At 33.3% G+C, this 57671-nt stretch carries 62 protein-coding genes (2 of these 62 only partly in view); 41 read left to right on the top strand and 21 right to left on the bottom strand.

Annotated elements, in window-relative coordinates; translation table 11 throughout:
• On the bottom strand, positions 1-1174 hold the 5' portion of the coding sequence (locus ACZ5CF_RS10405; protein ID WP_464579315.1) for a 2TM domain-containing protein. 164 nt of this gene lie to the left of the window's left edge; the window shows 1174 of its 1338 coding nt (coding positions 1-1174); its start codon is at positions 1172-1174; the stop codon falls past the left edge of the window.
• A 337-nt stretch (positions 1175-1511) separates the two neighbouring features.
• Here ACZ5CF_RS10405 and ACZ5CF_RS10410 point away from each other — a divergent pair, with 337 nt between their 5' ends.
• From ACZ5CF_RS10410 to ACZ5CF_RS10425, 4 genes are all read left to right on the top strand, one after another.
• On the top strand, positions 1512-2567 hold the full coding sequence (locus tag ACZ5CF_RS10410; RefSeq protein WP_464579316.1) for a S66 peptidase family protein: 1056 nt from the start codon (positions 1512-1514) through the stop codon (positions 2565-2567).
• Positions 2564-3070 (top strand): GNAT family N-acetyltransferase, encoded by a 507-nt coding sequence (locus ACZ5CF_RS10415; RefSeq protein ID WP_464579318.1) that lies wholly within the window; start codon positions 2564-2566, stop codon positions 3068-3070. Before ACZ5CF_RS10410 ends, ACZ5CF_RS10415 begins: the two co-directional genes overlap by 4 nt.
• Positions 3071-3085: 15 nt before the next feature.
• Positions 3086-3520: a TMEM175 family protein gene (locus ACZ5CF_RS10420; RefSeq protein ID WP_464579319.1), complete on the top strand. Its 435-nt coding sequence runs from the start codon at positions 3086-3088 to the stop codon at positions 3518-3520.
• Between the two features lie 192 nt (positions 3521-3712).
• On the top strand, positions 3713-4048 hold the full coding sequence (locus ACZ5CF_RS10425; protein ID WP_464579320.1) for a hypothetical protein: 336 nt from the start codon (positions 3713-3715) through the stop codon (positions 4046-4048).
• 1 nt (position 4049) lies between these two features.
• Here ACZ5CF_RS10425 and recQ read toward each other — a convergent pair whose 3' ends face one another.
• The gene (gene recQ / locus ACZ5CF_RS10430; RefSeq protein WP_464579321.1) at positions 4050-6251 is read right to left on the bottom strand and encodes a DNA helicase RecQ; all 2202 of its coding nucleotides are present in this window, start codon (positions 6249-6251) and stop codon (positions 4050-4052) included.
• An 83-nt stretch (positions 6252-6334) separates the two neighbouring features.
• Here recQ and ACZ5CF_RS10435 point away from each other — a divergent pair, with 83 nt between their 5' ends.
• The 4 genes from ACZ5CF_RS10435 to lptB all read left to right on the top strand — a co-directional run bounded on the left by ACZ5CF_RS10435 (position 6335) and on the right by lptB (position 9277).
• On the top strand, positions 6335-7300 hold the full coding sequence (locus ACZ5CF_RS10435) for a KpsF/GutQ family sugar-phosphate isomerase (RefSeq protein ID WP_464579322.1): 966 nt from the start codon (positions 6335-6337) through the stop codon (positions 7298-7300).
• On the top strand, positions 7300-8121 hold the full coding sequence (gene tatC, locus ACZ5CF_RS10440; protein WP_464579323.1) for a twin-arginine translocase subunit TatC: 822 nt from the start codon (positions 7300-7302) through the stop codon (positions 8119-8121). Before ACZ5CF_RS10435 ends, tatC begins: the two co-directional genes overlap by 1 nt.
• Complete coding sequence (locus ACZ5CF_RS10445; RefSeq protein WP_464579324.1) at positions 8114-8464, top strand: carboxymuconolactone decarboxylase family protein; 351 nt, start codon at positions 8114-8116, stop codon at positions 8462-8464. Before tatC ends, ACZ5CF_RS10445 begins: the two co-directional genes overlap by 8 nt.
• 72 nt (positions 8465-8536) lie before the next feature.
• Positions 8537-9277 (top strand): LPS export ABC transporter ATP-binding protein, encoded by a 741-nt coding sequence (gene lptB, locus ACZ5CF_RS10450; protein WP_464579325.1) that lies wholly within the window; start codon positions 8537-8539, stop codon positions 9275-9277.
• Here lptB and ACZ5CF_RS10455 read toward each other — a convergent pair.
• Entirely contained in the window at positions 9267-10022 is a 756-nt protein-coding gene (locus ACZ5CF_RS10455) for a CDP-alcohol phosphatidyltransferase family protein (RefSeq protein WP_464579327.1), read from the bottom strand. The genes lptB and ACZ5CF_RS10455 overlap by 11 nt on opposite strands.
• A gap of 130 nt (positions 10023-10152) precedes the next feature.
• On the opposite strand from ACZ5CF_RS10455, the gene lnt reads away from it, so the two are divergent.
• The 8 genes from lnt (at position 10153) to ACZ5CF_RS10495 (ending at position 20066) form a co-directional block, all read left to right on the top strand.
• Positions 10153-11751 (top strand): apolipoprotein N-acyltransferase, encoded by a 1599-nt coding sequence (lnt, locus tag ACZ5CF_RS10460; RefSeq protein WP_464579328.1) that lies wholly within the window; start codon positions 10153-10155, stop codon positions 11749-11751.
• Positions 11748-13613: an ABC-F family ATP-binding cassette domain-containing protein gene (locus ACZ5CF_RS10465; protein WP_464579329.1), complete on the top strand. Its 1866-nt coding sequence runs from the start codon at positions 11748-11750 to the stop codon at positions 13611-13613. Before lnt ends, ACZ5CF_RS10465 begins: the two co-directional genes overlap by 4 nt.
• Complete coding sequence (locus ACZ5CF_RS10470; protein ID WP_464579330.1) at positions 13613-14122, top strand: hypothetical protein; 510 nt, start codon at positions 13613-13615, stop codon at positions 14120-14122. Before ACZ5CF_RS10465 ends, ACZ5CF_RS10470 begins: the two co-directional genes overlap by 1 nt.
• A 24-nt stretch (positions 14123-14146) precedes the next feature.
• A complete protein-coding gene (locus ACZ5CF_RS10475) occupies positions 14147-14317 on the top strand; it encodes a hypothetical protein (protein ID WP_464579331.1) in 171 nt (56 codons plus the stop codon).
• Positions 14289-14864, top strand: coding sequence for a cob(I)yrinic acid a,c-diamide adenosyltransferase (locus tag ACZ5CF_RS10480; protein WP_464579332.1), 576 nt, complete (start codon positions 14289-14291; stop codon positions 14862-14864). Before ACZ5CF_RS10475 ends, ACZ5CF_RS10480 begins: the two co-directional genes overlap by 29 nt.
• Positions 14865-15008: 144 nt before the next feature.
• Positions 15009-15230 (top strand): DUF2795 domain-containing protein, encoded by a 222-nt coding sequence (locus ACZ5CF_RS10485; RefSeq protein ID WP_464579333.1) that lies wholly within the window; start codon positions 15009-15011, stop codon positions 15228-15230.
• 80 nt (positions 15231-15310) lie between these two features.
• A complete protein-coding gene (gene secA, locus ACZ5CF_RS10490; RefSeq protein WP_464579334.1) occupies positions 15311-18673 on the top strand; it encodes a preprotein translocase subunit SecA in 3363 nt (1120 codons plus the stop codon).
• Between the two features lie 109 nt (positions 18674-18782).
• Positions 18783-20066, top strand: a complete 1284-nt coding sequence (locus ACZ5CF_RS10495) for a sterol desaturase family protein (protein ID WP_464579335.1) — start codon at positions 18783-18785, stop codon at positions 20064-20066.
• On the opposite strand, the gene ACZ5CF_RS10500 is transcribed toward ACZ5CF_RS10495, so the two are convergent.
• Positions 20029-20433, bottom strand: coding sequence for a hypothetical protein (locus ACZ5CF_RS10500; RefSeq protein ID WP_464579336.1), 405 nt, complete (start codon positions 20431-20433; stop codon positions 20029-20031). The genes ACZ5CF_RS10495 and ACZ5CF_RS10500 overlap by 38 nt on opposite strands.
• A gap of 8 nt (positions 20434-20441) precedes the next feature.
• Positions 20442-21008, bottom strand: a complete 567-nt coding sequence (locus tag ACZ5CF_RS10505) for an RNA polymerase sigma factor (RefSeq protein ID WP_464579337.1) — start codon at positions 21006-21008, stop codon at positions 20442-20444.
• A gap of 138 nt (positions 21009-21146) precedes the next feature.
• Between ACZ5CF_RS10505 and ACZ5CF_RS10510 the strand changes: the two genes are divergently transcribed.
• Complete coding sequence (locus ACZ5CF_RS10510) at positions 21147-21488, top strand: DUF6249 domain-containing protein (RefSeq protein WP_464579339.1); 342 nt, start codon at positions 21147-21149, stop codon at positions 21486-21488.
• A gap of 107 nt (positions 21489-21595) precedes the next feature.
• Positions 21596-22258 (top strand): peptide-methionine (S)-S-oxide reductase MsrA, encoded by a 663-nt coding sequence (gene msrA / locus ACZ5CF_RS10515; RefSeq protein WP_464579340.1) that lies wholly within the window; start codon positions 21596-21598, stop codon positions 22256-22258.
• A 1-nt stretch (position 22259) separates the two neighbouring features.
• Here msrA and ACZ5CF_RS10520 read toward each other — a convergent pair whose 3' ends face one another.
• From ACZ5CF_RS10520 to ACZ5CF_RS10530, 3 genes are read right to left on the bottom strand one after another with little or no spacing between them, the layout of a single operon-like run.
• Positions 22260-23645, bottom strand: a complete 1386-nt coding sequence (locus ACZ5CF_RS10520) for a hypothetical protein (protein WP_464579341.1) — start codon at positions 23643-23645, stop codon at positions 22260-22262.
• Positions 23611-24213 (bottom strand): hypothetical protein, encoded by a 603-nt coding sequence (locus ACZ5CF_RS10525; RefSeq protein ID WP_464579343.1) that lies wholly within the window; start codon positions 24211-24213, stop codon positions 23611-23613. The genes ACZ5CF_RS10520 and ACZ5CF_RS10525 overlap by 35 nt, the downstream gene beginning before the upstream one ends.
• Complete coding sequence (locus ACZ5CF_RS10530; protein WP_464580851.1) at positions 24197-24739, bottom strand: RNA polymerase sigma factor; 543 nt, start codon at positions 24737-24739, stop codon at positions 24197-24199. The genes ACZ5CF_RS10525 and ACZ5CF_RS10530 overlap by 17 nt, the downstream gene beginning before the upstream one ends.
• A 114-nt stretch (positions 24740-24853) precedes the next feature.
• On the opposite strand from ACZ5CF_RS10530, the gene meaB reads away from it, so the two are divergent.
• The 5 genes from meaB to ACZ5CF_RS10555 are packed head-to-tail and all read left to right on the top strand — an operon-like array spanning position 24854 to position 29609.
• On the top strand, positions 24854-25957 hold the full coding sequence (gene meaB / locus ACZ5CF_RS10535) for a methylmalonyl Co-A mutase-associated GTPase MeaB (protein ID WP_464579345.1): 1104 nt from the start codon (positions 24854-24856) through the stop codon (positions 25955-25957).
• Between the two features lie 41 nt (positions 25958-25998).
• Positions 25999-26712: a glycosyltransferase family 2 protein gene (locus ACZ5CF_RS10540; RefSeq protein ID WP_464579347.1), complete on the top strand. Its 714-nt coding sequence runs from the start codon at positions 25999-26001 to the stop codon at positions 26710-26712.
• The gene (locus ACZ5CF_RS10545) at positions 26712-27332 is read left to right on the top strand and encodes a lipid-A-disaccharide synthase N-terminal domain-containing protein (RefSeq protein ID WP_464579349.1); all 621 of its coding nucleotides are present in this window, start codon (positions 26712-26714) and stop codon (positions 27330-27332) included. The genes ACZ5CF_RS10540 and ACZ5CF_RS10545 overlap by 1 nt, the downstream gene beginning before the upstream one ends.
• Positions 27325-28938: an ArnT family glycosyltransferase gene (locus ACZ5CF_RS10550; RefSeq protein WP_464579351.1), complete on the top strand. Its 1614-nt coding sequence runs from the start codon at positions 27325-27327 to the stop codon at positions 28936-28938. The genes ACZ5CF_RS10545 and ACZ5CF_RS10550 overlap by 8 nt, the downstream gene beginning before the upstream one ends.
• Before the next feature lie 2 nt (positions 28939-28940).
• Entirely contained in the window at positions 28941-29609 is a 669-nt protein-coding gene (locus tag ACZ5CF_RS10555; RefSeq protein ID WP_464579352.1) for a hypothetical protein, read from the top strand.
• Here the strand turns inward: ACZ5CF_RS10555 and ACZ5CF_RS10560 are convergent.
• From ACZ5CF_RS10560 to ruvX, 7 genes are all read right to left on the bottom strand, one after another.
• Entirely contained in the window at positions 29606-30166 is a 561-nt protein-coding gene (locus tag ACZ5CF_RS10560) for a phosphatase PAP2 family protein (protein ID WP_464579354.1), read from the bottom strand. The genes ACZ5CF_RS10555 and ACZ5CF_RS10560 overlap by 4 nt on opposite strands.
• Positions 30166-30396 carry a hypothetical protein gene (locus ACZ5CF_RS10565; protein WP_464579355.1) on the bottom strand — a complete coding sequence of 77 codons (231 nt, stop codon included), beginning with the start codon at positions 30394-30396 and terminating at the stop codon, positions 30166-30168. Before ACZ5CF_RS10565 ends, ACZ5CF_RS10560 begins: the two co-directional genes overlap by 1 nt.
• Complete coding sequence (locus ACZ5CF_RS10570) at positions 30383-31774, bottom strand: MATE family efflux transporter (protein WP_464579357.1); 1392 nt, start codon at positions 31772-31774, stop codon at positions 30383-30385. The genes ACZ5CF_RS10565 and ACZ5CF_RS10570 overlap by 14 nt, the downstream gene beginning before the upstream one ends.
• Positions 31775-31827: 53 nt before the next feature.
• The gene (mazG, locus tag ACZ5CF_RS10575) at positions 31828-32604 is read right to left on the bottom strand and encodes a nucleoside triphosphate pyrophosphohydrolase (protein WP_464579359.1); all 777 of its coding nucleotides are present in this window, start codon (positions 32602-32604) and stop codon (positions 31828-31830) included.
• Between the two features lie 123 nt (positions 32605-32727).
• Positions 32728-33159: a DUF5606 family protein gene (locus ACZ5CF_RS10580; protein WP_464579360.1), complete on the bottom strand. Its 432-nt coding sequence runs from the start codon at positions 33157-33159 to the stop codon at positions 32728-32730.
• 53 nt (positions 33160-33212) lie between these two features.
• The gene (def, locus tag ACZ5CF_RS10585; RefSeq protein WP_464579361.1) at positions 33213-33803 is read right to left on the bottom strand and encodes a peptide deformylase; all 591 of its coding nucleotides are present in this window, start codon (positions 33801-33803) and stop codon (positions 33213-33215) included.
• 4 nt (positions 33804-33807) lie between these two features.
• A complete protein-coding gene (gene ruvX / locus ACZ5CF_RS10590; protein ID WP_464579363.1) occupies positions 33808-34221 on the bottom strand; it encodes a Holliday junction resolvase RuvX in 414 nt (137 codons plus the stop codon).
• A gap of 99 nt (positions 34222-34320) precedes the next feature.
• On the opposite strand from ruvX, the gene ACZ5CF_RS10595 reads away from it, so the two are divergent.
• The 3 genes from ACZ5CF_RS10595 to ACZ5CF_RS10605 are packed head-to-tail and all read left to right on the top strand — an operon-like array spanning position 34321 to position 36946.
• Entirely contained in the window at positions 34321-35136 is an 816-nt protein-coding gene (locus ACZ5CF_RS10595; RefSeq protein ID WP_464579365.1) for a 2,3,4,5-tetrahydropyridine-2,6-dicarboxylate N-succinyltransferase, read from the top strand.
• Positions 35137-35181: 45 nt separating this feature from the next.
• On the top strand, positions 35182-35955 hold the full coding sequence (locus ACZ5CF_RS10600; RefSeq protein WP_464579367.1) for a glycosyltransferase family 2 protein: 774 nt from the start codon (positions 35182-35184) through the stop codon (positions 35953-35955).
• 10 nt (positions 35956-35965) lie between these two features.
• The gene (locus ACZ5CF_RS10605) at positions 35966-36946 is read left to right on the top strand and encodes a Stealth CR1 domain-containing protein (RefSeq protein ID WP_464579368.1); all 981 of its coding nucleotides are present in this window, start codon (positions 35966-35968) and stop codon (positions 36944-36946) included.
• A gap of 4 nt (positions 36947-36950) precedes the next feature.
• Here the strand turns inward: ACZ5CF_RS10605 and ACZ5CF_RS10610 are convergent, their stop codons facing one another.
• Entirely contained in the window at positions 36951-37775 is an 825-nt protein-coding gene (locus ACZ5CF_RS10610; protein WP_464579370.1) for a glycosyltransferase family 2 protein, read from the bottom strand.
• Between the two features lie 104 nt (positions 37776-37879).
• Here ACZ5CF_RS10610 and ACZ5CF_RS10615 point away from each other — a divergent pair, with 104 nt between their 5' ends.
• The 10 genes from ACZ5CF_RS10615 (at position 37880) to ACZ5CF_RS10660 (ending at position 50141) form a co-directional block, all read left to right on the top strand.
• Complete coding sequence (locus ACZ5CF_RS10615; protein ID WP_464579371.1) at positions 37880-38440, top strand: L-threonylcarbamoyladenylate synthase; 561 nt, start codon at positions 37880-37882, stop codon at positions 38438-38440.
• Between the two features lie 30 nt (positions 38441-38470).
• A complete protein-coding gene (locus ACZ5CF_RS10620) occupies positions 38471-39898 on the top strand; it encodes a CCA tRNA nucleotidyltransferase (RefSeq protein ID WP_464579373.1) in 1428 nt (475 codons plus the stop codon).
• 3 nt (positions 39899-39901) lie between these two features.
• Positions 39902-40936 (top strand): COX15/CtaA family protein, encoded by a 1035-nt coding sequence (locus ACZ5CF_RS10625; RefSeq protein WP_464579374.1) that lies wholly within the window; start codon positions 39902-39904, stop codon positions 40934-40936.
• 26 nt (positions 40937-40962) lie between these two features.
• Positions 40963-41469 carry an IS1096 element passenger TnpR family protein gene (locus ACZ5CF_RS10630; protein ID WP_464579376.1) on the top strand — a complete coding sequence of 169 codons (507 nt, stop codon included), beginning with the start codon at positions 40963-40965 and terminating at the stop codon, positions 41467-41469.
• A gap of 29 nt (positions 41470-41498) precedes the next feature.
• Positions 41499-42557: a nucleoid-associated protein gene (locus ACZ5CF_RS10635; protein ID WP_464579378.1), complete on the top strand. Its 1059-nt coding sequence runs from the start codon at positions 41499-41501 to the stop codon at positions 42555-42557.
• Between the two features lie 97 nt (positions 42558-42654).
• Positions 42655-43557, top strand: coding sequence for an ABC transporter ATP-binding protein (locus ACZ5CF_RS10640; RefSeq protein WP_464579379.1), 903 nt, complete (start codon positions 42655-42657; stop codon positions 43555-43557).
• Between the two features lie 13 nt (positions 43558-43570).
• Entirely contained in the window at positions 43571-44407 is an 837-nt protein-coding gene (locus ACZ5CF_RS10645; protein WP_464579381.1) for an ABC transporter permease, read from the top strand.
• 23 nt (positions 44408-44430) lie between these two features.
• On the top strand, positions 44431-47169 hold the full coding sequence (locus ACZ5CF_RS10650; RefSeq protein WP_464579382.1) for a T9SS type B sorting domain-containing protein: 2739 nt from the start codon (positions 44431-44433) through the stop codon (positions 47167-47169).
• Positions 47170-47221: 52 nt separating this feature from the next.
• Positions 47222-49210: an excinuclease ABC subunit UvrB gene (gene uvrB / locus ACZ5CF_RS10655; RefSeq protein ID WP_464579383.1), complete on the top strand. Its 1989-nt coding sequence runs from the start codon at positions 47222-47224 to the stop codon at positions 49208-49210.
• A 4-nt stretch (positions 49211-49214) separates the two neighbouring features.
• Positions 49215-50141, top strand: a complete 927-nt coding sequence (locus ACZ5CF_RS10660) for a tetratricopeptide repeat protein (RefSeq protein WP_464579385.1) — start codon at positions 49215-49217, stop codon at positions 50139-50141.
• Positions 50142-50191: 50 nt separating this feature from the next.
• Here ACZ5CF_RS10660 and ACZ5CF_RS10665 read toward each other — a convergent pair whose 3' ends face one another.
• Entirely contained in the window at positions 50192-50635 is a 444-nt protein-coding gene (locus ACZ5CF_RS10665) for an Hsp20/alpha crystallin family protein (RefSeq protein ID WP_464579386.1), read from the bottom strand.
• A gap of 123 nt (positions 50636-50758) precedes the next feature.
• Positions 50759-51160, bottom strand: a complete 402-nt coding sequence (locus tag ACZ5CF_RS10670; protein WP_464579387.1) for a TerB family tellurite resistance protein — start codon at positions 51158-51160, stop codon at positions 50759-50761.
• Positions 51161-51221: 61 nt separating this feature from the next.
• On the opposite strand from ACZ5CF_RS10670, the gene ACZ5CF_RS10675 reads away from it, so the two are divergent.
• On the top strand, positions 51222-52010 hold the full coding sequence (locus ACZ5CF_RS10675; protein ID WP_464579388.1) for an alpha/beta hydrolase: 789 nt from the start codon (positions 51222-51224) through the stop codon (positions 52008-52010).
• On the opposite strand, the gene ACZ5CF_RS10680 is transcribed toward ACZ5CF_RS10675, so the two are convergent.
• Complete coding sequence (locus ACZ5CF_RS10680) at positions 52007-52327, bottom strand: hypothetical protein (protein ID WP_464579390.1); 321 nt, start codon at positions 52325-52327, stop codon at positions 52007-52009. The two genes, ACZ5CF_RS10675 and ACZ5CF_RS10680, sit on opposite strands and share 4 nt — an antisense overlap.
• Before the next feature lie 130 nt (positions 52328-52457).
• Positions 52458-53651 (bottom strand): ADP-forming succinate--CoA ligase subunit beta, encoded by a 1194-nt coding sequence (sucC, locus tag ACZ5CF_RS10685; RefSeq protein WP_464579391.1) that lies wholly within the window; start codon positions 53649-53651, stop codon positions 52458-52460.
• Positions 53652-53827: 176 nt separating this feature from the next.
• On the opposite strand from sucC, the gene lysA reads away from it, so the two are divergent.
• The 4 genes from lysA (at position 53828) to ACZ5CF_RS10705 (ending at position 57621) form a co-directional block, all read left to right on the top strand.
• Positions 53828-55051, top strand: coding sequence for a diaminopimelate decarboxylase (lysA, locus tag ACZ5CF_RS10690; RefSeq protein WP_464579392.1), 1224 nt, complete (start codon positions 53828-53830; stop codon positions 55049-55051).
• A gap of 90 nt (positions 55052-55141) precedes the next feature.
• On the top strand, positions 55142-55675 hold the full coding sequence (locus tag ACZ5CF_RS10695; protein ID WP_464579393.1) for a thioredoxin family protein: 534 nt from the start codon (positions 55142-55144) through the stop codon (positions 55673-55675).
• 55 nt (positions 55676-55730) lie between these two features.
• Positions 55731-56870: a serine hydrolase gene (locus ACZ5CF_RS10700; RefSeq protein ID WP_464579394.1), complete on the top strand. Its 1140-nt coding sequence runs from the start codon at positions 55731-55733 to the stop codon at positions 56868-56870.
• A gap of 19 nt (positions 56871-56889) precedes the next feature.
• Positions 56890-57621: a LytR/AlgR family response regulator transcription factor gene (locus ACZ5CF_RS10705; RefSeq protein ID WP_464579395.1), complete on the top strand. Its 732-nt coding sequence runs from the start codon at positions 56890-56892 to the stop codon at positions 57619-57621.
• Here ACZ5CF_RS10705 and ACZ5CF_RS10710 read toward each other — a convergent pair.
• A protein-coding gene (locus ACZ5CF_RS10710; protein ID WP_464579396.1) for a tetratricopeptide repeat-containing sensor histidine kinase crosses the window boundary here: on the bottom strand, positions 57618-57671 show its 3' portion. The gene runs 1911 nt beyond the window's last position; only the last 54 of its 1965 coding nucleotides appear in the window; its start codon lies off the right edge, out of view — the gene reads right to left on this strand; it ends in the stop codon at positions 57618-57620. The two genes, ACZ5CF_RS10705 and ACZ5CF_RS10710, sit on opposite strands and share 4 nt — an antisense overlap.

Below are 57671 nucleotides of genomic sequence, written 5' to 3' on the forward strand. Positions count from 1 at the left end.
AGGTTCTGTAGTTTATAAAAATTAAAAACGGAATTACTAAACAATACGAGAGTAAAGAATAGTAAAATCCTTTAAGTTCTTCTACATGCTTTTTTGCTCTGATGTAGGCTTCGTTAAAATCTGTTTCTTGTTTCATGATTGATACTTTTTTTGTGAGCATAGGAATTGCAACTGCAAACTTCCCATTCTCTTGGTTAATTAAAACTTTTCTGTCTGTTAATAGTTTGTAGCGTTGATTAATATTATTTAGCCCTACTCCGCTACTTTTTTTTACTATTTGTTTGGGCTGTAATGTGTTCTCTACTATAAGATTTCCTTGTTTTTCGTAAATAGATATATGCAATGGTTTTTTAGCGGTTACCGTATTGTGTTTTACAGCATTTTCTAAAAGTAATTGCAGTGATAATGGTACAACTTTACTCTCCGGATTAGAAGCTCGTTCGGGTATTGTGAAAACAATACTATCTTCAAATCTCATTTTTAATAAAGACATATAAGTTTTGGCAAAATCTAACTCTTCATCTACCGTAACTAAATCTTTATTTTTTTGCTCTAATACATAGCGGTACACTTTAGATAACCCTGTGGTAAACTCTTGTGCGTTTTCAGGACTCTCTTCTATTAAACTGGTTAAAACGTTTAAGCTATTAAACAGAAAATGCGGATCTAATTGATTTTTAAGCGCATCAAACCTTGCGCTTGCTGTCCCGGCTATTACCTGATGTTCTTTTACCTTGCGTTCTTGTAATGCTTTATAAAAATAAAAAGCATGAAAAAAGAGTGATAATACTAAGGTGATTACTAATGCAACAACATAAAAACTGGCTCTTTCTTCTGATATAAATTCTTGCCAAGATTCTCTCTCTATAACAACTTCTGTAATTATTCTAATAAAAAACACAGACATCATGGTTAATACTACAGAGCCCCCTGCACCAATAAGAAGTCGTTTTTTATTAAACCTGTCTTCTCTGAATTTTATATCTAAAAAATCAAAAAACACTGAGTTTACCATATATAAAGTAATAGCGTACAACTGGTTGTATAAAAAGTCTATTAGCAAACTATTGTCTAGTTTAAAATAATTACCGGATACCATGTTAAAACCGGTTAAGACTATAAATACAAATACACCAATTAAAAAGGCTTTTGCTATTTCTTTAACTATTTTCATTTATACGTGTTTATTGATACTAATTTTTAAAAATTAGTGTGTTGTTATTATTGCTTTTAAAGGTAACAAAAAGATTAGCGCTTACTTTCTCTAATTTAAAAGTGTTTAACCTTTCTGTATCACTAGGTTTAGCAAAGCTGCAGAATGTGGTTAAAAGCATTGATAATAAAATTAAAATTAACCTGAGCATTTTGTGTTTTTTAAATTAATTACACCCCAAAAGTCTATTATTAACTTCTTTTATTAAAAAACCAATTACCGAAATGTCTATTTTTAAAGACGAATTGTTGAATGAGCTAAATACTATTATCTTTATAACTATACTTAATTTATTATTATGCAGCGAAGAACATTTATACAGTCTGCCGTTGGTGGTACTGTTTTAAGTTTACTACCCGGTTTTGCTAAAGCTACTGCTTTGCATGAATCAAAATTTACCTCAAAAAAGATTAAACCAAAAAGATTAAAACCAGGTGATACCATAGCGCTTATAGCTCCCGGATTCGCGGTGTCAGAAGATAAACTTGAAGCTGCTAAAAAGTATATTAAAGACTTAGGTTTTGTGCCTTATCATACCCATAGAATACTTGGTAATGAAGGATATTTTAGTAATACAGACAAAGAACGCCTTGCCGATTTGCATGAAGCTTTTGAAAACAAAAACGTAGACGGAATTATTTGTGCAAGAGGCGGTTATGGCTGCACACGCATTCTCTCTGATATAGACTATAACTTAATAAAAAACAACCCAAAAGTATTAATGGGTTATAGCGATATTACTGCTTTGTTGAATGCGATTTATCAGGAAACCGGATTAATTACTTTTCATGGTCCGGTGGCATCAGCTTTTAAAACACCCTTTGAAATAGAAAACTTTACTAAAATAATAACCACTCCTAAAAAACAAACACAGCTTTCTATCTACACAGAAGACAGTGCTCTTTATACAGAAAATCCGGAGTTTGAACGATATACAATTGTTCCCGGAGAAGCCTCAGGAGAACTTGCAGGCGGAAACCTATCGTTATTAGCTGCAATGGCAGGAACTCCTTATGAAGTAGCTTTAGAAAACAAAATTGTTTTTCTGGAAGATATAGAAGAACAGCCTTACAGAATAGATAGAATGCTTACTCAGCTAATAGAAACCGGTAAATTGGCTAAAGCTAAAGCAATTGTACTTGGTATTTTTAAAGGCTGTAACCATTCTTCTAATCCATTATCATATACTTTAAAACAAGTACTATTAGATAGAATTAAGCCACTTGGCATTCCGGCTGCATATGGTTTTTCTATCGGACACATAGAAAATCAAATTACGTTGCCGGTTGGTGCTAAAGCAACCGTAAACACCAATAATCTTACAATAACCATCAATGAAACTGCTGTAACATGATAGTATTTAAAACTAACAGATTAACCGTTAGGCAACTAACATATAATGATTTAGAGGGGTTTCATGAGCTTCAAAGTAACAAAAATGTTATGCTGTTTACCTCTGGTAAACCCATGACAATAGACGAAAATAAAACCGATCTAAAAAAAGTTATAACCCATTACCATACACCAAACAATACTTTTTGGGTTTGGGCTGTAACGTGTGGCGAACAATTTATTGGTACAGTAGCTTTAATAAAAAATAAACAAGACGAATGGGAAATTGGGTATAGATTATTAGAAAAATATTGGGGAAACGGTTTTGGAAAAGAACTTGTAAACGGTTTAATAGAGTATGCCTTCTCCCAAAAAAACATAACTTCTTTAATTGCTTATGTTGATAAAAACAATAAAGCCTCTGTAGCCATTTTACAACAGTTTTTTAAGCCGGACAACACTTATAAACCAGATAATTGTTGTGATTTAAAGTTTGTAGTAAACAAGCAAAAACATTACACATAACCTAAATATAAAACCATGAAATCAGGAAGATTAGAAGCCTTTAGTGATGGTGTTTTAGCAATAGTTATCACTATTATGGTTTTAGAAATGAAAGCGCCTCACGATACATCTTTAGAGGCACTGCTTGCTATAAGTCCGGTTTTTATTAGCTATCTGGTAAGTTTTATTTATTTAGGTATTTATTGGAATAATCATCACCATTTACTTCAGGTAACTCAACACGTTAATGGCAGTATACTTTGGGCTAATTTACACTTACTTTTTTGGCTATCACTAATTCCGTTTGCTACAAGTTGGGTTGGAGAAAACCACGTAGAATCGTTACCAATTGCACTTTATGGCGCAGTATTATTAATGAGTGCTATTGCATACAGAATATTAGAGCTCGCCTTAATAAAATATCACGATGATAATTTTCCGTTAAAAAAAACAACAAAAAAAAGGGGTTAAAGAACTATCTTCTATTGCCTTATATGCAATTGCAATTCCGTTGGCTTTTGTAAATAGTTGGTTATCTGTAGCTCTGTATGTTTTGGTTGCCATACTTTGGATTATACCTAGTAAAAAATTAGAAAAGGCAGTAGCAAATAATACATAAAAAATAAAAGCACTAACCCAAGCGTTAGTTTAAAAACAATTTTAATGAATACACCACAAGAAAGTGCCATTGCTCATGCAAAAATGCGAGCCATAGAAGCTAACACTGTTAATATGGAAATTGGTCAATGTATGTTAGATATTGAAGCTAACAATAAACAAAATGCAGAGTTTCCGTTACAGTTTATTGCTTTTGCCGAAAAAATTAAAGGAAAGTTAGATGATTCTGAAAACCAATTGCTATCGCTTTTAACTCAAAAAGTATTGTTATACCAAAAGGCTACAACAGAGAATTTTAAACTTATTTTAGAGTTGGCTAACAACCAGAGAATTAGAACAGAAAACGCCATAAAAAATTACGAGGAAGTAGCCAAACAATAAATTAGTTGGCTACTTCACTTATAAACTTAATTCGGTAGAGTCTAAGTTCTTCGTCTTCATATTCTCCGTCAAATTCTTCTAAAGCAACAGAAATCCTATCGGTTTCAGCTTCTAAAAAGTAATCATGAAGCTCTTCTTGTTGCTCATCATCCAGAATTTCATCAATCCAATATGAGATATCTAACTTTGTACCGCTATACACTATTTGCTCCATTTCTTTAATAAACTCTTCCATCTCTAACCCTTTTGCAGAGGCAATATCGGGTAACGGAAGTTTTCTATCTACATTCTGTATAATATATAATTTAATACCCGATTTAGCGCCGGTACTTTTAACTACTAAATCATCAGGTCTTACTATATCGTGTTCTTCTACATATTTAGCAATCAGGTCTGCAAATGGTTTTCCGTATTTATTGGCTTTACCTTCACCTACTCCATGAACCTGTGTGAGTTCTTTAACAGTCACCGGGTATTTAAGTGCCATATCTTCTAAAGATGGATCTTGAAAAATCACAAACGGGGGTACTCCCAGTTTTTTTGCTTGACTTTTTCTGAGGTCTTTAAGCATGTTGAGCAATTTTTCATCAGCAGCCCCACCTCCACTCTTTGCAGCAGTTATAATGCTATCATCTGTTGTTTCATCGTATACATGGTCTTCGGTCATCATAAAAGATTCCGGCTTGTTTAAAAATGCATGCCCGGATTCGGTTAAATGTAATACGCCGTATTGCTCTATTTCTTTTTTAATTAAACCGGCAACCAAAACCTGACGAATAAGGGCCATCCAATGCTTATCGTCTTTATCATCTCCAATTCCAAAAAAGTCTTGCTCGTTAGCCTTATACGATTTCACTAAGGCTGTTACCTTACCAATTAGGGTGTTTATTACTTCTTTTGCTTTAAACTTCTCGTTAGTACCTTTAATTACGGTTAGCAGTTTAACAACATCATCTTTGGCTTCTTTTTTCTTTTTGGGGTTTCTAACATTATCGTCCATATCTGCCCCTTCGCCATTTACCTCATCAAATTCTTCTCCAAAATAATGTAGTATAAATTTTCTTCTAGAAATTGAGGTTTCTGCATAGGCTACCATATCTTGAAGCAATGCATGACCTATTTCTTGTTCTGCTACCGGTTTTCCCGACATAAACTTCTCGAGCTTCTCTATATCTTTATACGAATAAAAAGCTAGGCAATGTCCTTCTCCTCCATCTCTTCCGGCTCTTCCGGTTTCTTGATAATAACTTTCTATGCTTTTAGGTATATCATGATGAATTACAAACCGAACATCGGGCTTATCTATTCCCATACCAAATGCAATTGTAGCCACAACTACATCTGCCTCTTCCATTAAAAACATGTCTTGATGCTTAGCCCTTGTTTTACTGTCTAATCCGGCATGATATGGTACTGCATTAATACCATTAACTTGTAATACTTGAGCAAGCTCTTCTACACGTTTTCTGCTTAAACAGTAAACAATACCGGATTTATTAGGATTTTGTTTAATAAATCTAATAATATCTGCATCTACATTTTTGGTTTTTGGGCGTACTTCGTAATATAAATTAGGACGGTTAAAAGAGGCTTTAAAAACCTGGGCATCTGTCATCCCCAAGTTTTTTAAAATATCTTCTTGAACCTTTGGTGTTGCAGTAGCGGTAAGTGCTATAATTGGAATATTATCACCAAGTTTTGCTATTATATTGCGAAGATTTCTGTATTCCGGCCTAAAATCGTGACCCCATTCAGAAATACAATGCGCCTCATCTACAGCAACAAATGATATGGTTACAGATTGTAAAAAATTTATATAATCTTCTTTGGTAAGAGACTCCGGAGCAACATACAACAGTTTTGTAATGCCACTTGTAATGTCTGACATTACTTGTTTTACTTCGGTTTTTGTAAGTGATGAGTTTAAAACATGGGCTACACCTTTGTTTTCAGATACTCCTCTAATAGCGTCAACTTGGTTTTTCATCAGTGCTATAAGCGGAGAGACAACAATGGCCGTGCCTTCTTGTACTAGTGCAGGTAATTGGTAGCATAAAGACTTCCCTCCACCTGTGGGCATAATAACAAATGTATTGCTGCCCTCAATTACACTTTTTATAACATCTTCTTGTAATCCCTTAAAACTGCTAAACCCGAAATACTGTTTTAGCGAAGCGTGTAAATCAATTTCGGCTAAACTCATGCTGTCATTTTACTATTTTATATACTTTTGCAGTACTTAAATATACAAATTCTTGTACATTAAAACCACTAAATTAATAAAACTTGAGTAATCTAGAGTCTATAATTTCAGATGCCAAAAATACAATAACTAAAGAAGCCGAGGCAATAAAAAATTTGGTTTCTTTGGTAAATGCAGATTTTGCCAATGCAGTAGAATGCATTTACAACTCTAAAGGAAGAGTTATAATAACCGGAATTGGCAAAAGTGCTATTATTGCAAATAAAATTGTTGCAACGCTAAATTCTACCGGCACTCCAGCCATTTTTATGCATGCAGCAGATGCCATACATGGCGATTTAGGAATTGTTTTAGAAGACGATGTAGTAATTTGTATTTCTAAAAGTGGTAACACTCCAGAAATTAAAGTTCTTGTTCCATTAATTAAAAATGGAAAAAACAAATTAATTGCCATAACAGGTAATAAAGATTCTTTTTTAGCATCTCAGGCAGATTATGTACTAAACACCTTTGTAGAAAAAGAGGCTTGCCCAAATAATCTTGCACCAACCACCAGTACTACTGCGCAACTTGTTGTGGGTGATGCCCTTGCAGTATGCTTGGTAAAATTAAGAGGTTTTAGTAGTAAAGACTTTGCAAAATATCATCCGGGAGGCTCATTAGGTAAAAAGCTATATTTACGTGTAGAAGACATCTCTAAAGTTAATCTTAAACCAAAAGTAACAGCAGATACTGATGTTAAAAAGGTAATTATAGAAATTACCGAAAAAATGCTCGGCGTAACAGCTGTGGTAGAAAATGATAAAATTATAGGGATTGTAACCGATGGAGATATTAGACGAATGATGAATTCTTATGATGATATTAATGGTTTAACTGCCGGAGATATAATGAGCAAAAACCCTAAAACCATTGCTGCCGATGCAATGGCTGTTGATGCGCTGGAGCAAATGGAAGCCAATGGGATATCGCAATTATTGGTTGAAGAAAATGGTAAATATGCCGGTGTAGTACATTTGCATGATTTAATTAAAGAAGGAATCATTTAATGGCTACAAAAAATCCTCAAGAAATGTCGTTTTTAGACCATCTCGAAGAGCTGAGATGGCACTTAATCAGATCTACGTTAGCTATCCTAATTGTAGGTATTGTTGCTTTTGTTGCTAAAGATTTCATTTTTGATACCATTATTTTCGGCCCCAAAAAAGCTAACTTCCCTACTTATAACCTATTCTGCAATATTGCTAAATTTTTAGGTTTAGACGAATCGTTTTGCGAAGGACCGCAATTTAGAATACAAAGTAGGGTTATGGCCGGGCAATTTTCTGCACATATTTGGACCTCTATTTGGGCCGGATTTATAGTTGCTTTTCCTTATGTATTGTACGAAATGTGGAGATTTATTAGTCCGGGGCTTTACGACAATGAGCGTAAACATGCCAGAGGATTTATTTTTGTTGCCTCATTACTATTTTTTAGCGGTGTGCTTTTTGGCTACTATTTAATATCTCCTTTATCTATTAACTTTTTAGCTAATTATAAAGTAAGTGAAGAGGTTTTTAACGACATAGATTTAAGTTCGTACATATCAACAGTTAGAGCCTCTGTAATAGCCTGTGGTATTATTTTTGAACTCCCAATCGTGATTTATTTTTTAACCAAAATAGGTTTAGTAACACCAGAGTTTTTAAGAAAATACCGAAAATTTGCTTTAGTAATAGTTTTAATTCTATCTGCAATTATTACTCCGCCAGACGTTGCCAGCCAAATTATAGTAGCTATTCCTGTTTTAGTACTGTACGAAGCAAGTATTTATATCTCTAAAATTGTCTTAAAAAGACAAGCCAAAAAAGAACAAAAAAATGGGTGATCTTGTAAAAGAATTTAATGACTACAGAGCTAAAATGAATGAGCGCATTTTGGCCGATAATAACAAAATAATTAAACGCATTTTTAATTTAGATACCAACGCCTATGCTCCGGGTGCTTTAGATGTTAAAACTAAAGAGTTGTTAGGATTGGTAGCTTCTGCAGTATTACGTTGTGATGATTGTATAAAATATCATTTAGAAACCTGCTACAAAGAAGGGTTAACAAAAGCTCAAGTAATGGAGGCTTTAAGCATTGCTACACTTGTTGGTGGTACAATTGTTATTCCGCATTTACGAAGAGCTTATGAATTTTGGGAAGCATTAGAAGAACAAGAATCTTAATATTTTAATAAAGTCTGATAGCGTTTACAGTAAATCATTAATTTTAACGTCATATAATATTTTACCTGCACTATGAAGCTAAGAGCCGAAAATATCATGAAAACCTACAAAGGCCGTCAAGTTGTAAAAGGAATCTCTTTAGAAGTAGAGCAAGGAGAGATTGTAGGTTTATTAGGACCAAACGGAGCAGGTAAAACCACTTCTTTTTATATGATTGTTGGGTTAATTAAACCTAATGGCGGTGCTATTTATTTAGATAATACAGACATTACCAATTACCCAATGTACAAACGAGCACAAAACGGTATTGGGTATTTAGCACAAGAAGCCTCTGTATTTAGAAAGCTCACCGTAGAAGAAAATATAATGGCCGTTTTAGAGCTTACAAAACTTACTAAAGCTCAACAAAAAGAGCGCACCGAGCAATTGTTAGAAGAGTTTGGTCTTACAGATAGAAGAAAACGGCGTGGCGATTTACTATCTGGTGGAGAACGAAGAAGAACAGAAATTGCACGTGCTCTGGCAACAGATCCCAAGTTTATTTTGTTAGATGAGCCTTTTGCAGGAGTTGATCCGGTAGCTGTAGAAGATATTCAGAGGATTGTATCTCAGCTAAAAACAAAAAACATAGGGATTTTAATAACAGACCACAACGTACAAGAAACATTGGCCATTACCGAACGCTCATATTTAATGTTTGAAGGGGCTATCTTAAAAGCCGGTGTACCCGAAGAACTTGCTGCCGATGAGATGGTTAGAAAAGTTTATTTAGGCCAAAACTTCGAGTTAAGAAAGAAAAAAATCACACCTTAACCTTTTCTTTATCAGGTAAAATTACAGATATAAGCACGTAAAGTACAATTAGTAACGGAATAGCTAAAAAACGTACTGTTATTAACGCCATTAAACTTAAAAGCAAAAACGTATACCTAATTGAATTTTCTTGAAAGTTCCAGTTTTTAAATTTCAGTGCAAATAATTTAACCGGAACATTCATCAGTAAGGTTAATAACAAAATAACCCCAATTAAAAACCACTCGTTTGCAATTAATGTCTGAGCACTCTCATTATTTTCATGGAAAAGTATTAATGGTAGCGATACCACAAATAATGCATTTGCTGGTGTTGGAAGCCCTTTAAATACATCTGATTGCTCTTCGTCTATATTAAATTTAGCAAGCCTATATGCTGCACCCAATGTTATTAAAAAGCCTAAAAAAGGTACTGGGTTATTGTATAGTAGTTGCCAAGAGTGTATCGCTATATCGTCACTATTTGTAGTCCACTGGTTTACCGCACTTAATTGTAAAAGTTTATACATAATTACACCTGGCACTACTCCGCTAGTAACTAAATCTGCTAAAGAATCCAACTGTACGCCAAGACTACTCTGCACTTGTAAAAGTCTTGCTGCTAATCCATCAAAAAAGTCAAAGAAAATTCCTAAAATAACCAAGTAAGCTGCTGTAACTAAAGCTCCATTAACAGCAAAAACAATTGCAAAACATCCGCATAATAAGTTAAGAAGGGTAATTAAATTTGGTATATGTTTTCTCATTATTAGTTGTCTTTGGGTAAAATTAAATTTTTGTTTAACACGAATGTAAAAAAAGTAAAGCGAATAGCCTTATTATTATGATATTTGCACGCAACGGCATAAATTACACAACCAACTTATTGCCTTTTACATGAAAAAAAACATTCTTTTAGCAGTTACAAGCGGATTATTATTGGCAGCCAGCTGGCCAACCTATGGTGTTCCCTTATTACTTTTTATAGCTTTTGTTCCGCTTTTATGGACAGAATTTAAACTCAGAAATGCTTCAATAAAAAGAAAAAAACGTAAGATTTTTGCTTTAGCATACACCACATTTGTGCTCTGGAATGTGCTAACCACAGGCTGGCTTTACTATGCAGATTTGTTTGGAATGCTGTTTGCCGTTTTGGTTAACGCATTGTTAATGAGCTTGTTTTTTTTGCTTTATCATGTGGTTGCTAAAAGAGTTCCTACATCTAGAGGATTACTTTTTTTGCCTGCTGTATGGATTGCTTTTGAAAAATTGCATCTGGGCTGGGATTTTTCATGGCCATGGTTAAACCTGGGGAATGCTTTCTCTGAATATTACCACTGGATACAATGGTATGAGTACACAGGTACTTTTGGTGGTACGCTTTGGGTTTGGATTGTAAATTGTGGTGTTTTTGTTGCCTTAAAAAAATATGCTTCTACAAAAAACAAAAAAGCACTTTACAGAAGCTTGTCTGCAAGCCTCTTAGTTGTTGCTATCCCGATAATAATTTCTTTGTTTATTTATGCAAGCTACCAAGAGCCACAAAAAAAAGTAAGTGTAATTGCTTTACAGCCCAATGTAGACCCTTACACAGAAAAATATAATATGGCAAACTTAGAAGTTGCCCAAAATCTTTTTGAATTAGCCAAAAACAGCACAACCCAAAAAACAAATTTTATTTTAGCGCCAGAGACTGTTTTTGCTGAAGGTTTTGGAGAACGGCTAAATACATTTAGGGAGAGTGAGCTATACAAAAAACTTAAAACCTATAACCAACAAAACCCAACTACAAACTTGTTGGTTGGAATTCAGTTTTTTAACACCTACAATCAAAAAAGTCAAATCACTAAATTCTCTAACAGGCTTAGAGAAAACTTATGGTACGATACGTATAATTCTGCTTTGTTTATGAATGCTTATAATGATTTTGATGTGTATCATAAATCTAAGCTTGTGGTTGGTATAGAAACGTTTCCGTACAAAAGCATTTTAGAGCCTCTTTTAGGCAATATAATGATAGATTTAGGAGGTACTGTTGCTGTTAGAACAACGCAAGAAGAGCGTGATGTTTTTACATCTTTTGATGGTAATTATAGTGCTGCCCCGATTATTTGCTACGAATCTGTTTATGGTGAGTTTGTTACCGGATATGTTAGAAACGGTGCTAACTTTTTGGCGATTATAACTAACGATGGCTGGTGGCAAGAAACACAAGGCCATAAACAGCACTTAAGCTATGCCAGACTTAGAGCAATAGAGACCAGAAGAAGCATTGCCCGGAGTGCAAACACAGGTATATCTGCACTAATAAACCAAAAAGGAGACATTATTAAATCACTCCCATACAATACGGAAGGTGCTGTTTCCGGAAGTATCTCGGTTAATGATAAAATTACTTTTTACACACGATTCGGAGATTATATTGCACGATTAGCCATGTTTGTTGGCGCTCTTATTTTATTAACGGCCTTTGCCAAAAAAAGATCTGAAGTGTGAATTACATATCAGTAGAAAATATAGCCAAAGCATACGGAGATCGTGTTCTGTTTTCTGATATTTCTTTTGGTATAAATAAAGACCAAAAAATTGCTTTGATTGCAAAAAATGGTACTGGTAAAACCTCTTTGTTAAATATTTTGGTCGGTAAAGATGAACCTGATTCCGGGCAAGTAGTTTACAGAAAAGATATTCAATTAGCTTTTTTACCTCAAAAACCGCAACTAAATGAACAACTAACCGTAGAAGAAACCATTTTTGCGTCGAATAATCCTATTTTAAAAATTATCCGGGAATATGAAAATGCGTTAAGCAATCCTACTAACGAAGAAGCCTATCAGAAAGCTTTCGAAAAAATGGAACTTTACAATGCATGGGGTTTTGAAACGCAATACAAGCAAATTCTATCAAAACTAAAACTAGAAAATCTAAAAGCAAAGGTTAAAACCCTTTCAGGAGGACAAAAAAAACGGCTCGCCCTTGCAACTATTTTAATTAATAAGCCTAACATTCTTGTAATGGATGAGCCTACTAACCACCTTGATTTAGAAATGATAGAATGGTTAGAGCAATACTTTAGCAAAGAAAACATTACCCTCTTTTTAGTTACACACGATCGGTATTTTTTAGAACGTGTATGCAATGAAATTTTAGAATTAGACCAAGGTAAACTTTATACTTACAAAGGAAACTACTCGTACTATTTACAAAAAAAAGAAGAACGTTTAGAAGCTCAAGAAGCCTCTGTAGATAAAGCAAAAAATTTATACAAAAAGGAGCTTGAATGGATGCTTAGGCAACCAAAAGCTCGCACAACAAAATCTAAATCCAGAATAGACGATTTTTACATCATAAAACAAAAAGCTCATGAGCGCAGAAAAGAACATAAGGTTCAGTTAGAAATTAACATGGAGCGCTTAGGCAATAAAATTGTAGAGTTTCATAATGTCTCTAAAGCTTATCCTAACAAAACCATTTTAAAGGGTTTTAGTTATACTTTTAAAAAAGGAGAGCGCGTTGGGATTATTGGTAAAAACGGAACAGGAAAATCTACCTTTTTAAACTTGCTCACACAATCAGACAAACCAGACTCCGGAAAAATTATAGTTGGAGATACTGTAACCTTTGGCTACTACACTCAAAAAGGATTACAGCCAAAAACAAGCCAAAAAGTAATTGATGTTATAAAAGCCTATGGCGAATACATACCGTTAACAAAAGGAAGGCAATTAAGTGCATCGCAACTTTTAGAACGCTTTCTTTTTGATAGAAAAAAGCAATATGATTATGTTGAAAAGTTAAGTGGTGGAGAGCTGAAAAGACTTTATTTATGTACGGTTTTAATTCAAAATCCTAACTTCTTAATTCTTGATGAGCCCACTAACGACTTAGATATTGTAACCCTAAATGTACTTGAGCAATTTTTGTTAGACTATCCGGGGTGCCTTGCAATTGTTTCTCATGACAGGTATTTTATGGATAAAATAGTAGACCATTTATTAGTTTTTAAAGGCGATGGCATAATAGAAGATTTTCCCGGGAATTATAGTGATTTTAGAGCTTACCAAGATAGTGTAGCACCTGAAGTAGAAGCTGCCAATACAATTAAAAAAGAAAAGAAAACCTGGAAAAAAACCAACCAAAACAAGCTGTCATATAATGAGCAACGCGAATACAATAAATTAGAAAGCGAAATTGCAAAATTAGAAGCAGAAAAAGCAGCAATAGAAGCTAGTTTTATTGATGGCAATTTAGACGGTGAGCAAATAAACGAGCAGGCAATTAAATTACAAGAAATTAACACACAAATAGAAGAAAAAACAGAACGCTGGTTTGAACTATCCTTAAAAACCGAAATGTAATGAATTGGTATGCAATTGTGCAATACATTAATTTCTTAAGAGCATCTACCAATCAACACGATGTGCATTCACCTTTTATATATAATTTTATTACTAAAGGGCTTTATACAAAACCACACTATAAAACAACAAAATTCAATGCATTAGTTATAAAAGCTTATGCTTATTTTAAACCACAAAACGTTTTTTTACAAGAAACGCACAACCTGTCTTTTATACAACAGCATATAAATCAATCCATTATTAGTACAACACCTCAAAACGCAGATTTTTTGGTTTTTAACGGGACTTTAAATCTCAAAAAGGTTTTAGCTTTTTTAAACAATAATACTATTGCTCCAGAAAGCATAATTATTTTAAAGAATCCCAACACAAATAAAGAAACTATTAAAATATGGCAGACAATAAAACAGCATAATAAGGTTAAACAAACAATAGATTTTTATCATTCGGCAATATTGTTTTTTAGAACAACACAAGCTAAAGAGCATTTTACAATACGGTTTTAAAACCGTATTTTTAAAATAAAAATCATGAGTACCACTTGGTTAATAATAGCTATTGCAGCAGTCTTTATTTTAGTGCTGTACAACAATAAAAGAAACATACACAAGTTACGTGACAGGCAATCACGTAATTTTAAAGACAATTATTACAAAAAAAAGAAAGCTAAAGATGAAAATATACACAAGGACGGGCGATAAAGGAACTACTGCTCTGTTTGGCGGAACCAGAGTTCCTAAACACCATATTAGAATAGAAAGCTATGGAACTGTAGATGAGTTAAACTCTTGGTTAGGATTAATTAGAGATCAAGAAATAGACACCTACACAAAACTTACCATACAACACATACAAGACAGATTATTTACCCTTGGAGCAATTTTGGCTACCGATCCTGAAAAGGCAGTCTTAAAAAGTGGTAAAGAAAGGCTTAATATCCCTAAAATTAATGCAGACGATATTGTGCGTTTAGAAAAAGAAATGGACGCTATGAATGATCACCTCCCTCCTATGACACACTTTATTTTACCAGGAGGACATCAAACCGTGTCATTCTGTCACATTGCTCGCACCGTATGCCGTAGAGCAGAGCGTTTAGCAGCGCATCTCAACGAAAACGAACCTTTTGATGAACACGTTCTGCAATATTTAAACAGGCTTTCTGATTATCTTTTTGTGTTGGCACGAAAATTGTCCCATGATTTACAAGCCGAAGAAATAAAGTGGATTCCGGAAAAGGAATCTTAAAAATTAATATTGAGGTAAATTAAACACACTCAATTTATTACAAAAAATTACGTTCTTTTAAAATAGTGAGTAAATAATTGAAATTTTACTTGACTTTTTACGATAAAAATTTATTTTTGCAGAAATTTTAAAACCGTTTAGCAGATGTATTGGACCCTAGAATTAGCATCTTATTTAAGTGATGCGCCATGGCCAGCTACTAAAGACGAGTTGATTGATTATGCTATCAGAACGGGGGCTCCGCTTGAAGTAGTAGAAAATCTTCAAGCAATGGAAGATGAAGGAGAAATGTATGAATCTATTGAGGAGATTTGGCCCGATTACCCTACAGAGGAAGATTACCTCTGGAATGAAGACGAATATTAACAACCCTTAAATTATTACAGAAAAAAGTCTCTTTCGAGGCTTTTTTTTTGCTTAATTTTGACACAAAATATACCACTTATATGAGTTTTTTAAATTCAATCATAAAAGCATTTGTAGGAGATAAATCTCAAAAAGATATTAAGGCAATACAGCCTATTGTAGATAAAATTAAATCATTTGAAAGTAGCTTATCTGAACTCTCTAACGATGAGCTAAGAAATAAAACCCTAGAGTTTAAAGCTAAAATTAAAGCCAGTAGAGCAGAAATAGATCAAAAAATACAACAACTAAAAGATGAAGCTGCTCAAATAAATGATATAGACCGTAAAGAAGATATCTATACAGAAATAGATAAGCTTAACGACGAAGGCTACAAAATTACCGAAGACACCCTTAACGAAATTCTACCGGAAGCTTTTGCAGTAGTTAAAGAAACTGCAAGACGTTTTGCAAATAACACTACACTTACAGTTACTGCTACCCCTTTTGACAGAGAACTGTCAGGCACAAAAGATTACGTAACGTTAGAAGGAGAAAAAGCCATCTGGAGAAACTCTTGGGATGCTGCCGGAAAAGAAGTAACCTGGGATATGGTGCATTACGACGTGCAGCTAATTGGTGGCGTTGTGTTACATCAAGGTAAAATTGCCGAAATGATGACCGGTGAAGGTAAAACCCTTGTTGCAACTCTCCCGGTGTACTTAAATGCGCTAACCGGTAACGGTGTACACTTAGTTACGGTTAACGATTATCTGGCAAAACGTGATAGCGCTTGGATGGGGCCAATATTTGAGTTCCATGGGCTTTCTGTAGATTGTATAGATAATCACCAACCCAATTCAGAAGGCAGACGCAAAGCCTATGAAGCAGATATTACCTATGGTACTAATAATGAGTTTGGATTTGATTACTTGCGCGATAACATGGCGCATACGCCTCAAGACCTTGTTCAGCGTCCGCATAACTTTGCTATCATAGATGAGGTAGATTCTGTTTTAATTGATGACGCCAGAACCCCGCTCATTATTTCCGGTCCGATACCGGAAGGCGACAAACACGAATTTAATGAGCTTAAGCCTAAGGTAGCCGATTTGGTTCAAAAGCAACGCCAATACTTAACAGGTGTTCTTGCAGAAGCAAAAAAACTAATTGCAGAAGGTAACACTAAAGATGGAGGCTTTTTATTACTTAGAGTTTACAGAGGTTTGCCTAAAAACAAAGCCTTAATAAAATTCTTGAGTGAAGAAGGAGTTAAACAACTGCTTCAAAAAACCGAGAATTTTTACATGCAAGACAACAACAGAGAAATGCACAAAGTAGATGAAGAGTTGTTGTTTGTTATTGATGAAAAAAGCAATCAAATAGAGCTTACAGATAAAGGTATAGAATACTTATCGGCCGGAGACGAAGACAAAGATTTCTTTGTAATGCCAGATATAGGTACAGAAATAGCTAAAATAGAAAACCAAAATTTACCTATAGAAGAAGAAGCCAAGCTAAAAGATAAGTTATTTAAAGACTTTAGTGTAAAAAGCGAACGTATTCATACCCTAAATCAACTCTTAAAAGCATATACCTTGTTTGAAAAAGATGTTGAATATGTGGTGATGGACAACAAGGTGATGATTGTAGACGAGCAAACCGGTCGTATAATGGATGGCCGTAGATACTCTGATGGACTTCATCAAGCAATAGAAGCTAAAGAAAATGTAAAGATTGAAGCAGCAACCCAAACTTTTGCAACAATTACATTGCAAAACTACTTTAGAATGTACCGTAAACTATCCGGTATGACAGGTACTGCCGTTACAGAGGCCGGAGAGTTTTGGGAAATTTATAAACTCGATGTTGTTGAAATCCCTACCAACAGACCGGTTGCCAGAATAGATAAAGAAGACTTGATTTATAAAACCAAGCGAGAAAAATACAATGCTGTAATAGAAGAGATTGTAAATTTAGTAGAGCAAGGCAGACCCGTTTTAGTGGGTACCACTTCGGTAGAGATTTCTGAGCTATTAAGCAGAATGTTAACCCTCAGAAAAATTAAGCATAACGTTCTTAACGCTAAACGCCATAAACAAGAAGCAGAAATTGTAGCCGAAGCAGGAAAACCCGGCGTAGTAACTATTGCTACCAACATGGCCGGTAGAGGTACCGATATTAAACTTACCGACGAAGTTAAAAAGGCAGGCGGATTGGCTATTATTGGTACAGAAAGACACGATTCTCGTCGTGTAGATAGACAGCTAAGAGGACGTTCTGGAAGACAAGGAGATCCTGGTAGCTCTCAATTTTATGTCTCTTTAGAAGACAACTTAATGCGCTTATTTGGTTCTGATAGAGTTGCTAAACTTATGGATAGAATGGGCTTAAAAGAAGGTGAGGTTATCCAGCATTCTATGATGACCAAATCTATAGAAAGAGCTCAGAAAAAGGTAGAAGAAAACAACTTCGGTATTCGTAAGCGCTTGTTAGAGTACGATGATGTTATGAATGCACAACGTGAAGTTGTATATAAACGTCGTCGTCATGCCTTACAAGGTGAGCGCCTTAAGGTAGATATTGCTAACATGATTTACGATACTTGCGAGGTAATTGCAGAAACCAATAAGCTTGCAAATGATTACAAGAATTTTGAGTTTGAACTTATTAAATACTTCTCAATAACATCGCCTATTTCTGAAACCGATTTTACTAAACTATCGGTAAAAGAAATAACCAATACAATTTACAAAGCGGCCTACAATTACTATCAAGAAAAAATAGAACGCAATGCAGCAACCGCTTTCCCGGTAATTAAAAATGTATACGAAACTCAAGGCGAGCGTTATGAACGCATAGTTGTTCCGTTTACAGATGGTACTAAAACCTTAAATGTAGTTACCAACCTAAAAGAAGCATACGAAAGTAATGGTAAGAACTTAATTTCTGATTTCGAGAAAAACATTACGCTTGCCATAATTGATGATGCTTGGAAAACGCATTTAAGAAAAATGGACGAGCTTAAACAATCTGTGCAGCTTGCTGTACATGAACAAAAAGATCCGTTACTTATTTATAAGTTCGAAGCGTTTGAGCTTTTTAAAGAGATGATAGATAAGGTTAACAAAGAGGTAATAACTTTCTTATTTAAAGGCGAATTACCAACACAAGACCCGCAAAATATTCAGGAAGCAAGTAATGTTAGAAAGCCTAAAGAAAAGCTACAAGCCTCTAAAGAAGAGGTTTTAAATAGCGATGAGCTTGCTGCCCAAAACAGAGCTGCCGGCCAATCGCAACGCAGACCACAAGTTACTGAAACCATTGTTAGAGAAAAGCCAAAAATTGGTAGAAACGAACGCGTAACTATTAAAAATGTAATGACCGGCGAAAACAAAACTGTTAAGTATAAAGTTGCCGAACCCCTTATAGAAAAAGGAGAATGGGTATTAGTTAACGAATAGTTTTAACCAAAATAAAAGCTATCAAAAGGCAGTTGTATACAACTGCCTTTTTTATTTTACTAGTTTTAATAGAAAACTGTATATTTATTACAATCAACCAACTAACATTATGGAAACTTATGCCAACGCCCTTTTAATTGCCATTCCTGTATTTGTTGGGCTTGTATTACTTGAAATTCTGTATGGGTATTTCTTTAAAAAACAAACCTACAGAGTTATGGATACCGTTTCTAGCCTAAGCAGTGGCATTACTAACATAATTAAAGATTCTTTAGGACTTGTTGTTGTTTTGGTTTCCTATCCTTTTTTAGTAGAACACCTGGCTATCTTTACAATAGAGTCTACCACTTTAATTTATTTTGTGGCATTTATTGCTATGGATTTTGCAGGCTACTGGAATCATAGGCTAAGTCATAGGGTTAATTTATTTTGGAATCAACATGTAATTCATCATAGTAGTGAAGAATTTAATTTGGCTTGTGCCCTTAGGCAGTCTATCTCTAATGTAATTGGTTATTTTCCAATTTTACTTATACCTGCTGCTCTTTTTGGTGTTCCAGCTAAAGTAATTAATGTTATTGCTCCGCTACATTTATTTTTACAGTTTTGGTATCATACGCAACACATAGGAAAATTGGGATGGTTAGAATATATAATTGTAACACCTTCTCAGCACAGAGTACATCATGCTATCAATCCGGAGTATATAGATAAAAATTTAGGTCAGATTTTTTGTGTTTGGGATAGAATGTTTGGCACTTTTCAGGAAGAATTAGATCACGTTCCTCCTGTTTATGGTGTATTAAAACCTGCTTCTACATGGAATCCTATTCATATTAATTTTCAGCATTTTTGGAGACTGTGTAAAGATGCCTGGCGAACCAAAAGTTGGATAGATAAATTTAGAATTTGGTTTATGCCAACAGGATGGCGACCTAAAGATGTAAAAATTAAATATCCGATGCCTATTATTGAAGATGTTTATAATTTTAAAAAGTACGATACTCCTGCCTCTACGCCTTTTAAAGTGTACATAATCTTTCAATTAATCGTGAACACTTTATTAATGCTTTTTATGTTTTACAGCTTTACCAGCTTAAACTTTAATGAACTATTAATGTACGGAGCTATTGTGTTTTTTGGTGTTTACGGCTATTCATCATTAATGGATAGAGCTCCTTATGCCGTTTGGATTGAAGTTTTACGAAGCATTGTTGGTTTAGCCGTTATTTATTTAACAAATGATTGGTTTGGTCTAACTAACTTTTGGCCATTAGAAACGTATCCTGTAGTCCTGTACTTTGTTATTACAATGGTTGCCGGCATTTATTTTACGTACTTTGAGCAAGATGCATCTACTCTGAATACAACTGCTTATCAAACAAACGCTTAACAACAAACAATTGCACTAAAACCATTACTAAAGCTACTGTTAAAATATACGTTACTAATTTAGATATTTGCAGCCCAGAAATATTAAAATCTTGCAAGACGGTTGTTATTTTGTTATAAACTTCAAAATCGCTTAAAAAAGCATTACCCGTTGTTGTATTAACGCCTAAAACTATAACAGCAATACAAGCCAACGCAATGCCCCACCATGCCTTTTTGGGTATTAAAGGAGTGTATTGTAACAATGCTTTTTCCTTATCTATTGCATGCATTACATTATCTAAAAATGATGCCGAAGGATACTCTAATCCTTCCTCTATTACGGCTTTCTTAATAAGCTTGTCTATATTTTTATGCTGTAAACTCATACTATATTTTATTTAAATAACGCTTCTGATGGTTTTAATAAGCTTACCAGTTTAGCCCTAACTCTATGAAGCCTAATTTTTATGTTGTTTTCTTTTAGCCCTACAATTTTTGCAATTTCTTTTACCGAAAGTTCGTCAAAATAATACAAAGTTATTAGTAGTTGATCGCTTTCCGGTAGTTTTTTTATAGCATTATGTACAAACTTATGCTGCTCTTGGGTTACAACTATATCTAAACCTGTTTTAGTATCATCTATTTTATTAAAAACTTTCTCTTCTGTAATACTATCATGAAAAAAGGTGTTTGCTTTCTTTTTTAATGTATCTAGACAATGATTATATGTTATTCTGTAAAGCCATGTTGAAAATTTAGATGAACCCTTAAAGTTCTTTAAAGATTGGTAACACTTAACAAATGCCTCTTGCGCTACATCTTCTGCCTGTTCCCTGTTTTTAACCATTTTTAATGCAATAGTAAACACCATATTCTGGTATTTTAAAACCAAGTTTGAAAACGCTCGGGTGTTACCAGCCAATGTTTGCTGTATATAGTAATGGTCAGGTTTATTGTTCATTTTGCTAATTAGACGAATAAGTTACAAAACCGGTTACGTTTTATTTGTAAAAAAAAATTAAACATTTATGTAACCACCCTTGTTTTAAAACCGTCTTACCTACAAACAAAAAACAATAACATAAATTTTAAAACAATTATGGGATCTGAAGTAGTTATTATTCCGATTATGTTTGCTGTAATTTTTGGTGTTTTTTACCTGTTTATTACAGCCAGAAACAAAGAGCGTTTAGCTTTAATAGAAAAAGGTGCAGATGCATCTATTTTTTACAGTAAAAACCGAAAAATTACTCCCGTCTGGAAAATTCTAATTTTAAATTTAGCCTTACTTTTAATAGCTATCGGGGTTGGTATTTTTGTTGCATCTATTTTACATTACTCTCTTGGTGTAGATGATGAAGTAGCGTATCCCGGCACAATTTTCTTGTTATCCGGAATAGGGTTGTACGTTGGTTTTGTGATGACCAAAAATTTAGAATAAAAGATTCTTTATAGTAACATAAAAAGTGCTCGTACGAGCACTTTTTTGTTATGATGTAAGGTTTAAAAAAATACTTATACTAACTTGTAAATTATTTATTTAATAAAATGATTAAATACGTTTTAAACCTTACTATAGTGTTGCTTTTATTAGTAGGCTGCAAAAATAACGAAAGCAATAAAGTAACATCTGTAGCTGTAAACATGCCTACTCAAAATTTATCTGAATATAAAACAGCATACTTTGCAAGTGGTTGTTTTTGGTGTGTTGAAGCAATTTTTGAAAGTGTTAAAGGAGTAAAAGAAGCTGTTTCCGGTTATGCCGGAGGAACTGAATTAAACCCTACATACGAGCAAGTTGCTAGAGGTAAAACCTCGCATGCAGAAACTGTAAAAGTTTATTATAATCCTAAAATTGTAGATTTTGCTACGCTGGTTGCAGTGTTTTTTGGTTCGCATGATCCTACAACCCTAAATAGGCAAGGTCCGGACAGGGGGCCGCAATACAGGTCTATAGCTTTTTATCAAAATAAAACAGAAAAAGCTATAATTAAAGCCTATATTGAGTTACTTGAAAAACAAAAAGTGTATAAAAAACCCATTGTTACCGAGGTTAAACCGATTAAAAAGTTTTGGAAAGCAGAAGAATATCATCAAGATTTCGAGAAAAAAAATCCAAACAACCCTTACATAAAAAGTGTTTCTATACCAAGGCTAAAAGCATTTAAAAAAAGATATCCTGATCTATTAAAAGAAGAAACTAAACATTAGCTTACTGCACAACAACATCACTATACTTAGCCATTATTGTTATGTTTTTATTTGAAGCTGGTTTTTGGTAAAATCCGTTTACTAAAACTGTTCTACCTTGCTTATTACTGTTGGTTTGTAATCTTTTAGGAATTGTAAAAGTAGTGCCAACAGACTCAAAATTAAAAGAAAAAGAGGTTTTGGGCAGCATTAAAACAGCCTCTGTATTGTTTAAATCTAAATGTACATTAGTAAAAGAATTTGTAATCTCATTTACATGTAAACTCCCCAGCTTACCAAAAATTTTTGCCTGCTCTTTTATATTGTCTATAACTACGTTAGAAGCATTGGTTTCTAAATCTAACACTGCAACATTGTTTAATTTAACCTCTTCTGCATAATTAACATGAAGTTTACCCCTATTCCAAGTATTAACAAAAACCGGAGCAAAAGACGATTTTATAACCGTTGCATTACCATCTACCACTTGGGCAAGCAACCTTGCATGAGACAAGGTTGCTTTAATGTTTTTAATGTTTTCTGCTAATTTAACTTCGCCGTGCCTAACATTAAGCTTGAGTTTAATTCCTTTGGGCATTTTTATTTTAATGACCTTTTTAATTTTAACTTTTTTATCGGTGTCAGACGAAAACCAAAAAACATTTTTTTTCTCTTTTTTTAATTTCGCAGCACGGGCTTCAGCTTCTTTTTTTCTGATAATAATTTCTTCTTTATTCTTTTTAAAATTCTCAGATATTTTTTTGTTCTGCTCGTGTACTTTTACTTTAAATTTTTCAATCTCTTCACGGTTTTTTTCTACTTCTTTACGCCAAGCCTCAAGTTTTTGTTTGTATTCTTTATCAAAGCTTTTATCAAACTCTTTTTTCCACTTTTCTAAATACTTATCACCATCTTTTTTATACGCTTCAAAATCAAAATTAAATTCGTTAATTCTCGGCATTGGAGGCAATGGCGGCATCTTTTTTAGCTCTACAATCATTGGTTGTATAGCCTCTTCAATTCTTATATCAAAATCTTCAAAATGTAAGTCGTTACCCGGCATTACCACCATATCTTTATGAAAAAACACATTGGGTTTTGTGCTAATAGTTACTTTACTGCTATTCCCTAAGGCTTCAAAATTCCAACCTTTAAAGTATTTTTCGGCCTCTTCTTTGGTAACGCCTTCTACTTCTATATAACCTTCAACCTCTACCGTGTTTTTGTTCCAGGTTTCAAACTCAATATCTGTATAACTGGTATTAATTTCTACTGTTGCATCCGGATTTACAGTAAATTTTTCGGAGTACTTTTTACTTTGCTTTTGTGCAGCAACTGTAACACTAAAAACTAGTAGTACCAGTAAAGCGGTTTTAAATTTGTTTGTCTTGTAATACATTGTTTTCATTTTTTTGCAATTTGTTTAATGTTTGTTTTAACCGATGTAACAATTGCAACCTTAATTCTAAATTTTGTATGAGTGCAGATACTGTTTGATTATTAGGACCAACAGTATTTAACTCAGTTATTAAATTGTTGTATTCTGTATTTAAATCTGCTAGTTCTTTCATATAATCGTCTAACACTTGTTGCCCTTCTTCCGGTACTTGCAGCTCGGCAAGTGTTAGGTTAATATTTGCTAAATAATAATCTTCTACCTTCTTTAAATCCGGAGATAAATCTCCTAAGGTAATCTGATCGTTTTTTTCTGATGTATTTTGATTGTTTTCTTGTGTATTAACTATTGTAGTATTAGTGTTTATTGAAGTTTTATTGTAAAAAAAGAATGCTCCAATACTAAACAACAGTGTTACCGAAGCTGCTATATTTAAAACCCAATAAAACGATTTTGTTTTACCGGTTTCGGGAAAAGCATTATCCAACTTTTTTAGAAAACGCTCTTCATGACCGGCTTTTAATTTTGCTTTGGTTGGCAATCTATGATTTCTGCATATTTCTCTAAGGTCTTGTGCCATGGTACGTTTTTTTTAGTATTTCTTTTAATTTTTTCTTTCCTCTAAACAAATGTGTTCTCGACATGTTTTCTGAAATGCTTAGTATCTGCGCTATTTCTGAGTGGTCATACCCTTCAAGTAAATACAACATAACAACGTACTTATATTTTTCGGGTAATTGTTCTATAGCTTGTACTACCTCTTGTAAAGTAACTTCCTGCTCTACATTCCAATCTTCATTATCTGCAATCTGAAGGTAACCTTCATCAATAGAAACTAATAGCTGTCTTTTTTTCTTTAAAAAATCTATGCTTTTATTAATTACAATTCGTTTTAACCAAGCTCCAAAAGTCACTTCGGCTTTAAATTGATGCAGGTTTTTAAAAGCTTTAATAAATGCTTCTTGTAAAACATCTTCTGCATCATTTACATCTTTTACATACTGCAACGCCACACAATACATTGCATCACAATACGATTTATAGAGCTGCATTTGAGCCTTTCTATCGTTTTTTTTACATCGTTCAATCAGTTGGTTTTGAAACATGCCGGCTGTTTCTAACTTGGTTACATTGTTACATCGCTTTAAAGACGACACTTTTTTTTGAGTGTTGCAATTTGTCCAAAAAAAATTATAGTATTTTAGTCGGTATAATTCTAAATGGTGAACTCTAAAGGTAAACATAAAAGCGCACTGCAAGAAAAAGATGGTATTACGCCTCCGGAAAGCACCAATAAAAAAGCCATAGAAAAACTAAAATTAAGGCGTAATAAGCAACGGTCTGCAAAAGAGTTGGCAGAACTTATTTGTAATGGTAATACCGTGGCATTAAGCCAGGCAATTACACTTATAGAAAGTACTAAACCAGAACACCAAGAACAAGCCAAACAGGTTATTAATAGTTGTTTGCCTAAAGCAAATAAATCTGTTAGAATTGGTATTACCGGAGTTCCCGGCGTTGGAAAAAGTACTTTTATTGAGTCCTTTGGCACGTATTTAACCGGAATTGGTAAAAAAGTAGCTGTTTTAGCGATAGATCCGAGTAGTAGTGTGTCTAAAGGGAGTATTCTTGGCGATAAAACCAGAATGGAGAATTTGGTAAAAAACAATAATGCTTTTATAAGGCCTTCTCCTTCTGGCGAATCTTTAGGTGGTGTAGCCAGAAAAACAAGAGAATCGGTTATACTTTGTGAAGCTTGTGGGTTTGATACTATTATTATAGAAACAGTGGGTGTTGGACAAAGTGAAACAGCTGTACACAGTATGGTAGACTTCTTTTTATTGCTAAAGTTAGCCGGTGCCGGCGATGAACTTCAAGGCATTAAAAGAGGAATTATGGAAATGGCCGATGCAATAGTTATAAATAAAGCAGACGGAGATAATTTAAAACGCGCCCAACAAGCTAAAGTCGAGTTTTCTAGAGCCTTACATTTATACCCGCCAAAAGAAAATGGCTGGACGCCAAAAGTATTAACAGCTTCTGCTATTAAAAATGAAGGAATTGATGCTGTTTGGGAACTTATACAATCATACATTAAAACCATGAAATCTAGTGGTTATTTTGAGCACAACAGAAACCAACAATTAAAATTCTGGCTTCTACAAACTTTAGATGAGCAATTAAAAAATGCCTTTTACCAAAACCCAGAGATTAAAGACCAATTAAACAAAGAGATTCAGAAAATAGAGAATCAAGAAAGCACACCATTTATCGCTGCAGAGAGACTCTTTGCGTTGTATAAAAAAATCTTTTTAAAATCGTAATTAATAAAAAGAATACATTTGCATAACGCTTATTAAAATTCATGGAATACCAATTTACCATTATAATACCGGTATATAACGAAGAAGATAATTTATTGCGCGTAGAAAAAGAGTTACAAAACTATTTAAACATTGCTCTTTACAAAACCAAAGTGTTATTTGTTAATGATGGTTCTACAGATAAAAGTTTGCAGTTAATAGAAACTATTTGTAAACGTAATACATCATTTAATTTTATATCGTTTAAAGAAAATTGCGGGCTAAGCGCTGCTATTAAAGCAGGTTTTGATTATGTAGATACTCCTTTAGTTGGGTATATAGATTCTGATTTACAAACCTCCCCGGAAGATTTTAATTTACTTCTTAAAGAAATTCCTGAATACGATTTAGTTACCGGTGTACGAGCCAACAGAAAAGACTCTTTTGTAAAAAATATATCCTCTACCATAGCCAACAGTATTCGAAGAGCATTCACTAAAGACGGAATGGACGATACCGGATGCCCCTTAAAAGTAATTAAAACAGCGTATGCCAAACGCATACCAATGTTTAACGGCTTACATAGGTTTTTACCGGCAATGATTTTACTTCAAAACGGTAAAATTAAACAAGTACCTGTTAGGCATTTTCCCAGAATGGCAGGTACTGCTAAATTTGGTTTATTCAACAGGCTTTTAGGTCCTTTATCTGATTGCTTTGCTTATTTATGGATGAAAAAAAAGTATATTAATTACCAAATACAAAAAGAAGGATAATGACTACTTGGCTTATATACGTTATAGGCTTTACGGCTCAATTATTGTTTTCAGGCAGACTTTTAGCACAGTGGTTGTTATCAGAAAAACAAAAAAAAGTTGTAACTCCTTCTCTTTTTTGGAAATTAAGTTTAGTAGCGTCTTTTTTATTATTTGTTTACGGATGGCTTAGAGATGATTTTGCCATCATGTTGGGGCAAACATTAACTTATTTTATTTATATAAGAAACTTACAGCTTCAAGGGCAATGGCAAAAATCTCCTTTAGTATTACGCTTATTTTTACTGCTATTCCCGGTTTTAATAGTTATTTACTCGTATAACAACAACCAATACGATTTAGATGATTTATTTAAAAATGATGCAATACCATTATGGCTTTTGCTTTTAGGGAGTGTAGCCCAAATAATTTTTACATTTAGATTTATTTATCAATGGATTTACTCTGAAAATAAAAAAACATCTTCCCTACCTTTTGGTTTTTGGATGCTAAGCCTAATTGGCTCTGCATTAATTTTAGTTTATGCTATTTTTAGAGAAGACCCTGTATTGTTTGTTGGGCATTTGTTTGGTAGTATTGTCTACACCCGAAATTTAATCTTAATAAAAAAACATGAATAACCCTAAATATTACAAACTCTTACTTTTAATAAGCTGCTTAGTACTATTTTTTTCGCACCTTCATGTGTTGCCGGTTACTATAATGGAAGCACGTAACTTTATTACAGCTCGCGAAATGCTAACCGATGGCAACTGGATTTTAACTACAATGAACGGACTGCCTCGTTACGAAAAACCCCCATTACCAACATGGCTTTCTGCTCTCTCAGCACTGCTTTTTGGTATAAAAAATATAGCTGCTTACAGATTGCCAACTGCAATTATGGCAACCTTTACAATATTTACTTTTTACAATTTTGTAGCACTACTTTTTAAGCAAAAAAAACTAGCCTTTATTAGTGCCTTAATTTTAGCCTCTTCTTTTTATGTAATAGCCATACAACGTGAAGCTCCTTGGGATATTTATACTCACGGTTTTATGTTAGCTTCTATTTACTTTTTGTACCGTTTGCTCACAGAATATAAAAAACCGTATACACATGCGCTTTGGGGGGCATTTTTTTTCGGACTTTCTTTTTTAAGCAAAGGCCCCATTTCTTTTTATGGTTTGTTTCTCTCTTTTTTAATTGCTTTTGGATTTGCCTATAAGTTTAAAGCAATACAAGGTAAAATCAAGCCTTTATTAGTGTATTTAATATTAGGTTTAGTAATTGGAGGATGGTGGTTTGTTTGGGTACGCTATGCAGATCCTGAAGCCTTTTTAAAAATCACACAACAAGAAACGTCAAGATGGGGTAGTTACAACGTTAGACCGTTTTATTATTATTGGAGCTTTTTCACGCAAAGTGGTATCTGGACTATTCCGGCTTTTGTATCGCTCTTATATCCTTATTTAAAGGATAAAGTAAGTAATAAAAAAGGGTATTTGTTTTCTTTCACTTGGACACTTGCCGTTGTTATATTACTTTCTGTTATTCCCGAAAAAAAATCAAGATATTTACTTCCGGTACTTATTCCATTAGCTTTAAACACCGGCTTTTATATTAGTTATTTAATAAACAACTTTAAATCTATAGAAAATAAGAAAGAAAAAATTCCGGTGTATATAAATTTTACTCTTATTGCTTTAATTGGTTTTTTATTTCCTGTAGCAGCATACATATATTTAAAAGATACTATTAATGGTATGCTTTGGTATTATTATGCAGCAACCTCATTGTTTTTAGTAATTATTGCTATTTATATTGTGTTTATGCTGCTTAAAAAAAATATTTATGCTGTGTTTTTAGCCAACATTTTGTTTATAATGGTAATTATAGGTGTTGGTTTGCCTCTTTCTAAAACTTTAAAAACAAACTCAGAATACAAAAACATAACCAGTTTAAAAACACAGCTTAAACAAAAACCGTTATACCATTTTGGAAGTGTTGCCCCGGAAATGATTTGGTATTACGGTGATAAAATTTCTTCTATTAAGCTAAATCCTGAAGAAAAAACCTTTTATGTGCTGGTTGGCCATGAGGCTGAAAATTCTTTTAAAAAGCATTTTACTAATGTTTCAAGTGTTAAATTTGTAACCAATTTTGATTTAAACTTTTCGGCCGAACCCGGAACAAAAAAACACAGAGAACGATTAACAAATAAGTTATACTTAATTACCAAATAAAAATGAATAATTTAACAAAAACCGATATTCTTGGGTACGCTTTCTTAGGCCTTGTTTTCTTATTAGGAATATATTTTGGTTTTACAGATTTACAATATTTTGATGAAGTTTACTCTGCAGAAGATGGTACAATAGAATACACTACTGCTTTACTTTTATTTTGCATTAGTATTCTTTGTTTATACAGATTGTTTTCGTTCTGGAAAATAAAATCAGGCACCTGGAAACTTGGAGTTGCATTATTTGCTTTACTTTTTTTGTTTGGTGCCGGAGAGGAGATCTCTTGGGGACAACGTATTTTTAATATAGAATCTTCTGAGTTTTTTTTAAAAAATAATGCTCAAGGAGAAACCAATTTGCACAATTTAGTTGTTGGCGGAAAAAAAATAAACAAACTTATTTTTAGTCAGCTTTTAATGCTGATTATGGTAATATATCTTCTAATAACACCCGTTCTATACAGAAAAAAACAATGGGTAAAAAACTTAGCTACTATGTTTGCTGTTCCCATTGTTAAATGGCACCATACCATTGCATTTATTATTGGAACTATTTTAGTGGCAATAAATCCTTCAAGCAGAAAGTGGGAAGTTTACGAACTTGCTTTTGGTGTAATATTCTTTTTAATTTTCTTAAATCCTTTAAACGAACATATATACAAGAAAAATTAAATTACCCTATAAAGTTTATAAAGCAAGTAGCTAAAAAGCCATCCTAAAAGCATTCCAAAACTAATTCCGGTAATCACGTCTAACGGAAAATGCACACCAATATAAATTCGGCTATAAGCAACACCAAGTGCCCAAACAATTAATAAAAACGGGAGCCAAGAGTATTGTTTTTTAAACAAAATCGAGAAAAAAGTAGCCACTGCAAAAGAATTGGCTGCATGAGCAGAAAAATAACCAAAACGTCCGCCACAAGACTCCTTTACTAACCTAACCAACCCTTGTAATGTTTCGTCATGACAAGGGCGTAATCTGGCTACTCCGTATTTAAAAAAGTTAGCCAATTGGTCTGTAGCAGTTATTAATAATGCAACAAAAAGTAACAGGTATAGTAATTGTTTTTTTGTGAGTTTTTGGTACGCAAAATAAAGTAGTAGCAAATAAAGCGGTATAGATGCCCATTTATTAGTTAAGGTTAACCAAAAGGTATCCCATGTAGGCGAGCCCAAATTGTTTAAAAACAAAAAAACTTCTTTATCTAACTCTATTAGTTTATTCATTACTCTTGCTCGTATCTAGATACTTCTCTATCGTAAAAATCGGTTGCAGCCTGAATAAGGTTTTCTGCTTCTGCCGCTAACTCTTTTTCATCAGCCGGATCAAAATCTTCTAACCACTCAACCTCATCGGTTGCTAAGTTTAAAATAAACCTTGGATAATCTGTATGAATTATAAATATTGCATCCGGGTAATCTGTATTGTCCCCCAAAATAAATTTAGGTAGTTGCATTTTCTATTAATTTTGTTTGAATTAATTTTTTAGTTAAAAAGTTAAAACGAAGATACAACATTACGGCAGAAGCTGTAAGCCCGGCAAGAAGTCCAATCCAAATACCCATGCTGCCAAACTCGGTTTTTAATCCTAAATAGTACGATACAGGAAATCCTATAACCCAATACGCTATAAAGGTTATTAGCGTTGGAATTTTTACATCTTGTAACCCTCGTAAAGCACCTAACACCACAACTTGTACTCCGTCTGATATTTGAAAAAAAGCTGCCACTAATAAAAGTTTAGATGCAATGGTAATTACCTCAAAATTATCGGCTTGATTGGTAATATCGTTTTCGTCTAAATATATAGTTGGCAACCATTCATTAAAAGCTAAAAACAACCCGGCAAATACTATGTCTAATAAAATGGTTAAAATAAATACCGAAAAGGCAATTCTTCTTAAATCAAAAAAATTCTTCAATCCTTTTTGGTTTCCAACTCTAACCATGGCAGCAACGCTAAGCCCCATGGCAACCATAAATGTCATGCTAGATAAATTAAGTGCTATCTGATTGGCTGCTTGAGGGTTTTTGCCAAGAACCCCGCTAAGCCATATAGCTGCTGTAAATACAGCTACTTCAAACAACATTTGTAAAGCAGACGGAAATCCTAATCCAATAATTTTTTGAAGTACTGTTTTTTTAATATTTCTAAAATTAAATTTAGCTGTGTAGGGTTTAAATTTTTCTTTACCAACCAAAATAAACCAAAGGTAGCTTACCATTATTATTCTAGAAACTAATGTTCCAATGGCTGCACCAATAATTCCTAATTTTGGGAAAACCCAAACTCCAAATATCAGTAAATAGTTTAAAGTTATATTTACAACGTTTGCTATTACCGTAGCATACATTGGATAACGTGTTTGAGACAACCCTTCGGAAAATTGCTTAAGTGCCTGAAACATTACTAACGGAATTAAAGAGAACGCAACAAGGTCTAAATAAGGCATTGCTAATATTACAACCTCTTCGGGCTGATCCATGTAGTACATTAAGGGTTTAGCAAACAGTATAAAGAAAAACAATAGTGCTCCTAAAACTGTGCACAAAAAAAGTCCGTGCTTTAAAACACTTTTCCCTTTAGTAATATCTCCTTCTCCATCGGCCTCTGCAACTAAAGGTGTTATTGCAGTAGAAAAACCAATTCCCAGAGACATTGCAATAAAAATAAAGCTATTACCAAGCGATACAGCAGCCAGTTCTGCAGTGCCCAATTGCCCAACCATAATATTATCGGCAAAGGCTACAAAAGTATGACCAAGCAACCCCAACATAACAGGAGATGCCAGCTTTAAATTATACTTGAATTCTTTGGTGTAGTTGGTAAGCATGAAGTTTTGTTAAAGGCACAAATATAAATGCTTTTAAGTTAGTTAGATGAATTTTAAATTTTCTTGGCTTCTTCCCAAAAAACATCCATTTCTTGAAGACTCATTTCTTTGAGCGATTTTCCTATTTGATTAGCTTTTTGCTCTAAATACTGAAACCTTTTTATAAATTTTTTATTGGTGCGCTCTAAAGCATTTTCAGGATTAATTTTTAAAAATCTTGCATAATTAATCATAGAAAATAAAACATCTCCAAACTCAGATTCTATAGCATTCTTATCGCCTGTTTTTACCTCTTCTTGAAACTCCCTAAGCTCTTCTTTTAACTTTTCAAACACTTGGTCGGGGTGTTCCCAATCAAAACCAACTCCGGCAACTTTATCTTGTATTCTGTTTGCTTTTACCATAGCCGGTAAACTACCGGGAACTCCTTCTAAAACACTTTTTTTACCTTCTTTTAGTTTTAAGTTTTCCCAATTTTGCTTTACTTCTTCTTCATCTTTTACGGTTACATCTCCATAAATATGCGGGTGTCTTTCTATTAGCTTATCGCTTATGCTGTTTGCTACATCGGCTATGTCAAACGCTTTTTTCTCGCTACCAATTTTGGCGTAAAATATAATATGAAGCAGTAAATCTCCCAGTTCTTTTTTTATTTCATCCAGGTTATTATCTAAAATAGCATCGCCAAGTTCGTAGGTTTCTTCTATGGTTAGATGACGTAAGCTTTCCATGGTTTGCTTTCTGTCCCACGGACATTTTTCTCTAAGTTCATCCATAATTGTTAAAAGCCTATCTATTGCAGCTAACTGCTCTGCTCTCCTATTTTTCATAGTGCTACATTTTATGTAAAAATACTATTATACCTTGTATTGTTTTAAGCCTATATGGGTTTATTGTTAACAAAAAACCTCTCGGGTTAATCGAGAGGCTTTTGCTAAAACATTCTTAAAACTTTATTCTTTAGTTTCTGATGCTTCTTTTGGTGCTTCTTCTGGATTCTCAAAATTATCAAATCCTTTATCTACAAGAATATTGTACCATTGAATAACTTTCTTTATATCTGAAGCATAAACTCTTTCTTCATCGTAATCCGGTAAAACCTCAAAAAAGTACTCTTCTAACTTGTCTTTACTTTCTTTATGAGATATGCTGGTTTTACCATTGTTTTCTTTCTCCTGAATTTTTTTAAAAACCTCACGTAAAGGCACCTCTTCACTAAGTGTATAAATTGCTATTTCAGACAATACACTCACGTTGCTGGTTATACCTACAGATACTTTTTTACCGTCTAAAAGCGATTCTGCTACGAAACCGGTTCTGGTTTGAGCTTTTAATTCGTATAAACCCGGTTTTCCTGAAATGGCTAATATTTTATCTAGTGTCATACGTTCTGTTTTATGGCGCAATATTAAAAAATATATTAATTAGACATGCTTTTTTAACGTGCCTTTTTGGCTTCTGGAAAACGCATTCTATAATCTACAGCTATTTTTCCTTTAGATATGTTTGAGAGTTTTCTTTTTAACAAGCGTTTTTTTAATGATGATAATTTATCTGTAAACAAAATTCCTTCTATATGGTCGTACTCATGCTGTATAACTCTTGCTATTAAGCCAGAATAGGTTTCTGTATGTTTGTTAAAATTTTCGTCTTGATAGGTAATTGTAATGGTTGGTTTTCTTGTAACATCTTCACGCACATCCGGAATACTTAAACAGCCTTCATTAAAGGTCCATTCTTCTCCGGTTTCTTCTTCTATTTTTGCGTTAATAAAAACTTTTTTAAATCCTTTTAACTGTGTTCTTTCTTCATCACTTAATTCATCATCTTCTGCAAACGGAGAGGTATCTACTACAAAAAGTCTAATGGGCAACCCTATTTGAGGTGCCGCAAGCCCCACTCCATATGCGTTGTACATAGTTTCGAACATGCTATCTATTAACTCTTGCAGTTTTGGGTACGTTGTATCTATTTCTTTTCCAACTTTTCGTAAAACCGGATCGCCATAGGCTACAATTGGGTATATCATTTTATTAGTTTTTTTGTTCTAAAAAAGATTGTAAAATAATGGTTGCGCTTATCTCGTCTATTAGAGCTTTGTTTTGTCGTTGTTTCTTTTTTAAACCTCCATCTATCATAGCCTTAAAAGCCATTTTAGAGGTAAAACGTTCATCTACTCTTACAACAGGTATTTTAGGAAAAATTTCAGCTAACTTCTTTAAAAAGGGAGTAATGTACTGTTCACTTTTCGAATCTTCATTATTTAAACGTTTAGGTTTTCCTACTATAAAAAGTTCTACCTTTTCTTGAGCTACATATTGCTTTAAAAAATCTATAAGCTCCGGGGTAGAAACTGTTGTTAAACCCGATGCTATTATTTGAAGCTCATCGGTAACAGCTATACCACACCTTTTTTTTCCGTAATCTATTGCTAAAATTCGCGCCACAAAGCCTATTTTTGGCAAAAATACAGCTTAAATTGTTATATGTATAAAAAGCAGCTGTGATATTATAATTGAGTTCTATTTTTGTGAAAATTTTAAGTGATGAATGATTTAAAAAATATTATAGAAGCAGCTTGGGAAGATAGAGCTTTATTACAAGGTTCTACAACCATAAATGCAATTAGAGAGGTAATTAACTTGTTAGATAATGGTACATTAAGAGTTGCCGAACCCGTTAGTGATGGCTGGAAAGTAAATGAGTGGGTTAAAAAAGCTGTAGTATTATATTTTCCTATACAGAAAATGGAAACTATTGAGGCTGGTCCGCTTGAATTTCATGATAAAATCCCTTTAAAGAAAAATTATGCTGAAAAAGGCATCAGGGTTGTGCCTCATGCAGTTGCCAGACACGGAGCCTATATTTCTAAGGGTGTTATTATGATGCCTAGTTATGTTAATATTGGTGCCTATGTAGATGAAGGCACTATGGTAGATACTTGGGCAACCGTAGGAAGCTGTGCACAAATTGGTAAAAATGTACACTTAAGTGGTGGCGTTGGTATTGGCGGGGTTTTAGAACCATTGCAAGCTGCTCCTGTAATTATAGAAGATAATGCCTTTATAGGTTCTAGATGTATTGTTGTTGAAGGTGTACGAGTAGAAAAAGAAGCAGTTTTAGGGGCTAATGTAGTGTTAACAGCATCTACTAAAATAATTGATGTAACCGGCATCGAGCCTGTAGAGATGCGTGGTGTTGTTCCAGCGCGTTCAGTTGTTATACCGGGTAGTTACCCTAAAAAATTTAATTCCGGCACTTTTAACGTTCCTTGCGCGTTAATAATTGGTAAACGAAAAGAAAGTACCGACAAAAAAACATCGTTAAACGATGCTTTAAGAGAGTATAACGTAGCTGTTTAACAAAATCAAAACTGTTTAAATTTAAGTTTTTTTAAACCCTAAATTTTGAAAAAGCCCAACAAAATCTCAGCTGTAATTATAACCTACAACGAGCTTGGCTATATAGAACGCTGTATAGAAAGTTTAACTTTTGCCGATGAAATAGTTGTAGTAGACTCTTATAGTACAGATGGTACTTGGGAATACTTAAAAAGTAATCCTGCTGTTAAAGCTGTTCAGCATCCGTTTAAAAATTTCACAGAACAAAAAACCTATGCGCTTTCTTTAGCAACTAATGATTGGGTTTATTTTTTAGATGCTGATGAGGTTGTTACTAAAAAACTTCAAGATGAAATTATAGAAGTTATAAACTCTAAAAACACACATAGTGCTTACTGGAATTATAGAAGCTTTATGTTTAAAAACAAACGATTATACTTTAGCGGATGGCAAACTGATAAGGTTCAGCGTTTGTTTAAAAAAAGCCAATGTAAATTCATTCAAGAGAAAATAGTACACGAAAAGTTAGAAGTTAACGGCACACAAGGAAAACTTAAGAATAAGTTAATTCATTACTCCTATAAAAACTACCAAGACTACAAGCAAAAAATGCTTAAATACGGCAGGTTAAAAGCTATTGAAAGTCATAGAAAGGGTAAAAAATGGACGCCTTTTCATCAACTACTCAGACCAGCCTGGAAGTTTGTTAATCACTATTTTATACGTTTTGGTTTTCTTGATGGCACAAAAGGTATAATTATCTGTTACCTAAATGCCCTGGGAGTTTGGGAACGGTACAAGGAGCTTAAAAAGCTAAATCGTGTATCGTTACAAATTTAAAATTAAAATTATGTATAGCCATAAAAATAAAATTATTATTGATGCAGTAATTACATGGGTGGATGGAAGTGATGAGACTCATTTTAATAAAATAAAAAAGTACTTGAAACTTGAAAAAGGACCAAAAGCAAAAATAACCAAAACGAGATACAATCAAGTTGGCGAAATATTTTACACTGTAGCCTCGATTGTAAAATTTGCTCCTTTTGTTAGAAAAATTTTTATAGTAGTTGATCATCAAATTCCTCCTAGGTTTGATTTAATGAGAGAAATAGCAAACGCTAAGGGAAAAGAAATAATTTTAATAAATCATAATGAAATTTTTGTAGAGCCTAAAAAAAACCTACCATGCTTTAACAGCAATTCTATTGAAGGTATGCTACAAAACATACCTGGTTTAGCTGAGCATTTCATTTATTTTAATGATGATACATTTCTAATTAAACCCACTAAAATATCTTATTGGTTTCAGGATGGATATCCGGTAATAAGAGGCAAATGGAAAAAAAACCCAAATTATATTTGGTATAAAAGAATCAAATATGCCTTATTTCCAAATAAAGCTAAAAGACCTGGATTTACATATGTTCAAGTAAAAGCAGCTAAAATTGTTGGTTATAATAAAAAGTACTTTTGTTACTATCATACTCCAAAGGCACATAGAAAATCTGTTTTAAAAAAATTTTTAAGTGAAAATCCACATTATATTAAACAACTCTTCAAATCAAGATTTAGGCATTCAGATCAATTTAATCCTTTATCACTCTCTTGGCATTTAGAGTTAAAAAGTGGAAAAAAAGTCATAGAAAGTAAAAAGTGTAACTTAGAGCTGCATTATCCAGAGAAAAAATCATCCGATAGTATTAGAAAAATTCTTACTGAGGCAGAGAAAAACCAGGACATATTTTGCGCCAATCTTCAAAGCTTAGATTTAGTTAATCCAAATAATCTTAATATAATTTTAAGCTGGCTTGAGAAAATAACTTTGTAAACTCTCAATCTACTTTTTCTATCCCAAAGGGTGTCCAAGAAATTTTTTGAGTTCGAGTATGTTTTCTAATGGCCTTGTTTTTTGCAATAGATTCTGGAGTTTTATATCCTCTTTTATGGTCTAAGTGCAAGCAAACAGCGCTATACCTAATTTGTTTTGATTTAATGCCGTAATTAAACAAACGCTCTCCAAGCTCTCTATCTTGCCCACCGTATTGCATACGTTCATCAAAACCATTTACAGCCACAATATCTTCTTTCCAGCCCGAAGCATTATGCCCATTCCAGCTTGCATTTGTTGGGGTTAATGCGTTTAAAAATTTAGCTTTAAATCCTTTGGCTGTAAGCTTATTGTTTTTAAAGGTAGCCGGCAATCCGTTTTGTTTAAGCCATGCTAACGAAAAACATCGTTGTGTTAAAATATCTTCTTTAGAAATTAATTGAGAGATGTCCATTGGGAGTTTATAATAACCTCCTGATAAAAAATAACCTTTTTCTTTTTTTTGATTGTGTACGGCTAAAAAATCATTTCTGGGAATACAGTCTCCATCACTCATTACAATATAATCTGCCCTACAAGCAACAATAGCTTTGTTTAAAATTTTAGATTTCTGAAACCCATCATCTTCATGCCAAACATGCTGAATATTATAAGACACTTCCTCTTTTAAACGCTCTATTAATGCTTTAGTTTTGGGTCCGGAGCCATCATCTGCAATAACTATTTCAAAATCTTTAAAAGTTTGAGCCTCATAACCCCATAAAACTTTCTCTAACCAAGCTTCATTATTGTACGTACTAATTATTACAGATAAGGCGTATTGGCTCATATTTTACTTGCTTCTAGTTGTAGTAGCAAAAATAGAAAATCAATTTATATATCTTTGCCTGAGTTTGGTAGTAAGTTTCCCTTTTTAGTTCATTTAAATTAATTATGAAAGAAGAAATTGAACGCGCCATAGCAGTTTTAGAAACAGGTGGTGTACTTGTTTACCCAACAGACACCGTTTGGGGGATTGGATGCGACGCAACAAATGCTGATGCTGTAAAAAAAATTTATGCGCTTAAACAACGAGACGATAGCAAAGCGCTAATCTGTTTAGTAGCCAATCAGGCAATGTTAGAACGATACGTAGAACAAGTTCCTGACTTAGCTTACGATATAATGGATTTGGCTACAAAACCAACAACCATTATTTACGATAACCCGAAACATGTAGCAAATAATTTAATTGCCGAAGACAACACCCTTGCTATTAGAGTAGCTTCTGATGAATTTTGTAAAAAACTCATCAGTAAATTTAAAAAACCTATTGTATCTACCTCTGCTAACATAAGTGGGCAGCCAACACCATCTTGCTTTTCAGAAATAAGCGAACACATTTTAAAAGGTGCAGACTATGTAGTAAATTTGCACCGCGAAGCAAAAAACAGCAAGCCATCATCTATAATTAAGTTAAGCAATAATGGTTTAGTTAAAGTTATAAGAGCTTAACCAAATTGGCATATTAAACTAATCGCTTTAATGAACCACAAAGAAGCAATTTCACATCCAATTTTTAAAACTATATCTAATGCAGCAAAAGAGCTTCAGATAGAAAGCTACGTAATAGGTGGTTACGTTCGTGATTATCTTTTAAAAAGAGACACTAAAAAAGATATAGATATAGTTGCCGTTGGAAGCGGAATTGCGTTAGCTAAAAAAGTTGCACAACAAATACCCAACACTAAAGTAAAAGTGTATAAAAACTTTGGTACGGCTTTAGTTAAAACTCCAGAGTTTGAATTAGAGTTTGTGGGGGCCAGAAAAGAAAGCTACCAAAGAGATAGTAGAAAACCTATTGTTGAAGATGGCACTTTAGAAGACGATCAAAACCGAAGAGATTTCACTATTAATGCCCTAGCGCTATCGTTATCTGAAGATAATTATGGCGATTTGTTAGACCCATTTAACGGATTAGAAGATTTAAAAAACAAAATCATCAAAACGCCTCTTAACCCTGATGTTACCTATTCAGATGATCCGTTACGAATGTTAAGAGCCATTAGGTTTGCAACTCAACTAAATTTTACAATAGAAAAAAACTCGCTCAAAGCTATAACCAAAAATAAAGATCGCTTAAAAATAATTTCTAAAGAGCGTATAACAGACGAGCTTCATAAAATATTAATGTCTCCAAAACCCTCTGTTGGTTTTACACTACTTTACAAAACTAAACTTTTAGATTATATACTTCCGGAACTTACTGCTTTACAAGGCATAGAAGAAGTAGAAGGGCATAAACATAAAGACAACTTTTGGCACACTTTAGAAGTTGTAGATAACATTGCTAAAAAAACAGACAATCTGTGGCTTAGATGGGCTGCTTTGTTACATGATATTGGTAAAGCCCCTACAAAAAAATTCGACAAGAAGATTGGGTGGACTTTCCATGCGCATGAGTTTGTAGGTTCTAAAATGGTATTTAAGCTGTTTAAGCGCCTTCGAATGCCATTAAACGAAAAGATGAAATACGTGCAAAAGCTTGTAATGCTAAGCTCTCGCCCTGTGGTATTATCACAAGATTCTGTTACAGATTCTGCTGTACGACGTTTAATTTACGAAGCGGGTGATGATATTGATGATTTAATGACACTTTGCGAAGCAGATATCACCACAAAAAACCCTAAAAAAAGAAAAAAATACCTTCATAATTTTGCTCTTGTCAGACAAAAAATTGTAGAAGTAGAAGAGCGCGATAGGGTTAGAAATTTTCAACCTCCAATTTCTGGAGAATTAATTATGGAAACTTTTAACCTAAAGCCATCAAAAGAAATAGGCATCATAAAAGACGCTATAAAAGAAGCAATTTTAGAAGGAGAAATCCCTAATAATTATGATGCTGCTTACCAATTTATGTTAGAAAAAGGTAAAAAGCTTGGGTTACAACCCAATCAGAATTTAAAAAACTAATAAATGAATATATCTTTTAGAAAAATAGCCAAAATTTCACTTGTTTTAGTGTATTTGGTTATTGTTGCCGGTGCTGTAGTTAGAATGACCGGTAGCGGAATGGGCTGCCCCGATTGGCCTAAGTGTTTTGGGTATTACATCCCTCCTACTAATGCCGAAGAGCTAAATTGGCATCCCAACAAAACATATAAAACCGGACAAGTAATTATTAAAGACGAAGCTCTTTTAGTTGCAAAAAACAAATTCACTACAGCTTCACATTTCAATAAAAATAACTGGGAACCTTACACCAAACATGACTACGCTGTTTTTAATGCTGCACATACCTGGACAGAATATATTAACAGGTTAATGGGTGCCCTGGCTGGCCTTGCTACATTAATTATGGGGTTTGCTTCTTTATCTTACTGGAAAAAAAGAAAATCTGTTACCATACTTTCTTGGTTAGTGGTTTTTGCAATGGGGTTTCAGGCATGGCTTGGTGCAACAGTTGTTTACTCTGTTTTGGCTCCTGTAAAAATTACGCTTCATATGGTAATGGCTTTAGTAATTGTAGCATTAATACTGTACATTATTTACAGCACAAAAGCTTCAAAAACTCAATTTAAAATAACCAAACAAACAGCTATTTTACTTTGGTTTGCCTTAGCGTTAACCTTGATGCAAATTGTTTTAGGAACTCAAGTAAGAGAATTTGTAGATTATCAAGTAAAAATGGTTGGAGATCAAGCTAAAGAGCTTTGGTTAAACAACCCGGATTTTTCTTTTTACATACACAGGTCGTTTTCTATTTTGGTGTTACTGGTTAATGGTTACTTATGGTTCATCAACAAAAAACTCACGTTAGGTTTAAACAAACTTAACTGGGTACTTGTTCTTTTGGGCATAGAAATTATTACCGGAATGGCTATGTATTATATAAACTTTCCGTTTATGAGCCAACCTTTGCATTTAGTAATAGCCTCTGTATTATTTGGGGTTCAGTTTTACCTTCTTTTAGAAGTAAAAAATGCTAAAGTAACAACCAAAACTTTGTAACTTGCATCGCTTAAATAACCATAAGAATGATTTATAAGTTTAGAATAATTTTAGATGCAGAAGAAGATATTTTTAGAGATATAGAAATAGAAGCATCTAACACATTAGAAGACCTACATAATACTATAACACAAGCTTTTGGGTTTGACGGTAATGAAATGGCATCTTTTTATTTAAGTGATGATGAGTGGAATCAAGGCGAAGAAATATCGCTTTTTGACATGAGCGATAACCAAGATGCTAAATTAATGAGCACTACAATTATAGAAGATGTTGTAACCGAAGAAAACCCTAAACTAATTTATGTGTATGATTTTTTAAGTTTCTGGACTTTCTTTGTTGAGCTGGCAGAAATTGCAGAAAAAGAAGATGGTAGAGCCTACCCAAATTTACTTTTTGCACATGGGCAATTGCCCGATAGCCCACCCGAAAAACAATTTGAAGCAGATAATTTCTCTTCTGTTGGTGAAGATGACGATATTTTTGATGATTTAGACTTGGATGATATAGATTTTGACGAGAACTGGAACTAGTAGTAACCCCAAAATTTTACAAACTAAACATGGTTAACTTATACCCCACTCAAATAGAGCAACTTGCTATTCATCGTGTTGGAAACAAAAGCAAAAACGAAACCCTTTTTTTAAGTCAAGAGCCATATAACCTCAACGATGAGCTTTCTGCTGCCTTAAAAGAGTACTTTTTTAAACCTTTTAGAGAAAAAGAAGAAAACTACTATAGATTTACAAACGAGGTTGACTTTTCATTTAATCCTCTGTATGAAATCGCTTCAGAGGTGTTTTTAAACCCTAACTCACTACAAGAAGCATCAAAAAAAATAGCAACTCATTTGTACGATCAATCAAATCATCCGCACATAAAAAGTGGTGAAGTTTATGTTGCCTATTTAACCGATATAGTTTTAGACAACGAAAAGGTTGATGCGCTTGGAATTTTTAAAAGTGAATTAAAGCACGATTTTTTACAATTTGAAGAAAAGCCAAATCGTTTAGATTTACTAATTCAACAAGGCGTTTATCTGCAAAAATTAGATAAAGGCTGTATAATTTTTAACACCCATAAAGAAGAAGGTTACAAAATATTATCGGTAGATAGTAACCGTTACGATACAAAATATTGGTTAGAAAACTTTTTAGGTGTTGATGTTTTAACCGACGAAAATTTTTTCACCAAAAAATACCTTAAATTTTGTCAGGATTTTGCAAAAGATGTGGTGCTTCCGGCAGAAGATAAAAAAGAAGAAGTGCTTTTTATGAACAGAGCCGTTAACCACTTTGCAAAAAATGATACTTTCGAAGAAACATCATTTTTAAATGAGGTAATTGAAAACCCGGATTTAATTCCGGAGTTTAAACATTATAAAGTAGAAAAAGGACCAAAGTATAGTATTGAAGATGTTTCTACTTTCCCTATAGCAAATAAAGCCGTATCTGATGTTAGAAAGAAAATTAAAAACATTATAACATTAGACACTAACATTCAAATTAAATTAGATTTTATTAACCCGGAATCTGCAGAGAAATTTGTAGAAAAAGGTTGGGATGAAGAACGACAAATGTATTATTACTTAGTGTATTTTAACAAAGAGCAAAAAAGCTAATGTAGTACTTCAGTATGCTGTTTTTTTGATTTTTGTGTAACAAAAAAAGGCTATACTCGTCAAGTAAGTAAACCAATCAAAAAAACAGCATACGATTTTGAAAACTATACTCACCTTAAAAAACCTTACTAAAAAGTTTGGTTACCTAACTGCCGTAAAAGACCTCTCATTTACTATAGAAAAGGGAAATGTTTACGGAATTCTGGGTCCAAACGGAAGCGGAAAATCTACCACATTAGGTATTGTTCTTAATGTGGTAAATAAAACCAGTGGTGAATTCTATTGGTTTGATGGCACTGTTTCTACTCACCAAGCACTTAAAAAAGTTGGCGCAATCATAGAGCGACCTAACTTTTATCCTTACATGACTGCAGAGCAAAACCTAAAGTTAGTTTGTAAAATTAAAGGTGTTAGTAGCGATAAAATTCATGAGAAATTAGAGCTTGTTGGATTGTTAGACAGAAAAGACAGTAAGTTTAAAACATACTCTCTCGGAATGAAACAACGTTTGGCTATTGCTTCTGCTTTACTAAACGATCCTGAAATTTTAATTTTAGATGAACCCACTAATGGTTTAGATCCTCAAGGAATTCATCAAATTAGAGAACTCATAAAAAAAATTGCCGGTAACGGAACAACTATTCTACTTGCCTCTCACCTACTTGACGAAGTAGAAAAAGTATGTAGCCATGTGGTTATTTTAAGAAAAGGAGAGAAATTATATTCCGGTAGAGTTGATCAAATGATTGCCAGTCATGGCTTTTTTGAGCTTAGATGTGATGATAATAACAAGCTAATAACCCTTTTAAAAGATAATCCGGCATTTGGCAACATAAAAACAGAAAACGGTACTGTTTTCGCTTTTTTAAACGAAGCCATGAAACCCGAAGAAATTAACAGCTGGATGTTCTCTAAAGGAATTACACTTTCTCATTTAGTTAAACGTAAAGAGAGCTTAGAAGAACAATTTTTAACACTTACCAAAAACCAAACAAACTAAACCAACCCTACGCATGAAACGTTTACTTGAAATAGAATTTATAAAACTCTGGAATAATAAAGCTAGCCGATTTTTAATACTCTCGTACTTTATACTCCTAACATCTATTGCCTTAATAGCATCAATTAAATTTGATATTGGTCCTGTTAAATTTCATCTGGCAGAACAAGGCATTTTTAATTTCCCGTACATCTGGCATTTTAACACCTACATTGCAGCTTGGTTTAAATTGTTTTTAGCCATTGTTATTGTATCTATGATGGCCAACGAATACAGTAATAGAACACTAAAACAAAATTTAATAGATGGCTTAAGTAAAAAAGAATTTATACTCTCTAAATTTTTAACTGTTATAGCATTTGCCTTCATATCTACCATTTTCATTTTTGCCGTATCGTTAATTTTAGGTTTTATTTTTTCTGATTATAACGAACTCTCAATAGTTTTTTCTGATTTAGAATTTTTGCTCGCCTTTTTTGTAAAGCTTGTTGGGTTTTTCTCGTTCTGTTTATTCTTAGGAATATTAGTTAAACGTTCTGCTTTTGCCCTTGGCTTTTTATTTATTTGGTTTGTACTAGAAAGTATTGTGTACGGATTATTAAAATGGGAATTCAGAAAAACAAAAGATATCTCTCAAGATATCATGCAGTTTTTCCCATTAGAGTCTATGAGCAATCTTATAAATCAACCTTTTACACGCCTTGGCGCTGTGAAATCTGTAGCAGAACAAGTTGGCGAAAAATTTGAACTAAATTATGCTGTACATTGGTATGAAGTTGTTATTGTATTAGCTTGGACTTCTATTTTTATTTATTTATCGTACGTATTGTTAAAAAAACGTGATTTATAGTATATTTAGGGTTTTTACATTATATGAAACCCCTACTAATAGCAATTTCTTTTAGTTTTATAAGTATCTGTGCGCATGCTCAAGGTGAAGCAGACAACTGGTATTTTGGAAATGGTGCAGGAATAAAATTTAATAGTAACGGCACTATAACTACATTAACCAACGGGCAGTTAAATACTTTTGAAGGTTGTGCTACTATTTCTGATGCTGATGGCAATTTATTATTTTATACAGATGGTATAACTGTGTACAACAGGCAACATGCAGTTATGCAAAATGGCAATGGCCTTTTTGGTGATCCATCAAGTACGCAATCTGCTATTATAGTCCCGAAGCCCAATGACCCTGATATTTTTTACATTTTTACAGTAGATACTCAGGTAGGCCAGAACGATACTGATAATGGTTTTAACTACTCTATAGTAAACATGTCTTTAGATAACGGTAATGGTGCCGTAACACAAAAAAATATAAACCTTTTAAGTGATTGTTCAGAAAAAATTACAGCCGTAGTAAAAGACTGTTTTGAGAAATCTATTTGGGTAATAACCTTTGCTACAGAAAACGGGCAACCGGGTTTATTTAATACATTTCACGCTTTCGAAGTAAATACAAGTGGCGTTGTAAGAACTTCTGTAAAAACCACATTTAACTCGTTAAGCATAAATGATTGGAGAGGTTATTTAAAACTATCTTCAGATGGTACAAAAGCTGCTTGTGCTAACGCCAGCGATGGACTATATCTGTTAGATTTTGATGCGCAATCCGGTACATTTTCTAACTTACAAAAAATAAACATTACATCATCTAACAACGCTCCTTACGGTATTGAGTTTTCTCCAAATAATAACTTATTGTATGTTCATGCTTCTAATGATTTTGATGCTTCCTCACCTACCGGACACAACTCTAGTTTATTGCAATTTAATCTAACAGCACCCAACATATCTAACAGTCAAGTAATTTTAGATAACAGACCCATTTACAGAGGAGCATTACAATTAGGTCCGAATGGCAAAATATACCGTTCTATTGCAAATTCTTATTTAGAAGGCACAGAATATTTGGGTGTAATTAATAATCCGGATGCAGTTGATAATGCAGCTAATTACCAACACAATGCGGTATGGTTATCAGGAAAAAAAGCTACGCAAGGATTACCGCCCTTTATTCAATCTTTCTTTAATAAAACCAATATCATAAAAAATGCAGATGGCAGTACCAGTAGCTCACTCGAACTCTGCGAAGGAGAGCGTTTTACTTTAGAAACAGAGCTTATTGCAAACGCCACATACAGTTGGGAGTTTGAAGGAAATCAATTATCAGAAACCGGCAATACTCTAGAAGTAATTAATGCCACTGCTGCAAATTCGGGTAGATACCAAGTTACTGTAACATTACCAGACCCTTCTGAATGCCCTATAATTGGAGAAGCACAAATCATAGTAAATCCATTGCCAACTGCTAATAATGCACAACTTATACAATGTGATTTAGACAACCAAGCTATAGGAGCATCTACAGATGGTGTAACCGCTTTTAATTTAGAGCAAGCTATCCCGGATATAACTATCGGTAACAATACAGTACTTTTTTATGAAAGCATTACAGATAGAGACAACAACAACCCAATTACTAACCCTATTGGGTATAAAAACACCTCTGCATTTAATCAAACTATTTATGTTAAGGTAATTAATAGCAATGGTTGTGAACAATTTAGCCAATTGAATTTGCAGGTTCAATCTACTACAGCAAGCCTACCCAAAAACCACGATTGGTATACTTGCGATATAGACGCGTTAGATACTGAGTTTGTTGGAAGTTTTAATTTAAATATGCTAAAAGCACAACATTACCCTAATTTAGAAGTCGGCTTTTATACTTCTTTAGAAGATGCATCATTAGAACTGAATGATATTTCTAGTGATAACTTTCTAACTCAATCTACAACAATTTATGCAAGAATAGAGCAAAACAATGAATGCCAAGGTGTAGAAGAAATTAGTCTTTGGGTATTAGAAACTCCTAAAATTGAGTTAGAAGATAGTTTTATTTTATGCACAGACAACCCTCCAATTTATATTAATGCTCAAAATAACTTAGACAGCTACACTTGGTATAAAGTAAATAATGATGGTACAGAAACCCAAGTTGAAAACTCACAAATGTTAACCGTTACAGCTCCGGGAACATACAGGTTTGAAGGTGGTTATTATCATAATACTGCAGATATTTGGTGTACAAACAGTAAAACTTTTCAAGTAGTGCCATCTAATGCAGCATTAATTACTGAAGCAATTATAACAGATTTAAGTAATAACAATACAATTACTGTAACTGTTAGTGGAGATGGCAATTATGAATATGCATTAAACAATGCTTTAGGTCCTTATCAAGACAGTAATACTTTTACAAATGTGCCCGCTGGGTTTCATTATGTTTTTGTTAGAGATAAAAATGGTTGCGGTACAACAGCTCCTTATCGTGTTTCTGTGATTAGCTACCCTAAATTTTTTACGCCAAATGGGGATTTTGCAAACGACTTTTGGCAGCTTCAAGGAGTAGACAATCAGTTTCAAAGCTCAAGCAAAATCTATATTTTCAATAGATTTGGACAACTAGTTGCTAAAGTAGATCCTACTTCTAGAGGTTGGGACGGTACAGTAAACGGCAGGCCACTTCCGGCATCAGATTATTGGTTTAGAGTATTTTTAGATGATGGCAGACAAGTTAAAGGTCATTTTTCTTTAATCAGATAATAGTACCTTTATGCGTTAAAACTTATCAATTTTTATCAGCTTTCTTTAGCATATGAAATTTAAAGTAGTATCAGATTTTAAACCAACTGGCGATCAGCCTCAAGCAATACAAGAACTGGCAAACGGTATAGTTTCGGGAGATCGTTACCAAACACTTTTGGGTGTTACCGGTTCTGGTAAAACATTTACTATTGCTAATGTTATAGAAAAAGTACAGCGACCTACATTGGTTTTAGCGCACAATAAAACATTAGCAGCGCAATTATATTCTGAGTTTAAACAATTTTTCCCTGAAAATGCAGTAGAATACTTTGTTTCTTATTACGATTATTATCAGCCCGAAGCCTATATTCCTGTTACCGGAACCTATATAGAAAAAGATTTATCTATTAATGAAGAGATAGAAAAATTAAGGCTTAGCGCTACCTCTTCGCTACTTTCGGGAAGAAGAGATGTTTTGGTAGTAGCATCGGTTTCATGTCTGTATGGTATTGGAAATCCAGTAGAATTTCAGAAAAATGTAATAAGTATAGAAGAAGGGCAAATTATTTCCAGAACCAAGTTTTTACAACAATTAGTTCAGAGTTTATATTCACGTACAACAGCCGATTTTTTAAATGGTAATTTTAGAGTAAAGGGAGATGTTGTAGATATTTACCCAAGCTATGCAGATCATGCATACAGAATTCACTTTTTTGGAGATGAGATTGAAGAAATTGAAGCCTTTAATCCAGCCAACAATAAAGTAATAGAAAAGTATGATCGGCTAAATATTTATCCGGCTAATATGTTTGTTACATCACCAGATGTGCTCCAGAATGCCATACATCAAATTCAAGAAGACTTGGTAAAACAAGTTGCATATTTTAAAGAAATAGGCAAACATCTTGAAGCAAAAAGACTTGAAGAGCGCACTAATTTTGATCTGGAGATGATTAGAGAATTAGGATACTGCTCCGGAATAGAAAACTACTCAAGATACCTAGATGGCAGAGAGCCCGGAACCAGACCATTCTGTTTGCTGGATTACTTTCCTGATGATTATTTAATGGTAGTAGATGAAAGTCACGTTACTATACCTCAAGTACACGCCATGTACGGAGGAGATAGAAGTCGAAAAGAAAATTTAGTAGAATACGGTTTTAGGCTTCCGGCTGCATTAGATAACCGTCCGTTAAAATTTGAAGAATTTGAAGCACTTCAAAATCAAGTAATCTATGTAAGTGCTACTCCGGCAGATTATGAGCTTCAGAAAACAGGAGGTGTTTATGTAGAACAAGTTATTAGACCAACAGGACTGTTAGATCCGGTAATAGAAGTTAGACCAAGTGAAAATCAAATTGATGATTTAGTAGAAGAAATTCATCAAAGGGTAGAAAAAGATGAGCGCGTTTTAGTAACTACGCTTACTAAACGTATGGCCGAAGAGCTTACCAAATACCTAAGCAGAATTCAAATTAGATGTAGGTATATACATAGCGATGTAGATACTTTAGAGCGCGTAGAAATTATGCAAGACCTCAGAAAAGGGTTGTTTGATGTTCTAATTGGTGTTAACCTATTGCGTGAAGGATTAGATTTACCGGAAGTATCTTTGGTTGCTATTTTAGATGCAGATAAAGAAGGTTTTTTGCGTAGTACTCGTTCTCTCACGCAAACAGTTGGTAGAGCTGCAAGAAACCTAAACGGAAAAGCAATTATGTATGCTGATAAAATTACAGACAGCATGCAACGTACAATAGATGAAACAAATTATCGTAGAGAGAAGCAAATGGCTTATAATAAAGCCAACAATATTACACCACAAGCACTTAACAAAAGCTTAGAAAACGCCCTAAGTAAAGAGCCAGTTAAAGTATTTGATTTTGAAAAAAACCTCTCTAAAGCAGCAGAAACAGATATTGCCTATTTAACAAAACCACAAATTGAGAAAAAAATCAGAGAAAAACGTAAAGCAATGGAAAAAGCTGCTAAAGACTTAAACTTTGTAGAAGCAGCCAAATTACGAGATGAAATTAAGGCTTTACAAGAACACCTTTAATTATATGAAAAACTTTGTATTTATAGTATTACTATTTTCTTTTTTAGCTTGTAAAAACGATACTCAAAAAAATAATGAAAATACACAAGCAAACCTACAAGCATACTCTTTATTTAACGAGCCATTATATTCAGCAGAACCTTCTGAAGCGCTTATAGAACGAAGCAAAAAACACTTAGAAAATTACAAAAGAGATTCTTTAAACGTTGATAACATAATCTGGCACGGTAGGTTTACTGCTTATCAAGGTGATTACAAAAAAGCAATCAGTATTTTTTCTGAAGGAATAAAACATTTTCCAGAAGATCCCAGACTCTACAGACACAGAGGGCACAGATACATAACCATTAGAAAGTTTGATTTAGCTGTAAAAGATTTAGAACATGCTGCTAAACTAATAAAAAACACCCCAAACCAGATAGAGCCCGATGGTATGCCCAACGCCATGAATATTCCGGTAAGTACCTTACATGGTAATATTTGGTATCATTTAGGGTTGGCTTATTATTTAAACAATAACTTAAGCTTGGCATATGAAGCTTTTAAAAATTGTTTGCAAACCAGCTCTAATGCAGATAATGTAGTTTCTTCTTCGCATTGGTTGTATATGATTTTACGAAGACTTAACAAAAACAAAGAAGCTGCACAGGTTCTTACTAAAATTACTGATAGTATGAGTGTAATAGAAAATCACGCTTATCATAAATTATGTTTATTTTATAAAGAAGCGATTTCTGAAGATAGCTTATTCACAGACTCCGGAGCTCCTAGTAATGATGCTATAGCTTACGGTATTGCTAATTGGTATTTTTACAACGGCGAGGTGAAAAAATCTAAAAAACTTTTAGAAAAGTTGTTAAATAAAAAAAGTTGGAATTCTTTTGGTTATATAGCTGCAGAATCTCATTACTACCACAACTTTGCAAAATAAAAGCGTTCTAACGCATGTTAGAACGCCACAAAACATTAGTTAAAAAGAAATTAAGAAACCTTTATTAAACGTTTTGGATTATGAGGTTTTATTTCCTTTTTCGGAACCTCTATTTGCAGCAATCCATCGTTATAATTTGCTTTAATCTTATCTGTGTTAACATTTTCAGGTAATGTAAACGAACGTTTAAACGTTGTGTAACTAAACTCTTTTCTGGTGTAACGTCCGTCTTTATCTTTTTCTTCATGTTTTTCTTCTCTTTCAGAAGATACTGTTAACACATTATCATCTATTTCTATATTAAAATCTTTTTTATTCATTCCCGGAGCAGCAAAATCAATTTGGAAACCTTTATCTGTTTCTTTAATATTTACTGCCGGTACGTTACCAACCCCACTACCTTGCAATGTTAATCCTCCGAAAACTTCAGGAGAAAGAAAGTCATCAAACAAGGTTGGAAATCCTAAATCGTTATTAAATTTTAGTAAGCCCATAGTATATATTTTTTTGGTTAAACATCAACTTCTAAATTCATTTAATTATGAGCAAACTATATACCAACAACAAAACAATGACTTTTTGTCATTAAAAATCAAAATAAAGAAGACAAATTGACATTAATTATGTTGTGCTTTAAAGATTTTTATTAGCACGTCTGGAGGAATCACTTTATTTGGATAATTATGCATTATTTTAAGTACTTTCTCTACTGCTATGGGGCTTAAACCCATTTTTAACCCAATATCTTTTAACTTTTCTGTTTCTTTATCGTGTTGCTCTAAATCTACATTCATTAAAAGCACCAATCTGTGAAACTGCAATATTCGCTGAGCTTCTGTTTTAATAGGTACACGTTGTACCTTGACTGTAAAAAGCGAATCAAAAACCTGCTTATTAATTCCTAACTGCTGCGCTACAGCCCATAAAAAATTATACTCGGCTTCTTTAATATTATCATCAGCTCGAGCAAAAGCAATCATTTCAGATAGCAGGCTTAATTTTTCACGTTCTGTATTCATTTAATTTAGTATTAACAGCTATATTTAAATTAAATTAAGTATTTAATACATATTAACGTATATGAAACATCTTTTATTTTTGAGTTTTTTGTTTACATACACCCTTTGCTTTTCTCAAAGTACAGCTTCTAAAAACGTATCTACTTTTAATATTTATTCACCGGAACTAGATACACTAAAAACCATATGGGTTTATTTACCTGAAAATTATGAGCATACAACAATAAAATATCCGGTTGTATATATGCATGATGCCCAAAATTTATTTGATGCTAAAACCTCATTTGTTGGCGAATGGGAAGTAGATGAAACCTTAGATAGTTTAAACCTAAATGTTATAATTATAGGCATTGAGCATGGCGGTAAAAAAAGAATTGATGAGCTTACTCCTTTTAAACATCCTAAATACAAAGGCGGAAACGGCGATGCTTATTTAAGTTTTATTGTAAATACATTAAAGCCTCATATAGATAAAACATTCAGGACCAAAAACAACACTACAAACACCTATATTTTTGGGAGTTCTTTAGGAGGTTTAATCTCTTTTTATGCTGTTTTAAAATATCCCGAAATATTTGGAAAAGCAGGAGTCTTTTCTCCAAGCTTTTGGTTTTCCGATAAAATTTATGAAATGGCTAAAGATTCTAAATTAAACCATAAAACACTATATATAGCAACCGGAGGCAAAGAAGGTTTTAACATGGTTCCGGATCACAAGAAAATGGATTCTATTTTACATACTAAGCGTCATATTACCTTAGCAAGTTTTATTAGAGAAAACGAAGAGCACAACGAAGCTTTTTGGCGTAAAGAATTTAAAAAAGCTATTGTATGGTTGTTACAAAATTAGTTGCTGTTTAAAGTAAACTTAAACGATTTCATTTGTTGTTGTATATAATTTAATAACGTGAATATTAAAAGAATAACCCCTAACATTTCTAGCAGCTCCTCAACAGAATATAATATAGCATACGTTAAAGTTAATTTTCCGTTGGAGCTGGCCTCGCCTCCTTCTAAAATTTCTATTCCAACAGCGCCAATACAAAAAATTACACCTGATATAATTAATAGTTTTCTTGTTTTCTTTGGCAGTCGCCATAAAAATTTTAAATAAAATATAAAAAGCAATAAAGCCAATACGCCATGCGGAATTATTTTAAATTCCATCGCTATTAGGTTTAGGGTTAAGCTGCCAAATTAATAAAAAGCTTTCATTTTAAAGTTTAAGCAAAAACAAAGCACAAAAAAACTCCCATTAATGGGAGTTTTATAAATGTATACGTAAGTTAAGTATGTTCTACTTTAAAACTTCTTGAACCTTATCTGCAGCTTCTTGGAATTCTATTGCAGAGTGAACCTCTAATCCGCTATTATCAATAATTTCTTTGGCCAATTCAGCGTTAGTACCTTGCAATCTAACAATAATAGGCACTTTAATAGCATCACCCATATTTTTATAAGCATCTACAATACCTTGTGCTACTCTATCGCAACGTACAATACCTCCAAAAATATTAACCAAAATAGCTTTAACGTTAGGATCTTTTAAAATAATTCTAAAAGCAGTTTCTACACGTTTAGCATCAGCAGTACCACCAACATCTAGGAAGTTTGCAGGCTCGCCTCCTGCCATTTTAATTAGGTCCATAGTTGCCATAGCTAAACCGGCTCCGTTTACCATACAACCAACGTTACCATCTAAATCTACGTAATTTAAACCTACCTCTTTAGCTTCAACTTCTATAGGGTTCTCTTCGCGTAAATCACGTAAATCTACATAATCTTTATGTCTAAATAACGCATTATCATCTATGGTAACCTTGGCATCTACAGCCATTATTTTATCATCAGATGTTTTTAACACCGGATTAATTTCAAATAAGTTTGCATCGCTCTTTACATAAGCAGTATAAAGTGCTGTAACAAACTTCACCATTTCTTTAAATGCATTACCAGACAACCCTAAATTAAAAGCAATTCGTCTTGCTTGAAATGGCATTAAACCAACAGCCGGATCTATTTCTTCGGTAAAAATTAAGTGAGGTGTTTTTTCGGCTACTTCCTCAATATCCATTCCACCTTCTGTAGAATACATGATCATGTTACGCCCTTTAGCACGATTAAGCAATACCGACATGTAGAATTCTTGTGTTTCGCTCGGGCCGGGATAGTAAACATCTTCTGCCACTAACACCTGGTGTACCTTTTTACCCTCTTTTGGAGTTTGTGGGGTAACCAAATTCATTCCAATAATCTGTTCGGCTAATTGCTCTACCTCAGCAAGGTTTTTAGCAAGCTTAACGCCACCACCTTTACCTCTACCTCCGGCATGAATTTGCGCTTTAATTACATGCCATTGTGTTCCGGTTTCGTTAGTTAATTGTTTAGCAGCAGCTACTGCTTCGGTAGCATTCTGCGCTACTATACCTCTTTGTACTCTAACTCCAAAACTTGCTAAAATTTCCTTTCCTTGATATTCGTGTAAGTTCATAACAATAGTTTCATGTTTATTGCGCCACAAAAGTAACAAACGTTTAGAAAATTATCTAATTAATTTTTTTTAGACTCTTGTTATAATTATAACTTTTTGTTTGTTTTTTATAACTAATATTTCTTTTCTTTTAGAATTACAATACCTACTTTAGTTTTGCCAATAAAATTTTGAATATGAATACTAAAGATTTAATTGCTGTTGCTGAAGAATTTGGAAGTCCGACCTATGTATACGATGCAGAAAAAATAATAAAACAATATAAAAGACTAACAAAGGCTTTTAACAATGTGCCGAGTTTAAAAATAAATTACGCTGTTAAAGCTCTTTCTAACATATCTATTTTAAAGCTATTTAATCACCTTGGCAGTGGTCTTGATACCGTTTCTATACAAGAAGTTCAGTTAGGTTTATTAGCCGGATTTAAACCCCAAGATATTATATTTACTCCCAATGGCGTATCATTAGAAGAAATTGAAGAAGCTGCAGCACTTGGAGTACAAATTAATATTGATAACCTTTCTATTTTAGAGCAATTTGGCAGTAAGCACCCAAAAATACCGGTGTGTATTAGAATTAATCCGCATGTTATGGCCGGAGGTAACTCTAAAATATCTGTTGGGCATATAGATTCAAAATTCGGTATTAGCATTCATCAACTACCTCACATTTTAAGAATCGTAGAAAATACCGGTATGACAATTAACGGAGTGCATATGCATACCGGAAGTGATATTTTAGATATTGATGTGTTTATTTATGCCTCTGAAATATTATTTGAAACTGCAAAACATTTTAAAAACCTTGAATTTATAGATTTTGGTTCCGGATTTAAAGTTCCTTATAAAGAAGGAGACATAGAAACTAATATTGAAGAGTTAGGAAAAAAACTAACTAAAAGATTTAACGATTTCTGTAAAGAATACGGTAAAGACCTAACATTAGGTTTTGAACCGGGTAAATTTTTAGTAAGTGAAGCCGGTTATTTTTTAGCAAAAGTTAACGTTGTAAAGCAAACTACATCTACAGTTTTTGCCGGTATAGACAGTGGTTTTAACCATTTAATCAGACCTATGTTTTACAATGCCCATCATGAAATAATAAATATTTCAAATCCGGAGGGTAGAGAGCGATATTACTCTATAGTAGGCTACATCTGTGAAACCGATACTTTTGCAAACAACCGAAGAATATCTGAAATTAGTGAGGGCGATATTTTATGCTTTAAAAATGCAGGGGCTTATTGTTTTACCATGGCAAGCAACTACAACTCTCGCTTTAGACCGGCAGAAGTGTTATGGTACAATAAAAAACCTCATCTAATTTCTAATAGAGAAACTTTTAACGACTTAATAAAAAACCAAACTCAAATAGACGTAATGCAACAAGTTACTGCCTAAAACCTTAAAATATGCAGTTTTTAGCACAATATTTGCTTCCTATTTTAGGTTTTATTAGTAATTTTATACTGAAATAATACGAATTTAATCATGAAAGCCCCAATTTTTAAAAGCCTTAGGCTTAGCATTTTAGTTGTGATAACTTCTCTTTTTTCGATAGTTACCTATGCACAAAAAGTAAATTGGCTCACTTGGGAAGAAGCTATTGAGCGTTCTAAACAAGATGCCCAGCCCAAAAAATTATTTGTTGATGTTTACACAGATTGGTGTGGTTGGTGTAAAAAAATGGATAAAGACACTTTTCAAAACCCTGAAGTTGTAGCCTACATGAACAGTAACTTTTATATGGTTAAGCTCAATGCAGAGCAAAAACAAGATATAGTTTACAATGGTAGAACCTTTAAATTTATAGCATCTGGAAGACGTGGTTACCATGAGTTAGCAGCTGCATTACTACAAGGAAGAATGAGCTATCCTACTGTTGTATTTTTAGACGAACAGCAACGAATTTTATCACCGGTTCCGGGGTATCAAAAACCAGATGGATTTTTAAAGATTGCTAAGTTTTTTGGCGATAATATTTATAAAGACAAAAGCTGGGAAGAATACAGCACATCCAAATAAAAACCTCAAAATTTATGCTCTTACCTTGTAAGAGCATTTTTTTTATCTTTAGTACATGAAGAAACTTATACTTAATTGTTTTCTGGCGTTACTCACTTTTTTTTGTAGCTGCCAGCATAAAACAAACAATCCCTTACAAACCATTTTAAACCAATCTGAGTCTGATGTAATAAAAAAAGTTATTGCAGATTTAGATACTTACGAAGTTCAAATTTTACTTTCAGAAGTTCATAAAAACAATGGTAAAATTACATTTACAGATTATAGCTTTAACGTTAATGATAGTACCTACTTTTATCCTGCCAGTACGGTAAAGTTTCCTGTATCTGTTTTACTGCTAGAAGAGTTAAGCTTTAAAGATTTCCCTACAATAAATACCCCTTTTTTTGTAGAAGGAGACACCATAATTACAACTTTTAAAAAAGACATTACAGATATATTTGCAGTAAGCTCTAATGATACGTTTAATAGACTTTTTGAATATTTAAGTAAAGACACTATAAATAGCAGATTAGCACAAAAAGGTTTACTTCCAATAAGAATTTCGCATAGATTATCTACTGACAATGCTACAGATTTAAAAACAAAAAATCTTGTTTTTTATAAGAATGATACCACGCTAATTTCAACAAATTCAGTTATTTCTAAACCCATAAAACCATTACACCTTAATAAAATTAAAAAAGGAATAGGCTTTTACCAGAACGGAGAATTAGTTAATGAACCTATGGATTTTTCTTTAAAGAATTATCTTCCCATAAGCACACTACATGGCATTATGAAACGGGTAATTTTTCCGGAAGCCTTTCCGGAAAACAAACAATTTAAATTATCTAAAGTAAATAGAGATTTTCTTTTAAATGCAATGCAAATTGTTCCTAGAAACGCTGGCTATAACGAAACAGAATATTATGATAGTTATGGAAAATTTTTTATGTACGGAGACACAAAAGAACGTATTCCTGATCACATAAAAATATATAATAAAGTAGGGTATGCTTATGGCTATTTAACTGATTGTGCGTATATTACAGACACCAAAAACAACCTTGAGTTTATTCTTACTGCTACTATTCATGTAAATAAAGACGGAATATTTAATGACGATGTATATGAATATGATGAAATTGGCATTCCGTTTTTGGCCCAGATTGGCAGAGAAATACATGAGTTCCTCCTTAGCCAAAGAAAATAAAAGCTAAAACAGTAGGAGTATGAAAGAGGGTGTTAAGATTTTAGTTGTTGAAGACGAAATGATAATTGCTGCCAATATTGCTCTTCAGCTAAAAAAGTTAGGGTATGAGGTTACCGGTATAGCTACAACCGGAAAAGAAACTTTAGCCCAAATTAAAAATTCTCCACCCGATATTGTTCTGTTAGATATTCAGTTAAAAGGAGATTTAGATGGTATTGAAACTGCTTTACTAATGCAACAAGACTATAATATCCCTATTATATATTTAACAGCTAATGCCGATGACGCCTATTTTATGAGAGCTAAAAAAACCAATCCGTATGCGTTTATTTCTAAGCCCTTTAAAAAATTAGATCTTCAACATGCAATAGAACTCACAATAAATAGAATAGAGAAAAATAAATCTGATGTAAATGTTTTAGAAAAAAGTAATGTTTTAACCGACAGCATTTTTGTAAAGCATAATGATAACATGGTTAAAATATTCATAAAAGATATTTTATACATAGAAGCCGAAAGAAATTACTGCCGTATATTCTCTAAAGACAAGCAATATTTACTAGTAAGCACATTAAAAGAAATTATAAAGAAATTGCCTATAAAGCATTTTTTAAGAATTCACAGATCGTTTATTGTAAATGTTTCACAAATAAACGAAGTGGGTAACAACTACGTAGTTATAGCAAGAAAAACAATTCCTGCCAGTAAAAAATATAAATCAGAAATTTTAGAAAGACTGCAAACTATTTAAATAGCTTTTACCTGCTTAAACTGAAAAGTAATTGCAGTACCTTTTTTATT

It is taken from the genome of Lutaonella thermophila (assembly GCF_055387725.1).

Coding starts and splice junctions, on each gene's coding strand:
- ACZ5CF_RS10410 (WP_464579316.1), top strand. CDS start 1,512: ATGCAGCGAAGAACATTTATACAGTCTGCCGTTGGTGGTACTGTTTTA.
- ACZ5CF_RS10415 (WP_464579318.1), top strand. CDS start 2,564: ATGATAGTATTTAAAACTAACAGATTAACCGTTAGGCAACTAACATAT.
- ACZ5CF_RS10420 (WP_464579319.1), top strand. CDS start 3,086: ATGAAATCAGGAAGATTAGAAGCCTTTAGTGATGGTGTTTTAGCAATA.
- ACZ5CF_RS10425 (WP_464579320.1), top strand. CDS start 3,713: ATGAATACACCACAAGAAAGTGCCATTGCTCATGCAAAAATGCGAGCC.
- recQ (WP_464579321.1), bottom strand. CDS start 6,251: ATGAGTTTAGCCGAAATTGATTTACACGCTTCGCTAAAACAGTATTTC.
- tatC (WP_464579323.1), top strand. CDS start 7,300: ATGGCTACAAAAAATCCTCAAGAAATGTCGTTTTTAGACCATCTCGAA.
- ACZ5CF_RS10445 (WP_464579324.1), top strand. CDS start 8,114: ATGGGTGATCTTGTAAAAGAATTTAATGACTACAGAGCTAAAATGAAT.
- lptB (WP_464579325.1), top strand. CDS start 8,537: ATGAAGCTAAGAGCCGAAAATATCATGAAAACCTACAAAGGCCGTCAA.
- ACZ5CF_RS10455 (WP_464579327.1), bottom strand. CDS start 10,022: ATGAGAAAACATATACCAAATTTAATTACCCTTCTTAACTTATTATGC.
- lnt (WP_464579328.1), top strand. CDS start 10,153: ATGAAAAAAAACATTCTTTTAGCAGTTACAAGCGGATTATTATTGGCA.
- ACZ5CF_RS10470 (WP_464579330.1), top strand. CDS start 13,613: ATGAATTGGTATGCAATTGTGCAATACATTAATTTCTTAAGAGCATCT.
- ACZ5CF_RS10475 (WP_464579331.1), top strand. CDS start 14,147: ATGAGTACCACTTGGTTAATAATAGCTATTGCAGCAGTCTTTATTTTA.
- ACZ5CF_RS10480 (WP_464579332.1), top strand. CDS start 14,289: ATGAAAATATACACAAGGACGGGCGATAAAGGAACTACTGCTCTGTTT.
- ACZ5CF_RS10485 (WP_464579333.1), top strand. CDS start 15,009: ATGTATTGGACCCTAGAATTAGCATCTTATTTAAGTGATGCGCCATGG.
- secA (WP_464579334.1), top strand. CDS start 15,311: ATGAGTTTTTTAAATTCAATCATAAAAGCATTTGTAGGAGATAAATCT.
- ACZ5CF_RS10495 (WP_464579335.1), top strand. CDS start 18,783: ATGGAAACTTATGCCAACGCCCTTTTAATTGCCATTCCTGTATTTGTT.
- ACZ5CF_RS10500 (WP_464579336.1), bottom strand. CDS start 20,433: ATGAGTTTACAGCATAAAAATATAGACAAGCTTATTAAGAAAGCCGTA.
- ACZ5CF_RS10505 (WP_464579337.1), bottom strand. CDS start 21,008: ATGAACAATAAACCTGACCATTACTATATACAGCAAACATTGGCTGGT.
- ACZ5CF_RS10510 (WP_464579339.1), top strand. CDS start 21,147: ATGGGATCTGAAGTAGTTATTATTCCGATTATGTTTGCTGTAATTTTT.
- msrA (WP_464579340.1), top strand. CDS start 21,596: ATGATTAAATACGTTTTAAACCTTACTATAGTGTTGCTTTTATTAGTA.
- ACZ5CF_RS10520 (WP_464579341.1), bottom strand. CDS start 23,645: ATGAAAACAATGTATTACAAGACAAACAAATTTAAAACCGCTTTACTG.
- ACZ5CF_RS10525 (WP_464579343.1), bottom strand. CDS start 24,213: ATGGCACAAGACCTTAGAGAAATATGCAGAAATCATAGATTGCCAACC.
- ACZ5CF_RS10530 (WP_464580851.1), bottom strand. CDS start 24,739: ATGTTTCAAAACCAACTGATTGAACGATGTAAAAAAAACGATAGAAAG.
- meaB (WP_464579345.1), top strand. CDS start 24,854: ATGGTGAACTCTAAAGGTAAACATAAAAGCGCACTGCAAGAAAAAGAT.
- ACZ5CF_RS10540 (WP_464579347.1), top strand. CDS start 25,999: ATGGAATACCAATTTACCATTATAATACCGGTATATAACGAAGAAGAT.
- ACZ5CF_RS10545 (WP_464579349.1), top strand. CDS start 26,712: ATGACTACTTGGCTTATATACGTTATAGGCTTTACGGCTCAATTATTG.
- ACZ5CF_RS10550 (WP_464579351.1), top strand. CDS start 27,325: ATGAATAACCCTAAATATTACAAACTCTTACTTTTAATAAGCTGCTTA.
- ACZ5CF_RS10555 (WP_464579352.1), top strand. CDS start 28,941: ATGAATAATTTAACAAAAACCGATATTCTTGGGTACGCTTTCTTAGGC.
- ACZ5CF_RS10560 (WP_464579354.1), bottom strand. CDS start 30,166: ATGAATAAACTAATAGAGTTAGATAAAGAAGTTTTTTTGTTTTTAAAC.
- ACZ5CF_RS10565 (WP_464579355.1), bottom strand. CDS start 30,396: ATGCAACTACCTAAATTTATTTTGGGGGACAATACAGATTACCCGGAT.
- ACZ5CF_RS10570 (WP_464579357.1), bottom strand. CDS start 31,774: ATGCTTACCAACTACACCAAAGAATTCAAGTATAATTTAAAGCTGGCA.
- mazG (WP_464579359.1), bottom strand. CDS start 32,604: ATGAAAAATAGGAGAGCAGAGCAGTTAGCTGCAATAGATAGGCTTTTA.
- ACZ5CF_RS10580 (WP_464579360.1), bottom strand. CDS start 33,159: ATGACACTAGATAAAATATTAGCCATTTCAGGAAAACCGGGTTTATAC.
- def (WP_464579361.1), bottom strand. CDS start 33,803: ATGATATACCCAATTGTAGCCTATGGCGATCCGGTTTTACGAAAAGTT.
- ACZ5CF_RS10595 (WP_464579365.1), top strand. CDS start 34,321: ATGAATGATTTAAAAAATATTATAGAAGCAGCTTGGGAAGATAGAGCT.
- ACZ5CF_RS10605 (WP_464579368.1), top strand. CDS start 35,966: ATGTATAGCCATAAAAATAAAATTATTATTGATGCAGTAATTACATGG.
- ACZ5CF_RS10610 (WP_464579370.1), bottom strand. CDS start 37,775: ATGAGCCAATACGCCTTATCTGTAATAATTAGTACGTACAATAATGAA.
- ACZ5CF_RS10615 (WP_464579371.1), top strand. CDS start 37,880: ATGAAAGAAGAAATTGAACGCGCCATAGCAGTTTTAGAAACAGGTGGT.
- ACZ5CF_RS10620 (WP_464579373.1), top strand. CDS start 38,471: ATGAACCACAAAGAAGCAATTTCACATCCAATTTTTAAAACTATATCT.
- ACZ5CF_RS10625 (WP_464579374.1), top strand. CDS start 39,902: ATGAATATATCTTTTAGAAAAATAGCCAAAATTTCACTTGTTTTAGTG.
- ACZ5CF_RS10630 (WP_464579376.1), top strand. CDS start 40,963: ATGATTTATAAGTTTAGAATAATTTTAGATGCAGAAGAAGATATTTTT.
- ACZ5CF_RS10635 (WP_464579378.1), top strand. CDS start 41,499: ATGGTTAACTTATACCCCACTCAAATAGAGCAACTTGCTATTCATCGT.
- ACZ5CF_RS10645 (WP_464579381.1), top strand. CDS start 43,571: ATGAAACGTTTACTTGAAATAGAATTTATAAAACTCTGGAATAATAAA.
- ACZ5CF_RS10650 (WP_464579382.1), top strand. CDS start 44,431: ATGAAACCCCTACTAATAGCAATTTCTTTTAGTTTTATAAGTATCTGT.
- uvrB (WP_464579383.1), top strand. CDS start 47,222: ATGAAATTTAAAGTAGTATCAGATTTTAAACCAACTGGCGATCAGCCT.
- ACZ5CF_RS10660 (WP_464579385.1), top strand. CDS start 49,215: ATGAAAAACTTTGTATTTATAGTATTACTATTTTCTTTTTTAGCTTGT.
- ACZ5CF_RS10665 (WP_464579386.1), bottom strand. CDS start 50,635: ATGGGCTTACTAAAATTTAATAACGATTTAGGATTTCCAACCTTGTTT.
- ACZ5CF_RS10670 (WP_464579387.1), bottom strand. CDS start 51,160: ATGAATACAGAACGTGAAAAATTAAGCCTGCTATCTGAAATGATTGCT.
- ACZ5CF_RS10675 (WP_464579388.1), top strand. CDS start 51,222: ATGAAACATCTTTTATTTTTGAGTTTTTTGTTTACATACACCCTTTGC.
- ACZ5CF_RS10680 (WP_464579390.1), bottom strand. CDS start 52,327: ATGGAATTTAAAATAATTCCGCATGGCGTATTGGCTTTATTGCTTTTT.
- sucC (WP_464579391.1), bottom strand. CDS start 53,651: ATGAACTTACACGAATATCAAGGAAAGGAAATTTTAGCAAGTTTTGGA.
- lysA (WP_464579392.1), top strand. CDS start 53,828: ATGAATACTAAAGATTTAATTGCTGTTGCTGAAGAATTTGGAAGTCCG.
- ACZ5CF_RS10695 (WP_464579393.1), top strand. CDS start 55,142: ATGAAAGCCCCAATTTTTAAAAGCCTTAGGCTTAGCATTTTAGTTGTG.
- ACZ5CF_RS10700 (WP_464579394.1), top strand. CDS start 55,731: ATGAAGAAACTTATACTTAATTGTTTTCTGGCGTTACTCACTTTTTTT.
- ACZ5CF_RS10705 (WP_464579395.1), top strand. CDS start 56,890: ATGAAAGAGGGTGTTAAGATTTTAGTTGTTGAAGACGAAATGATAATT.